This is a genomic window from Streptomyces diastatochromogenes (assembly GCF_002242805.1).
GTDB lineage: Bacteria > Actinomycetota > Actinomycetes > Streptomycetales > Streptomycetaceae > Streptomyces > Streptomyces diastatochromogenes.
Genome location: NZ_MCGQ01000017.1, coordinates 112,040 through 169,710 on the forward strand (window position 1 = coordinate 112,040; position 57,671 = coordinate 169,710).

Annotated in this window: 48 protein-coding genes and 1 tRNA gene (2 of these 49 running past the window's edge); 19 read left to right on the forward strand and 30 right to left on the reverse strand. The window is 71.7% G+C overall.

Annotation, left to right across the window (positions count from 1 at the left end):
• The 3 genes from BEK98_RS22130 to BEK98_RS22140 all read left to right on the forward strand — a co-directional run.
• A protein-coding gene (locus BEK98_RS22130) for a LacI family DNA-binding transcriptional regulator (protein WP_094218370.1) crosses the window boundary here: on the forward strand, positions 1-132 show its 3' end. Its footprint begins 930 nt before the window's first position; the window shows 132 of its 1,062 coding nt (coding positions 931-1,062); its start codon lies beyond the left edge, outside the window; its stop codon occupies positions 130-132.
• 91 nt (positions 133-223) lie between these two features.
• Complete coding sequence (locus BEK98_RS22135; protein WP_094218371.1) at positions 224-1,228, forward strand: ATP-binding cassette domain-containing protein; 1,005 nt, start codon at positions 224-226, stop codon at positions 1,226-1,228.
• A complete protein-coding gene (locus BEK98_RS22140; protein ID WP_094218372.1) occupies positions 1,225-2,019 on the forward strand; it encodes an ABC transporter permease in 795 nt (264 codons plus the stop codon). The genes BEK98_RS22135 and BEK98_RS22140 overlap by 4 nt, the downstream gene beginning before the upstream one ends.
• On the opposite strand, the gene BEK98_RS22145 is transcribed toward BEK98_RS22140, so the two are convergent.
• The 12 genes from BEK98_RS22145 to bldG all read right to left on the reverse strand — a co-directional run bounded on the left by BEK98_RS22145 (position 1,997) and on the right by bldG (position 21,642).
• Positions 1,997-5,155 (reverse strand): ATP-binding protein, encoded by a 3,159-nt coding sequence (locus BEK98_RS22145; RefSeq protein ID WP_094218373.1) that lies wholly within the window; start codon positions 5,153-5,155, stop codon positions 1,997-1,999. The two genes, BEK98_RS22140 and BEK98_RS22145, sit on opposite strands and share 23 nt — an antisense overlap.
• Positions 5,156-5,243: 88 nt before the next feature.
• Positions 5,244-5,317 (reverse strand) — tRNA-Thr (locus BEK98_RS22150).
• A gap of 109 nt (positions 5,318-5,426) precedes the next feature.
• The gene (locus tag BEK98_RS22155) at positions 5,427-7,061 is read right to left on the reverse strand and encodes an alpha/beta hydrolase (RefSeq protein WP_094218374.1); all 1,635 of its coding nucleotides are present in this window, start codon (positions 7,059-7,061) and stop codon (positions 5,427-5,429) included.
• Between the two features lie 96 nt (positions 7,062-7,157).
• Positions 7,158-8,363 carry a DNA polymerase III subunit delta' gene (locus BEK98_RS22160; RefSeq protein WP_094218375.1) on the reverse strand — a complete coding sequence of 402 codons (1,206 nt, stop codon included), beginning with the start codon at positions 8,361-8,363 and terminating at the stop codon, positions 7,158-7,160.
• Between the two features lie 132 nt (positions 8,364-8,495).
• The gene (gene tmk / locus BEK98_RS22165) at positions 8,496-11,867 is read right to left on the reverse strand and encodes a dTMP kinase (RefSeq protein ID WP_094218376.1); all 3,372 of its coding nucleotides are present in this window, start codon (positions 11,865-11,867) and stop codon (positions 8,496-8,498) included.
• Positions 11,868-11,997: 130 nt separating this feature from the next.
• The gene (gene topA, locus BEK98_RS22170; protein WP_094218377.1) at positions 11,998-14,829 is read right to left on the reverse strand and encodes a type I DNA topoisomerase; all 2,832 of its coding nucleotides are present in this window, start codon (positions 14,827-14,829) and stop codon (positions 11,998-12,000) included.
• 257 nt (positions 14,830-15,086) lie between these two features.
• Positions 15,087-15,284, reverse strand: coding sequence for a hypothetical protein (locus BEK98_RS22175; protein WP_094218378.1), 198 nt, complete (start codon positions 15,282-15,284; stop codon positions 15,087-15,089).
• Positions 15,285-15,583: 299 nt separating this feature from the next.
• Positions 15,584-17,125: a DUF7059 domain-containing protein gene (locus BEK98_RS22180; protein ID WP_425276619.1), complete on the reverse strand. Its 1,542-nt coding sequence runs from the start codon at positions 17,123-17,125 to the stop codon at positions 15,584-15,586.
• Between the two features lie 53 nt (positions 17,126-17,178).
• On the reverse strand, positions 17,179-17,796 hold the full coding sequence (locus BEK98_RS22185) for a small secreted protein (RefSeq protein ID WP_208643190.1): 618 nt from the start codon (positions 17,794-17,796) through the stop codon (positions 17,179-17,181).
• Between the two features lie 195 nt (positions 17,797-17,991).
• On the reverse strand, positions 17,992-20,397 hold the full coding sequence (locus BEK98_RS22190; RefSeq protein WP_094218380.1) for a sodium-translocating pyrophosphatase: 2,406 nt from the start codon (positions 20,395-20,397) through the stop codon (positions 17,992-17,994).
• A 308-nt stretch (positions 20,398-20,705) separates the two neighbouring features.
• Complete coding sequence (locus BEK98_RS22195) at positions 20,706-21,143, reverse strand: ATP-binding protein (protein WP_094218381.1); 438 nt, start codon at positions 21,141-21,143, stop codon at positions 20,706-20,708.
• A 157-nt stretch (positions 21,144-21,300) separates the two neighbouring features.
• On the reverse strand, positions 21,301-21,642 hold the full coding sequence (gene bldG / locus BEK98_RS22200; protein ID WP_010986038.1) for an anti-sigma factor antagonist BldG: 342 nt from the start codon (positions 21,640-21,642) through the stop codon (positions 21,301-21,303).
• 82 nt (positions 21,643-21,724) lie between these two features.
• Here bldG and BEK98_RS22205 point away from each other — a divergent pair, with 82 nt between their 5' ends.
• Positions 21,725-24,193: a DEAD/DEAH box helicase gene (locus BEK98_RS22205; RefSeq protein WP_167444228.1), complete on the forward strand. Its 2,469-nt coding sequence runs from the start codon at positions 21,725-21,727 to the stop codon at positions 24,191-24,193.
• Between the two features lie 49 nt (positions 24,194-24,242).
• On the opposite strand, the gene BEK98_RS22210 is transcribed toward BEK98_RS22205, so the two are convergent.
• From BEK98_RS22210 to ssd, 7 genes are all read right to left on the reverse strand, one after another.
• A complete protein-coding gene (locus tag BEK98_RS22210) occupies positions 24,243-24,692 on the reverse strand; it encodes an Rv3654c family TadE-like protein (RefSeq protein WP_094218383.1) in 450 nt (149 codons plus the stop codon).
• Between the two features lie 169 nt (positions 24,693-24,861).
• Complete coding sequence (locus BEK98_RS22215) at positions 24,862-25,284, reverse strand: TadE family type IV pilus minor pilin (protein WP_094218384.1); 423 nt, start codon at positions 25,282-25,284, stop codon at positions 24,862-24,864.
• A complete protein-coding gene (locus tag BEK98_RS22220; protein ID WP_094218443.1) occupies positions 25,271-25,471 on the reverse strand; it encodes a DUF4244 domain-containing protein in 201 nt (66 codons plus the stop codon). The genes BEK98_RS22215 and BEK98_RS22220 overlap by 14 nt, the downstream gene beginning before the upstream one ends.
• A gap of 81 nt (positions 25,472-25,552) precedes the next feature.
• The gene (locus BEK98_RS22225; protein WP_094218385.1) at positions 25,553-26,338 is read right to left on the reverse strand and encodes a type II secretion system F family protein; all 786 of its coding nucleotides are present in this window, start codon (positions 26,336-26,338) and stop codon (positions 25,553-25,555) included.
• Entirely contained in the window at positions 26,335-27,180 is an 846-nt protein-coding gene (locus BEK98_RS22230) for a type II secretion system F family protein (RefSeq protein WP_208643195.1), read from the reverse strand. The genes BEK98_RS22225 and BEK98_RS22230 overlap by 4 nt, the downstream gene beginning before the upstream one ends.
• A 7-nt stretch (positions 27,181-27,187) precedes the next feature.
• Complete coding sequence (locus BEK98_RS22235; RefSeq protein WP_094218387.1) at positions 27,188-28,393, reverse strand: TadA family conjugal transfer-associated ATPase; 1,206 nt, start codon at positions 28,391-28,393, stop codon at positions 27,188-27,190.
• Positions 28,390-29,496 (reverse strand): septum site-determining protein Ssd, encoded by a 1,107-nt coding sequence (ssd, locus tag BEK98_RS22240; RefSeq protein ID WP_094218388.1) that lies wholly within the window; start codon positions 29,494-29,496, stop codon positions 28,390-28,392. The genes BEK98_RS22235 and ssd overlap by 4 nt, the downstream gene beginning before the upstream one ends.
• 582 nt (positions 29,497-30,078) lie before the next feature.
• On the opposite strand from ssd, the gene BEK98_RS22245 reads away from it, so the two are divergent.
• On the forward strand, positions 30,079-30,912 hold the full coding sequence (locus BEK98_RS22245; RefSeq protein WP_094218389.1) for an HAD family hydrolase: 834 nt from the start codon (positions 30,079-30,081) through the stop codon (positions 30,910-30,912).
• 328 nt (positions 30,913-31,240) lie between these two features.
• Here the strand turns inward: BEK98_RS22245 and BEK98_RS22250 are convergent, their stop codons facing one another.
• Positions 31,241-32,065, reverse strand: coding sequence for a Fic family protein (locus BEK98_RS22250; RefSeq protein ID WP_094218390.1), 825 nt, complete (start codon positions 32,063-32,065; stop codon positions 31,241-31,243).
• Positions 32,066-32,165: 100 nt separating this feature from the next.
• Here BEK98_RS22250 and BEK98_RS22255 point away from each other — a divergent pair, with 100 nt between their 5' ends.
• Positions 32,166-33,146: an ATP-binding protein gene (locus tag BEK98_RS22255; protein ID WP_208643191.1), complete on the forward strand. Its 981-nt coding sequence runs from the start codon at positions 32,166-32,168 to the stop codon at positions 33,144-33,146.
• A 3-nt stretch (positions 33,147-33,149) separates the two neighbouring features.
• Here the strand turns inward: BEK98_RS22255 and BEK98_RS22260 are convergent, their stop codons facing one another.
• Positions 33,150-34,412, reverse strand: coding sequence for a polysaccharide deacetylase family protein (locus BEK98_RS22260; RefSeq protein WP_094218392.1), 1,263 nt, complete (start codon positions 34,410-34,412; stop codon positions 33,150-33,152).
• A gap of 333 nt (positions 34,413-34,745) precedes the next feature.
• On the opposite strand from BEK98_RS22260, the gene BEK98_RS22265 reads away from it, so the two are divergent.
• The 6 genes from BEK98_RS22265 (at position 34,746) to BEK98_RS50075 (ending at position 42,599) form a co-directional block, all read left to right on the forward strand.
• On the forward strand, positions 34,746-37,079 hold the full coding sequence (locus BEK98_RS22265; protein WP_094218393.1) for a bifunctional SulP family inorganic anion transporter/carbonic anhydrase: 2,334 nt from the start codon (positions 34,746-34,748) through the stop codon (positions 37,077-37,079).
• Between the two features lie 117 nt (positions 37,080-37,196).
• A complete protein-coding gene (acs, locus tag BEK98_RS22270; protein ID WP_094218394.1) occupies positions 37,197-39,152 on the forward strand; it encodes an acetate--CoA ligase in 1,956 nt (651 codons plus the stop codon).
• Between the two features lie 208 nt (positions 39,153-39,360).
• A complete protein-coding gene (nhaA, locus tag BEK98_RS22275) occupies positions 39,361-40,803 on the forward strand; it encodes a Na+/H+ antiporter NhaA (protein ID WP_208643192.1) in 1,443 nt (480 codons plus the stop codon).
• A gap of 67 nt (positions 40,804-40,870) precedes the next feature.
• Positions 40,871-41,359, forward strand: coding sequence for a phage holin family protein (locus BEK98_RS22280; RefSeq protein WP_094218396.1), 489 nt, complete (start codon positions 40,871-40,873; stop codon positions 41,357-41,359).
• Positions 41,356-42,291 carry an alpha/beta fold hydrolase gene (locus BEK98_RS22285; protein WP_094218397.1) on the forward strand — a complete coding sequence of 312 codons (936 nt, stop codon included), beginning with the start codon at positions 41,356-41,358 and terminating at the stop codon, positions 42,289-42,291. The genes BEK98_RS22280 and BEK98_RS22285 overlap by 4 nt, the downstream gene beginning before the upstream one ends.
• A gap of 128 nt (positions 42,292-42,419) precedes the next feature.
• The gene (locus tag BEK98_RS50075) at positions 42,420-42,599 is read left to right on the forward strand and encodes a hypothetical protein (protein ID WP_094218398.1); all 180 of its coding nucleotides are present in this window, start codon (positions 42,420-42,422) and stop codon (positions 42,597-42,599) included.
• Between the two features lie 27 nt (positions 42,600-42,626).
• Here the strand turns inward: BEK98_RS50075 and BEK98_RS22295 are convergent, their stop codons facing one another.
• The 3 genes from BEK98_RS22295 to nth are packed head-to-tail and all read right to left on the reverse strand — an operon-like array spanning position 42,627 to position 45,403.
• Positions 42,627-43,826 carry a MarP family serine protease gene (locus tag BEK98_RS22295; protein ID WP_094218444.1) on the reverse strand — a complete coding sequence of 400 codons (1,200 nt, stop codon included), beginning with the start codon at positions 43,824-43,826 and terminating at the stop codon, positions 42,627-42,629.
• Between the two features lie 13 nt (positions 43,827-43,839).
• Positions 43,840-44,535 carry an NUDIX hydrolase gene (locus tag BEK98_RS22300; RefSeq protein WP_094218399.1) on the reverse strand — a complete coding sequence of 232 codons (696 nt, stop codon included), beginning with the start codon at positions 44,533-44,535 and terminating at the stop codon, positions 43,840-43,842.
• A gap of 52 nt (positions 44,536-44,587) precedes the next feature.
• Positions 44,588-45,403: an endonuclease III gene (gene nth / locus BEK98_RS22305; protein WP_094218400.1), complete on the reverse strand. Its 816-nt coding sequence runs from the start codon at positions 45,401-45,403 to the stop codon at positions 44,588-44,590.
• Positions 45,404-45,715: 312 nt separating this feature from the next.
• Between nth and BEK98_RS22310 the strand changes: the two genes are divergently transcribed.
• On the forward strand, positions 45,716-46,390 hold the full coding sequence (locus tag BEK98_RS22310) for a Crp/Fnr family transcriptional regulator (RefSeq protein WP_094218401.1): 675 nt from the start codon (positions 45,716-45,718) through the stop codon (positions 46,388-46,390).
• A gap of 138 nt (positions 46,391-46,528) precedes the next feature.
• A complete protein-coding gene (locus BEK98_RS22315) occupies positions 46,529-47,350 on the forward strand; it encodes a nucleotidyltransferase (RefSeq protein WP_094218402.1) in 822 nt (273 codons plus the stop codon).
• 19 nt (positions 47,351-47,369) lie between these two features.
• Here BEK98_RS22315 and BEK98_RS22320 read toward each other — a convergent pair whose 3' ends face one another.
• The 4 genes from BEK98_RS22320 to sp36 form a co-directional block, all read right to left on the reverse strand.
• Positions 47,370-48,200: an MBL fold metallo-hydrolase gene (locus BEK98_RS22320; RefSeq protein WP_094218403.1), complete on the reverse strand. Its 831-nt coding sequence runs from the start codon at positions 48,198-48,200 to the stop codon at positions 47,370-47,372.
• On the reverse strand, positions 48,197-49,078 hold the full coding sequence (locus BEK98_RS22325) for an NUDIX hydrolase (protein WP_094218404.1): 882 nt from the start codon (positions 49,076-49,078) through the stop codon (positions 48,197-48,199). Before BEK98_RS22325 ends, BEK98_RS22320 begins: the two co-directional genes overlap by 4 nt.
• A gap of 67 nt (positions 49,079-49,145) precedes the next feature.
• Positions 49,146-49,610 (reverse strand): RidA family protein, encoded by a 465-nt coding sequence (locus tag BEK98_RS22330; protein ID WP_094218405.1) that lies wholly within the window; start codon positions 49,608-49,610, stop codon positions 49,146-49,148.
• A complete protein-coding gene (gene sp36 / locus BEK98_RS49090; protein WP_094218406.1) occupies positions 49,607-49,777 on the reverse strand; it encodes a Sp36 family protein in 171 nt (56 codons plus the stop codon). Before sp36 ends, BEK98_RS22330 begins: the two co-directional genes overlap by 4 nt.
• Positions 49,778-49,885: 108 nt before the next feature.
• Here sp36 and bagA point away from each other — a divergent pair, with 108 nt between their 5' ends.
• Positions 49,886-50,863, forward strand: a complete 978-nt coding sequence (gene bagA, locus BEK98_RS22340; protein ID WP_094218407.1) for an ATPase BagA — start codon at positions 49,886-49,888, stop codon at positions 50,861-50,863.
• The gene (gene bagB / locus BEK98_RS22345) at positions 50,860-52,245 is read left to right on the forward strand and encodes an ATPase BagB (RefSeq protein WP_094218408.1); all 1,386 of its coding nucleotides are present in this window, start codon (positions 50,860-50,862) and stop codon (positions 52,243-52,245) included. Before bagA ends, bagB begins: the two co-directional genes overlap by 4 nt.
• Positions 52,246-52,499: 254 nt before the next feature.
• On the opposite strand, the gene wblA is transcribed toward bagB, so the two are convergent.
• Positions 52,500-52,838 (reverse strand): transcriptional regulator WblA, encoded by a 339-nt coding sequence (wblA, locus tag BEK98_RS22350; protein ID WP_023547781.1) that lies wholly within the window; start codon positions 52,836-52,838, stop codon positions 52,500-52,502.
• Positions 52,839-53,294: 456 nt separating this feature from the next.
• Here wblA and BEK98_RS22360 point away from each other — a divergent pair, with 456 nt between their 5' ends.
• Positions 53,295-55,592, forward strand: coding sequence for a transglycosylase domain-containing protein (locus tag BEK98_RS22360; RefSeq protein ID WP_094218409.1), 2,298 nt, complete (start codon positions 53,295-53,297; stop codon positions 55,590-55,592).
• A gap of 132 nt (positions 55,593-55,724) precedes the next feature.
• Here the strand turns inward: BEK98_RS22360 and BEK98_RS22365 are convergent, their stop codons facing one another.
• A complete protein-coding gene (locus tag BEK98_RS22365) occupies positions 55,725-56,192 on the reverse strand; it encodes a GatB/YqeY domain-containing protein (RefSeq protein WP_094218410.1) in 468 nt (155 codons plus the stop codon).
• A 168-nt stretch (positions 56,193-56,360) separates the two neighbouring features.
• On the opposite strand from BEK98_RS22365, the gene BEK98_RS22370 reads away from it, so the two are divergent.
• Positions 56,361-57,287 (forward strand): metallophosphoesterase, encoded by a 927-nt coding sequence (locus BEK98_RS22370; protein WP_094218411.1) that lies wholly within the window; start codon positions 56,361-56,363, stop codon positions 57,285-57,287.
• Between the two features lie 114 nt (positions 57,288-57,401).
• Positions 57,402-57,671, forward strand: the 5' end (the start) of a protein-coding gene (locus BEK98_RS22375) for a Pr6Pr family membrane protein (RefSeq protein WP_094218412.1). It continues 489 nt past the right edge of the window; only the first 270 of its 759 coding nucleotides appear in the window; it begins with the start codon at positions 57,402-57,404; the stop codon falls past the right edge of the window.

The window sequence follows — 57,671 nt, forward strand, 5'->3', positions numbered from 1 at the left end:
TTCGCCGAGATCGGCCGACGCTCCCTCCGCCTCCTGGTGAACCGCATCGGCGGCACGGAGGACTCGCCGGTCGATCCCGTCGTCCCGGTGGAACTCATCGTCCGCCGCAGCACGGGCCCGGCCCCTCGGTAGGCCATGCGGAAGGCCAGGTCACGGGCTACGTGCCCGGGGCTGAAACCACGCTGAAACCGCACTGAACCGCCTCGGCCGCACGCTCTGCGGCATGAAGACGGACCACGAACTCGCGATCGCGGCCACCGGGCTGCGCAAGTCCTACGGGGACAAGACCGTCCTCGACGGCATCGACATCCAGGTGCCCGCCGGCACGATCTTCTCCCTCCTCGGGCCGAACGGCGCGGGCAAGACCACGGCGGTCAACATCCTGTCCACGCTGATCTCCGCCGACGGCGGACAGGCGCGGATCGCCGGGCACGACCTCACCGCCGAGGCCCAGGCGGTACGGGCCGCCATCGGGGTCACCGGCCAGTTCTCCGCCGTGGACGGCCTGATCACCGGCGAGGAGAACATGCTCCTGATGGCCGACCTGCACCACCTCTCCAAGCACGAGGGACGACAGGTCACCGCCGAGCTGCTGGAGCGCTTCGACCTGGTCGAGGCCGCGAAGAAGCCCGCCTCCACCTACTCCGGCGGCATGAAGCGCCGCCTCGACATCGCCATGACCCTGGTCGGCAGCCCGCGGATCATCTTCCTCGACGAGCCGACCACCGGCCTCGACCCGCGCTCCCGCCACACCATGTGGCAGATCATCCGCGAGCTGGTCTCCGGCGGCACCACCGTCTTCCTCACCACGCAGTACCTGGAGGAGGCCGACCAGCTCGCCGACCGCATCGCGGTGCTCAACGGCGGCAGGCTCGTCGCCGAGGGCAGCGCCGAGGAACTCAAGCGGCTCGTCCCCGGCGGCCATGTACGGCTGCGCTTCTCCGACCCGGTCGCCTACGAACAGGCGGCCACCGCACTGCGCGAGACCACCCGGGACGACGCGGCGCTCGCCCTGCAGATCCCCAGCGACGGAACCCAGCGCGAGCTGCGCGCCATCCTCGACTGGCTCGACTCCGCCGGCATCGAGGCCGACGAGCTGTCCGTGCACACCCCGGACCTGGACGACGTGTTCTTCGCGCTGACCGGAAGCCCGGTACCCGCCCAGTCCACCGGTTCCAGCGACTCCGCCGACTCCGCCGACTCCGCCGACAAGGAGACCGTCCGATGAGTACCGCCACCCACGCCTTCCGCGACAACCTCACCATGCTGCGGCGCAACCTCCTGCACGCCCGCCGCTACCCCTCCCTCACCCTCCAACTCCTGCTCACCCCGGTCATCCTGCTGCTGCTGTTCGTCTACGTCTTCGGCAACGTGATGAGCGCCGGCATCAACGGCGGCCACGCGGACCGCGCCGAGTACGTCGCCTACCTCGTCCCCGGCATCCTGTTCCTGACCATGAGCATGACCTCGCTCGGCACCGCGGTGTCCGTGGCCACCGACATGACCGAGGGCATCATGGCCCGGTTCCGCACCATGGCGATCTCCCGCGCCTCCGTGCTGATCGGCCACGTCATCGGCAGCGTGATCCAGACGCTGATGGCTCTGGTGCTGGTCCTGGGCATCGGACTGGCCATCGGCTTCCGGCCCGACGCGACGCCGGTGGAGTGGATCGCGGCGGCCGGGCTGCTGGCTCTGGCCAGCCTCGCGCTGACCTGGATCGCGGTCGGCATCGGCCTGGTGAGCCCCAACGCCGAGGGGGCCAGCAACCTCGGGACGCCGCTGACGATGCTGCCGTTCCTGTCCAGCGCGTTCGTTCCGGTGCACCTCATGCCGGGCTGGTTCCGCTGGTTCGCCGAGTACCAGCCGTTCTCACCCACCATCGAGACCCTGCGCGGGCTGCTGCTGGGCAGCGAGATCGGCACCAAGAACGCGGTGCTCGCCGTCGCCTGGTGCCTGGGTCTGACCGTGGTGGGCTACCTGTGGTCCAAGGCGAAGTTCAACCGTGAGCCCCGCCGGTGAGTTCGCGCAGCGCCGCGGCCCGCAACTCCTCCTGCCCCAGGGTGGCGTACCCCGATCTCGCATCGGCGTACGCCGCCCTGTCGGCGTTCTCGGCCGCCTGCCGGGCCCGCGCCGCGGACAGGGTGGGGAAATCCCGCGTCACCGGCATCCGCTCCGCCAGCGCCAGCAGCCGTACGGCCGCCGTGTCGCCCCCGGCCAGCCGGGCGAATCCGAGCGCCAGCAACACCGTGCCGTACACCGGCAGTTCCACCGGAGATCCGTCGGCCGAGGAGCCGGAGAACATCGCGAGCAGCCGTTCCCGCAGCTGTTCGGCCAGCCCGGCCACCGGCTCCAGCCGGCCGTGCTGCGCGTGCGCCGCCAGCGCGGTCGACTGAATCCGCAGCCACCACGGATCCACGAACGGATCACCGGCATACGGCACGCTGTCCTCCCGGATCCGCTCGACCGCCTGCCGCCACAGCCCGAGCCCGACCTCGGTCAGCCCCCGGGCCAGCGCGATCTCCGCGCGGGCCGACAGATCGGGAGAGTAGATCCGGGCGGACTCCGGCTGCTGCTCCAGGGCGGCGAGGCCCAGCCAGTACTCCGCCTCGTCGACCTCCCCGCGCTGCAGACAGGCGAGCACCAGCCCCCAGCGGACGCCCATCGAGTCCGACCAGCCGCCGACCTCACCGAGCGCGTCCGCGGCCCGCAGATGCTCGTACGCCTCGGCGCCGTGCCCGGACTGGAGGCACAACTCGCTGATCCGCCCATGGCTGAGCAGTGCCATGGACGGATTGCCGAGCGGCCCCAGCGCGGCGAGCATCCGGCGGGCGCACGCGAGCGCGCGCTCCGTCTCGTGCTCGGACTCCCACACGTAGCTGGCGACGCCCGCGGCGATGCCCGCCAGGATGGGCTCGTCGGCGTCGCAGAGTTCCTGAAGCCGCGTGTACTGCGGCGCGCGTATGTCCGGGACGGCACACAGCACGACGGCCAGTGCTCGCGGCACGGTGTCCGGCGGGGCGGGCGGCAGTCGGCGCAGGGTGGCGAGCTGGCGCACGGCGTGCGGGCCGTGGCCCATGAACAGAGCGGCCGTGCACACCACCGCCGCGCTCCGGGCCGCCTCGACGTCCTCCGGCCCCGGGCGGAAATGGGACAGCGGCCCACCGGTCTCGGCGGCGAGGGTGGCGAGCCGGGTATAGCTGGTGCCGACGGACCACAGGGAGGCCAGTGCGGCGGTGAGGGCGGCGATCGCCGACCCGTCGGCGCGGGCCAGGGCGTGCCGCAGCGCCAGGACGAGGTTGTCCTGCTCGGCACGGACGCGGTGGAACGAGGCCGACGAATCGCCGCTGAACAGCACGTCGTGGTGCGCCCGGCCGAAGTCCCGGGCCCAGGAGAGGAACCGGCCGGTCACCGCCTCCCCCTCGCCCGCCTCCACGCGCCGGGCGGCGCTGAACTCCCGCAGCGTCTCCAGCATGTGGAAGCGCACCCCGGAAGGGCTCCCGGAAGGACTCCCGGAAGGGCCCTCGCTCACCTTGATCAGGGACTGACCGGCCAGCTGCTCCAGCAGATCCAGCGCGCCCCCGGTCTCACCGAGCACGTACTCCGCCGCGTCCTCGGTGAAGCCCCCGGGAAACACCGACAACGCACGCAGCGCGGCCCGGCCGTCGGCCTCCAGCAGGTTCCAGCTCCACTCGACCACGGCCCGCAGCGTGCGATGCCGCTCGGGTGCGTCCCGGGCGCCGCCGCGCAGCAGCGCGAAACGGTCCCGCAGCCGGCGCGAGATGTCGGCCACGGAGAGCACCCGCACCCGGGCCGCGGCGAGTTCCACGGCCAGCGGCAGCCCGTCCAGGTGACGGCAGATCTCGGCCACGCGGTCGGCGGGCAGCTCCACGCCGGGCCGGGCCGCCCGCGCCCGCTGTTCGAAGAGTTCGAAGGACGTGGCCAGGGACAGTTCCGGCAGCGCGTACACGGACTCCGAGGTCAGCCCCAGGGGCGCCCGGCTGGTCGCCAGCACCCGCAGCTCCTTCGACCGCGACACCAGCGCCTGCACGAGAGCGGCCGCACCGGCGAGTACGTGCTCGCAGTTGTCCAGCACCAGCAGGGCGGGGCCGGGCCCCAGCGCGGCGACGACGCCGCTCACCTCGTCCCCGCCACCGGCGAACTGCCGGCCTTCCCCGGCACCGACCACCGAGGCCACCTCACCCACCACGTCCTCGTCGGCGGTGACACCCACCAGGGTGACGAAGTGCACCAAGGGCTGCTCGGCCGCCCGGCTCACCGCGTGGGAGAGCCGCGTCTTGCCCAGCCCACCAGGGCCTACGACCGTGACCACCCGCGCCTCGCGCAGCAGCCCGGCGACGGCGGCGACGTCGGCGTCCCGCCCCAGCAGGGGGTTCGGCTCATGCGGCACGCCGTGCCGGACGGGCGGTGTGTCCGCGCGCAGCAACTCCTGGTACAGGGCCCTGAGCCGGGGCCCCGGATCCATGCCCAGCTCATCGCGCAGCCCGCGCCGATAGCCGTCGTACCGGGTCAGCGCGGCGGCCCGACCCACCGTGGCCGCCTCGCAGCGCAGCAGCTCCGCCAGCACCTCCTCGTCACGCGGCAGTTCGCGGACCAGCTCGGCCAGCGGCGCCGCCGCCTCCTCCGTCCGCCCCAGCCGGGCCAGCGCGAGCGCCCGCGACCGGACCAGCGAACGGAACACCGGGACCCGGTCGGCACGCAGCGCGGTGACCGGATCGCGCAGCTCCTCACCCTCCCCGGCCCCCAGGCTGCCGTCCCACAGCGTCAGCCCCGCCTCGGCCCGCGCCAGGGCGCCCGCGTGGTCCCCCGCCCGCCCGCGCTCGGCGCTCGCGGCCTCGTACGACAGCAGCGCCGAGCTGTCGACCTGCGCCTCGTCCAGCGCGAGCCGGTACCCCGTCGGCGTACTCACGATCAGCCCGGCACCCACCAGTGCCCTGAGCCGCGACACCAGCACCTGCACGGCCTTGCCCGGCCGCTCCGGCAACTCGTCCGGCCACAGCCCCTCCACCAGCCGCCCCGTACTGCACCCGGCCCGCAGATCCGCAGCGAGCAGCGCCAGCAGTCCCCGCAGCCGAGGCGCCGTTATCTCCTGTCCACGACAGGCAACTCGGGGCAACAACGTCAACTCGGTGGTCACGCCTGAAGATTAGCCAGCAGAGCACCGAACACACTGCAATGAACGAGAAAACCCCAGGTCAGACAGTGTCCGACCTGGGGTCCAGAAGAGCCGCTTTCGGGATTCGAACCCGAGACCTACGCATTACGAGTGCGTTGCTCTGGCCATCTGAGCTAAAGCGGCGCGCCGTCCGCACTTATGGTGCGATCAGCAACGTCGGTAAGTCTACACAGTTTCCGGAGGTGCTTCGTACACGCCCCGGAGCGCGGGGGTCCGGGGCGGGCTGGAGGGGCTATGAGCAGCGCTTTCCGGTCGGCGGCGGGGTGCCGTGGAGGAGGTAGGTGTCGATCGCCGAGTCGATGCAGGCGCTGCCGCGGCCGTAGGCGGTGTGGCCGTCGCCGACATAGGTCAGCAGGTGGCCCGAGGAGAGCTGGCGGGCGAGGGACTGGGCCCAGGGGTAGGGGGTCGCCGGGTCGCGGGTGGTGCCGACCACGAGGATGGGGGCCGCGCCCTTCGCCTCGATGCGGTGCGGCCCGCCCGTGGCGTTGACCGGCCAGTACGCGCAGTTCAGCGAGGCCCAGGCCAGGCTCCTGCCGAAGACCGGGGACGCCTTCTCGAACTGCGGGAGGGCCTTCTCCACCTGCTCGGGGCTGGTGAAGGCGGGCGGGAGGTCGAGGCAGTTCACGGCGGAGTTGGCCATCATCAGGTTGCTGTAGCGGCCGTGTGCGTCGCGTTCGTAGTAGCTGTCGGAGAGGGCGAGCAGGCCCGCGCCGTCGTTCTTCTCCATCGCCGAGGTCAGCGCCTCGCGCAGCTGCTCCCAGGTCCCCTGGTCGTACATGGCCGCGATCACTCCGGTGGTGGCCAGCGCCTCGCCGAGCATGCGGTGGTCCGCCTCGCCCCCGGGGATGGGGTGGGCGTCCAGCCTGCGGAAGAAGGCCTCGAGGTGGTCGCCGACCTGGGCGGGTGTCGTGCCCCTGCCGCCGAGCGGGCAGTCGGGCTGGCGTACACAGTCCTTCGCGAACGCCTGGAACGCCGTCTCGAAGCCCGCCGTCTGGCCCAGGTTGAGCTTTCTGGCGTCCAGGGAGGGGTCCATCGCCCCGTCCAGCACGAGGCGGCCCACCCGCCCCGGGAACAGCCCGGCGTACGTCGCCCCGAGGAAGGTGCCGTACGACGCCCCCACGTAGTTCAGCCGGGGGTCGCCGAGCACCGCCCGCAGGATGTCCATGTCCCGCGCCGCCTCGACGGTGGACACGTGCCGCAGCAGCTTCGCCGAGTGCGCCCCGCAGCTGTCGGCGAACGTCTTGTACTCGCCGACCAGCGCATTCGTCTCCCGCTGGTCGTCGGGCGTGTTGTCCGTCTGCGTGAAGGTGTCCATCCGGGGTCCGTCGAGGCATTCGACGGGCTCGCTGCGGGCGACGCCCCGTGGGTCCATCGCGACCATGTCGTAGCGGGCGCGGATCTCGGCGGGATAGCCGATGCCCGCGTACTGCTGGAGGTAGTCGATCGCGGAGCCGCCCGGGCCGCCGGGGTTGACCAGCAGCGAGCCGAGCGGCTTCTCCTTGCCGGTGGCCTTCTTGCGGGCGACGGCGAGCCGGATGTCACCCGCGCCGGGCTTGGCGTAGTCCAGTGGCGCCTTCATCGTGGCGCACTGGAAGCCGGGGGCTCCGCAGCTGCGCCAGTGCAGGTGCTGGGTGTAGTACGACGACAGCGCCGGCGGTGTGGACCGCGGCAGCGCGGCCAGCGCAGCCTGAGCCGCGGTGCCGGACGACGTGGTCGAGCTACCGGAGGAACAGGCGGACACGAGCAGCGCGGCGGCCGCGAGCAGGCTGCCCGAGACGCGCGCGGTCGCCCGGGTCCGGTTTCGGGTCCCAGTTCCGATCCGGGTCCGGGTGCTGCGGTTCCGGCGGGGGGAAGGCCAGGTGTGCATCGGACGAGCGTAACGCTGAGCGACGGGATGGGTGCGGCGCGTTCGGACTGTCGCCTCGTACGAGGGACGCGGTCCGTCAACCACCGTACGCCCGGCTCACCCCGCCCGCAGTGCCATCGTCATCGCCTCCACCGCCAGCAGCGGAGCCACGTTGCGGTCCAGGGCCTCGCGGCAGGCGGCGATCGCCTCGATGCGGCGCAGCGTGGCCTCCCTGGAGCTGCCGCGGGCCAGCCGCTCCAGGGCGTCCTCGGTGTCGCCGTTGGCGATGGCGACCCGTGAGCCGAGCTGGAGGGCGAGGACGTCGCGGTAGAAGCCGGTGAGGTCGCCGAGGGCCACGTCCAGGCTGTCGCGCTGGGTGCGGGTTCTGCGGCGCTTCTGCATGTCCTCGAGGTCCTTCATCACGCCCGCCGTACCGCGCGGCAGCCGGCCGCCCTGGACCGCGCCGAGCGCCGCCTTCAGCTCCTCGGTCTCCTTGCCGTCCATCTCCTCGGCGAGTTGCTTGGCGTCCTCGGCGGCCGCGTCGACCAGCTCCTGGGCCGCCCTGAGGCAGGCGCCCACCTCGTCCAGGCGCAGCGGGAGCCTGAGCACGGCGGCGCGCCGCTCGCGGGCCGCCGGGTCGGTGGCCAGCCGGCGGGCCCGGTCGACATGGCCCTGGGTGGCGCGGGCGGCGGCCGCGGCGACCTCGGGTTCGATGCCGTCTCGGCGTACGAGCATGTCGGCGACCGCGTCGACCGAGGGCGTCCGCAGGGTCAGGTGGCGGCAGCGGGAGCGGATCGTGGGCAGGACGTCCTCGACCGAGGGGGCGCACAGCAGCCAGACCGTCCGCGGGGCGGGTTCCTCGACGGCCTTGAGGACGGCGTTGGCCGACTTCTCGTTCAGCCGCTCGGCGTCCTCGACCAGGATGATCTGCCAGCGGCCGTTCGCCGGGGAGGTGAACGACTTGCGGACGGTGTCCCGCATGTCCTTCACCAGGATCTCGGCGCCCACGGCGGCGACGGTGTTGACGTCCGCGTGGGTGCCGAGCAGCGCGGTGTGGCAGCCGTCGCAGAAGCCGCAGCCGGGGGATCCGCCGAGGGCGCGGTCGGGGCTCACGCACTGCAGGGCGGCGGCGAAGGCCCGCGCCGCCTGGTTCCGGCCCGCTCCGGGCGGGCCGGTGAACAGCCAGGCGTGGGTCATCTTCGACGCCTCAGGCAGCGGCTCGGCCGCCGAGGCGGCCGTGACCAGGGCGTCGGCGTCCCGCGCGGCGGCGTCGAGCACCGCGCTCACCTTCTCCTGCCCGACGAGGTCGTCCCACACGGTCATGGGTCACGCCGCCCTTCCGTCACACTCCGCGTTCCGGAATCCATTGTGCGGGTCCGCACTGACAACGAGGGCGGCGCCCGTCAGCGCACCGAAGTGCTCCGACGGGCGCCGCCCGGGATCCGCTGTTCCTGCTCAGCCGCGGCGACCCCGGCCACGCCGGCCCTGGTCCTCGCCGGGCTCCCCGTACTGCTGCTCGTCGTACGACCCGAGCAGCTCGTCCGCCAACGACGGCAGGTCGTCCAGCGGGGTCTCCTCGGCCCAGTCCGAGCGCGGGCGGCGGCGGGGTGCGCCGTCCGCGTCGACCTGGGGCATCTCGCGCGTACGGCCCTCGGAGCCGTCAGGGCCCGCGGCCGGCCGCTCGTCCCGGAAGAAGCCGGGCGGCACCCGGTCCGCCGGGGCGTCGCCCCGCACGGGCGGCAGTACGGCGGTCTCGTCGGCGGCGCCGGGGGTCACCGGCGGCAGTACGGCCGTCTCCTCGGCGGACACGGGCGGCAGCACCGCCGTCTCGTCCGCCGCGCCCGGGGTCACCGGCGGCAGCACCGTCGTCTCGTCCGCCGCACCCGGGGTCACCGGCCGCAGCACAGCCGTCTCGTCCGCGCCCGGAGACGCGACCGGCGGCTGCGGCAGCTCGGCCGTCACCTCGGCGTCGGGGCCGGCCTGGGCCTGGCGGGTGTCTTCGGCCCGCTCCTCGCGCACCGGCCGCAGCACCGTCGTCTCGTCCGCGCCGGGAGACACGGCCGGCGTCGGCACCGTCTCCTCCGCGCCCGGCGAGACCACCGGCGTCGGCACGGTCGTCGCCGCGTCCGGGGTCACGCCCCGCACCGGCGGCTGCGGGGTGCTGGGCTTGAGCGCCGCCGCGTCGGCCGCAGCCGCGGCCTCGGCCGCCTGGCGGCGGGCCTCCTCCGCGCGCAGCAGGGCCTCCTCGGCCTTGCGCTGCTTCTCCAGGCGGCGCGCTTCCTCCTCGGCACGCAGCCGGGCCTGCCGGGCCTCTTCCTCGGCGCGCAGCCGGGCCTCTTCCTCGGCCTGCCTGCGCCGCCGCTCCTCCTCGGCCCTGCGGCGGGCCTCCTCCTCGGCGCGGGCCTTCTCCTCGGCGAGCAGCCGCAGCCGCTCCTCCTCCGCCCGGCGCGCGGCTTCCTCGGCCCGCTGCCGGGCCTCCTCCGCCTGCCGTTCGGCCTCGCGGCGCTGCGCCTCCTCCAGCTCGCGGCGCTTGCGCTCCTCCTCCTCGGCGCGCAGCTTGGCGAGCTGCTCCTGGCGCTCACGCTCCAGGCGCTCCTCCTCGGCCTTGCGCGCGGTCTCTTCCTCGGCCTTGCGGCGGGCTTCCTCCTCGGCCTGCTTCCGCGCCTCCTCCTGGGCCTTGACCTCGGCCTCGGACAGCGGCAGCACGGTGTCGAGCCGGTGCCGGATCACGGTGGTGACGGCCTCGGGCTCCTGCCCGGCGTCCACGACCAGGTAGCGGCCGGGGTCGGAGGCGGCCAGCGTGAGGAAACCGGCCCGCACGCGCGCGTGGAACTCCGCCGGCTCCGACTCCAGCCGGTCCGGCGCCTCGGTGAACCGCTCGCGGGCGGCCTCCGGCGAGACGTCCAGCAGGACGGTGAGGTGTGGAACGAGTCCGTCGGTCGCCCAGCGGTTGATGCGGGCGATCTCGGTCGGGGACAGGTCGCGGCCCGCACCCTGGTAGGCCACGGACGAGTCGATGTACCGGTCCGAGATGACGACCGCGCCGCGCTCCAGAGCGGGTCGTACGACGGTGTCGACGTGCTCGGCCCGGTCGGCGGCGTACAGCAGCGCCTCCGCGCGGTGCGACAGGCCCGCCGAGGACACGTCCAGCAGGATCGAGCGCAGCCGCTTGCCCACAGGGGTGGCGCCCGGCTCGCGGGTGAGGACGACCTCATGGCCCTTGTCCCGGATCCACTCCGCGAGCGCCTCGGCCTGGGTGGACTTGCCGGCGCCGTCGCCGCCCTCCAGGGCGATGAAGAAGCCGTTCGTCGCCGGTGCCGTGACCGGGTCGTCGCCGCCGAGCAGCGCATCCTTGAGGTCCTGCCGCAGCGGGATGCCGGAGCGGTCGTCGACCTTGGCGAGGACGAGCGCGGCCACCGGCAGCAGCAGCGCGCCGACCAGCATCAGCGTGAACGAGGCGCCGCCGTGCGCGAAGACGAACCTGCCGTTCTCCAGCCGGTGCCGGCCGATGAGCCCCGCGACCACGGGCGCGATCAGGGCGCCGAGCGCTATGAAGACCCGCACGACCGCGTGCAGGTGCTCGGTGGTGCGGGCCCTGCGGTACTCCTCGGTCTCCTGGTCGAGCAGGGCGTGCCCGGTGTTGGCCGCCACGCCGGCGGTCACACCGGCCAGCGTGACGATCAGCAGCACCGTGGTGACGTCCGGGACCAGTCCGGCGGCCAGCAGGGCGATGCCGGTGAAGGCGATCGCGAGGGCCAGGAGCCGACGGCGCGAGAGCGAGGGCAGCACCGAGGACGCCGTACGGATGCCGACGGCGACGCCGCCGGTCAGGCCCAGCACGAGCAGGCCGTACAGGACCGGGCCGCCGCGCAGGTCCTTGGCGTGCAGCACGCACACCGAGACCGCGGCGGCGATGGCGCCGGCCACGGCGGCGCAGGCCGGGACGAGCAGCGGAATGGCGCCCGTACGGCCCTTGTCCACGCCCGTGCCGGTGCGCGGCCTGCGCAGGCCCTCCAGCGGGGAGCGCGGGCGCGGGGTACGCGTGTCGGGCAGCTCCAGGAAGGTGACCACGGACAGGGACGCGGCGAACAGTCCCGCCGCCACATACGAACCGAGAGCCGCCTGGTGCTGGTCGAACCAGACCACCACGGTCCCGAGCAGGTTGTTCAGCAGCGCGGCGACGACCAGGGCGGCGGCCGCCAGCGGGATCGCCAGGAAGCTGGTGCGCAGCGCGAGGCGGCGCAGGGCGTCCAGGTGGTCGGGGAGCGGCCGTACCGTCGCCCCCTCCGGGGGCGGGGCGGGCAGCAGGGCGGGGGCCGCGCTCTCCCGGCACACCGTCCACAGCCGCTCGGCGACGCCGGTGACGAAGACGGTGACCAGCAGAACCGCGAGCGCGTTGTCCGGGGTCCAGTCGATCCACAGGGGCGCGACGATCAGCAGCGCGACCCGCAGGCCGTCGGCGCCGACCATGGTCCAGCGGCGGTCGAGCGGGCCGTCCTGGGAGGTGAGCGTGGTCAGCGGGCCGAGGAGCACCGCGCCGAAGAGCAGGGCGGCGAGGATGCGCGCGGCGAAGACGGTCGCCACTGCGAACGCCACGCCGCGGTAGCCGCCGCCGAAGGAGCCCTCGGCGATGGCTGTCTGGAGGACCAGGAGGACCAGCACGAGCAGCGCGAGGGTGTCGCCGACACCGCTCACGAGCTGCGCGCTCCACAGGCGCCGCAGCTCCGGCCGGCGCAGCAGGGAGCGGACGGCGCGTTCGCGGGAGTCCGCGACCAGGGCGTCGTCCGGTTCGGTGGTGGGGGCCGTTGGCTGCTCGGCTCGCGTCATGCGTTCAGCCTATCGGCAGCCACCGACACCACACCCAGGCCGCCCGGGCATGCGCGCGCCCCGACACCAAAGTGATGCCGGGGCGTTCGTTTCGCGAAGCCTGAGAGCGGTCCCGCGACCCGGAGGAGCGTCAGTCCTCGGCGCCGGGAGCCGTCGCCTTCGAAGCCGTCGCCTTCTTGGCGGTCGTCTTCTTCGCCGTGGTCTTCTTCGCGGCCGCGGTCGTCTTCTTCGCCGCCGTCTTCTTGGCGGTGGCCGCGGTCTTCTTCGCCGGAGCCTTCTTGGCCGCGGCCTTCTTCGCCGTCTTCTTGGCGGGCGCCTTCGCCCGCTTCTCGGCGAGCAGTTCGAAGCCACGCTCCGGAGTGATCGTTTCCACACTGTCGCCGGAGCGCAGGGTCGCGTTGGTCTCGCCGTCGGTGACGTACGGACCGAAGCGGCCGTCCTTGACCACGACCGGCTTGGCGGAGACCGGGTCCTCGCCCAGCTCCTTCAGCGGCGGCTTGGCGGCGGCCCGGCCACGCTGCTTCGGCTGGGCGTAGATCGCCTGCGCCTCCTCCAGCGTGATCGTGAAGAGCTGGTCCTCGGTCTGCAGCGAGCGCGAGTCCGTGCCCTTCTTCAGGTACGGGCCGTAGCGGCCGTTCTGCGCGGTGATCTCCACGCCGTCGGCGTCGGTGCCGACGACCCGCGGCAGCGACATCAGCTGCAGGGCGTCCGCGAGGGTCACCGTGTCCAGCGACATGGACTTGAACAGGGAGGCCGTGCGCGGCTTGACCGCGTTCTTGCCGGTCTTCGGGGTGCCCTCGGGGAGCACCTCGGTGACGTAGGGGCCGTAGCGGCCGTCCTTGGCGATGATCTGGTGGCCGCTCTGCGGGTCGGTGCCCAGCTCGAAGTCGCCGCTCGGCTTGGCGAGCAGTTCCTCGGCGAGCTCGACCGACAGCTCGTCCGGCGCGAGGTCCTCGGGGATGTCCGCACGCTGGTGGCCCTCGGCGTCCTTCTCACCGCGCTCGATGTACGGGCCGTAGCGGCCCACGCGCAGCACGATGTCGTTGCCCACCGGGAACGAGGACACCTCGCGCGCGTCGATCGCGCCCAGGTCGGTCACCAGCTCCTTGAGGCCACCGAGGTGGTCCCCGTCGCCGTTGCCGGCCTCGGCCGCACCCGTGACCGTGCCCTCGCCGAAGTAGAAGCGCTTCAGCCACGGCACGGCCTGGGCCTCGCCGCGGGCGATGCGGTCGAGGTCGTCCTCCATCTTGGCGGTGAAGTCGTAGTCGACGAGCCGCCCGAAGTGCTTCTCCAGGAGGTTGACCACGGCGAAGGACAGGAAGGACGGCACCAGGGCCGTGCCCTTCTTGAACACATAGCCGCGGTCGAGGATCGTGCCGATGATCGACGCGTACGTCGACGGACGGCCGATCTCGCGCTCTTCCAGCTCCTTGACCAGGGAGGCCTCGGTGTACCTGGCCGGCGCCTTGGTGGCGTGGCCGTCGACCGTGATCTCCTCGGCGGACAGCCCGTCGCCCTCGGCGACCTGCGGCAGGCGGCGCTCGCGGTCGTCCAGCTCGGCGTTCGGGTCGTCGGCGCCCTCGACGTAGGCCTTCAGGAAGCCGTGGAAGGTGATCGTCTTGCCGGAGGCGGTGAACTCGACGTCCCGGCCGTCGGCGGCGGTGCCGGCGATCTTCACGGTCACGCTGTTCCCGGTCGCGTCCTTCATCTGGGAGGCGACGGTCCGCTTCCAGATCAGCTCGTAGAGCTTGAACTGGTCGCCGGTCAGGCCGGTCTCCGCCGGAGTGCGGAAACGATCACCCGAGGGGCGGATCGCCTCGTGCGCCTCCTGGGCGTTCTTGACCTTGGCGGCGTAGGTGCGCGGCTGCGGGGGCAGGTAGTCGGCGCCGTACAGCTGCGTGACCTGGGCGCGAGCGGCCGTGATCGCGGTGTCGCTCAGCGTCGTGGAGTCCGTACGCATGTACGTGATGTAGCCGTTCTCGTACAGCTTCTGCGCGACCTGCATCGTGGCCTTCGCGCCGAAGCCGAGCTTGCGGCTGGCTTCCTGCTGCAGCGTCGTCGTACGGAACGGGGCGTACGGCGAGCGGCGGTACGGCTTGGACTCGACCGAGCGCACCGAGAAGCGGGAGTTCTCCAGGGCAGCGGCGAGGGCGCGGGCGTTCGCCTCGTCGAGGTGGAGGGTGTTCTCGCTCTTGAGTTGTCCCAGGGAGTCGAAGTCGCGGCCCTGCGCGACCCGCCGGCCGTCGACGGTCTGCAGGCGGGCGACCAGCGACGACGGGTCCGACGAATCCCCCGCACGGCCGGTCGCGAAGGTGCCCGTCAGGTCCCAGTACTCGGCAGAACGAAACGCGATGCGCTCGCGTTCCCGCTCCACGACGAGTCGCGTGGCGACGGACTGGACCCGGCCCGCCGACAGGCGGGGCATGACCTTCTTCCACAGGACCGGCGAGACCTCGTAGCCGTAGAGGCGGTCGAGGATGCGGCGGGTCTCCTGGGCGTCGACCATGCGCTGGTTGAGGTCGCGCGGGTTGGCGACGGCCTCGCGGATCGCGTCCTTGGTGATCTCGTGGAACACCATGCGCTTGACCGGGACCTTGGGCTTCAGGACTTCCAGGAGGTGCCACGCGATGGCCTCGCCCTCGCGGTCCTCATCGGTGGCGAGGAAGAGTTCGTCGGAGTCCTTCAGCAGGTCCTTGAGCTTCTTGACCTGGGCCTTCTTGTCGGCGTTGACGACATAGATCGGCTCGAAGTCGTGCTCGACGTCCACACCGAGGCGGCGGACCTCGCCGGTGTACTTCTCCGGCACCTCCGCGGCGCCGTTGGGAAGGTCACGGATGTGCCCGACGCTCGCTTCGACTACGTAGCCGGGGCCCAGGTAGCCCTTGATCGTCTTCGCCTTGGCAGGCGACTCGACGATGACGAGTCGGCGGCCGCCCTGTGCGGTCTCGCTGGTCGGGGACAACTTCGCTCTTCTCTCCGGTCGACGCTGGGGCCTCCCCAGGCCTGTGTCCCGGGGTTCGCGGCGTGCTTCTGGCTCGTGTGACGCTGCGGAGTGTGACGGTACATCCCGCCCCCGTGTCAAACGGGAAAAGCCCACAACGGCCACTCGAACGGTAACCCGACTACCGGCATTCCTGCCGCCCGGAGTGTCCGGCGACCCCCGCCCCCTGTCCGGAGCGTGACGCTCCCCTTACTCGTACGGCAGTACGGCCGCCGACGTCAGAGGCGGGTGAGGCAGTACGCGCCGAGGCCCAGCGCGAGGACACCGGCAGCGCCGGCGAGGGTGGCCGATGCGACCTGACTCACACCCTGCGCGACTGGTTCGCCACGCCGCATCCGGGTGCCCGTCCACACCAGCAGAGCGCCCCCGAACAGGGCGAACACCACTCCCGCGAAGATCGCCGGCCCGCTCTCCATGGCCCGCCCGCCCCTTTCGTGCCGTCCGCCCCTACCCAGCGCGGGGAGGGTGGCACGCGCGGGAGACGGGTGGGCGACATCGGGGTGAACGGAAGGTCGACGTGACCTCGAACACATACTCGAACAAGATCGCCCCGGCCCGGCACCCGTAATTTTCCGGCCGTTTTACCGGCAGCGGCGCGTCCCGGCCCGTGCCACCGGCATACGACGCCGATCCGGACGCGGGTACGACGGCTCGGGTAGCCGGGCTACGGCACCCGGCCCGGCCGCCGTACCCCGCCGCACACCACCGGTCCGCCTCACACCACCGGTTCCAGGAAGCCCTGCTCCACCAGCAGCCGGATCTGCGCCGGCGTGCGGTCGCGCAGCAGCACCGGATCCTCGCCGACGAGCTGGGCGATGGCGTCCAGGATGCGGCCGGCGCTCAGCGTGCCGTCGCACACCCCCGCGAAGCCCGCGCCGACCGTGTCCACCTTCGTGGCGCGGCGCATCCCGCGGTGCTGACGCAGCACCACGTGCTCCGGGTCCTCGGCGCCGGGCAGCCCGACCTGCTCCTGGACCACCTCGGCGGCCAGCCTGAAGTGGCCTTCGAGCAGGGCCGCGTCGTCGTACTCGCGCAGGAAGTCGAGCCGGTCGAAGTGCGCCCGGATCGCCTCCCCGAGCGGCTGTTCGACCGGGTGCGGCCACTCCTCCACGGTGACCGAGGGCTCGGCGGCCCCGGTCCTGCGCAGGGTGATCCAGCCGAACCCGACGGCCTTGACCTTGCGCGCCTCGAACTCGTCGAGCCAGGCGTCGTACCGCGCCTGGTACTCCGCGGGGTCACCGCGGTGGTCGCCGGCGTCCCTGAGCCACAGCTCGGCGTACTGCGTGATGTCCTGCACCTCGCGCTGCACGATCCAGGCATCGCACCCGCGCGGCACCCATGACCTGAGTCTGTCCTGCCAGTCCTCCCCTGCGACGTGCTGCCAGTTGGCGAGGAACTGCGCGAACCCGCCCTCGTTCAGCCGTTCCCCCGCCTGTTGAACGAGCGAGCGGCACAGATCGTCCCCGCCCATGCCGCCGTCCCGGTACGTCAGCCGGGCACCCGGCGAGATCACGAACGGCGGGTTGGACACGATCAGATCGAACGTCTCGTCGTCCCGCACCGGCTCGAACAGCGAGCCCTCGCGCAGGTCGGCGGCCGGCGCGCCGGAGAGCGCGAGCGTGAGCGCGGTGATGTGCAGCGCGCGCGGGTTGAGATCGGTGGCCGTCACCCGCGTGGCGTGCTGGGAGGCGTGCAGCGCCTGGATGCCGGAGCCGGTGCCGAGGTCGAGCGCGGCGGCGACAGGCGTACGGACGGTGATGCCGGCCAGGGTCGTGGAGGCGCCGCCGACACCGAGGACGACCGCTGTGTCTGCCTGGCGGCCCTGCTGTCCGCTGCCGCCCGCGCCGCCGACCGCGCAGCCCAGGTCGGACACGATGAACCAGTCCTCGCCGCCGGGACCGCCGTAGGGCCGTACGTCCACGGTCGCGGCCACCTCGTCGCCGCCCACGCGCGTGAGCCACCCGCTCTCCAGGGCCTCCTCGACCGGCAGAACGGCCGCCACGCGCGCGCGGGGCGCCGGTTGCTGGAGCAGGAAGAGCCGTACGAGCGTCTCCAGCGGCGTGTCGCCGCGGGTGGCCCGCAGAGCGGGCACGGTTTCGCTGCGGGCCAGCGCCGCGTAGGCGGGGGCGCCGAGCAGATCGAGCAGCCCGTCGGCGGTGAAGGAGGCGGCGAGCAGGGCGTCGCGCAGGCGTGCGGCGACGTCGGGCCGGTCGGTGGCGGGCAGGGGGGCGAGGCCGGAGTCTGTCACGCCCCCCATTGTGGCCCGCGGGGACAGCCGGAGGCTGCCTCAGCGCGGGCCGTGCACCGATGTCAGCCGGTCGTGGCCGAGGCCGACGCCGTCGCGGCGACCTGGCAGCTGGGCTGCTTGGCCATGGCCGCCTTGACGTCGCCCTGCTCCAGCCGCTTCAGCGCCTCCGTGCCGCTGTTGCTCTGCTCGCCGATCTGCTTCGTCTGGTCGGCGACCCCGCGCAGCCCCTGGGCGAACTTGCCCTGGTCCTTGGTGTCGAGCTCGTCGACCTGCTTCTTCAGGCCGGCGTACGAGGAGGAGAGGCCGCTCAGGTTCTTGGCGGCGTCCTGCTGCCGCTTGGCGCCGTCGTCGACCCCGGGGGGCGCACCGGCGCCGTTGATGGCGGCGGCGAGCGCCTTGTAGCCGTCGGCCATGTCCTGGAAGGCCTGCGAGTACGTCGCCTTGGCCGTCTTGGGCGGCAGGTCGCTGTCCGTGGCGATCTTGGCGATCGACGCGTTGGCAGACCTGATCTTGGCGTCCTGCGCGGGCACCGCGTCGCACACCGTCTTGGCCCAGGCCACCAGCTTGGGATCGGGTGCGCTGTCCTTTTTGCTGCTGCATCCCGACAGCGCCACCACGAGTACCGCACCGCCGGACAGTGCGGCCGCGAGCTTCTTGTTCACCGGATTGGTCCCTTCCATGGCGATCGGCCCCCGGAATCTACACGCGGACCCGCACCCTCCACATGCCGAACGCCCTGTAAGTCAGCTTTTGTGACTCTTTACACCATGGGAGAGAAGGCTCACGGCGTGGGCGAGCCCACACAGCGAGACAGGCGGGCGGCGCGTCAGCACGCGCCGCCCGCCCGCCGGTTGACCAGGCCCGGTGGATGCGGCCTACGAAACCACTGCCGGATCAGCCGAGTTGGAGACCCGCTCGCTGCTCTCCTCGTCGCCGACCGCGATGCCGCGGCGCTTGGAGACGTACACCGAGACGACGATCACCACGAGCGCCAGGATCGCGATCGCGATGCGTACCCCGATGTTCTTGTCGCTGCCGTAGGAGAACTTGATCACCGCGGGTGCGATGAGCAGCGAGACCAGGTTCATGACCTTCAGCAGCGGGTTGATCGCCGGCCCCGCGGTGTCCTTGAAGGGGTCGCCGACCGTGTCACCGATCACCGTGGCCTCGTGGGCCTCGCTGCCCTTGCCGCCGTGATGACCGTCCTCCACCAGCTTCTTGGCGTTGTCCCAGGCACCACCGGAGTTGGCGAGGAACACCGCCATCAGCGTGCCCGCACCGATCGCGCCCGCGAGGTACGAGCCGAGCGCGCCGACGCCGAGGGTGAACCCGATGAAGATCGGCGCCATGACGGCGAGCAGACCCGGCGTGGCCAGCTCCCGCAGGGCGTCCCTGGTGCAGATGTCGACGACCTTGCCGTACTCGGGCTTCTCCGTGAAGTCCATGATCCCGGGCTTCTCGCGGAACTGCCGCCGCACCTCGAAGACCACCGAACCGGCCGAACGCGACACGGCGTTGATGGCGAGTCCGGAGAAGAGGAAGACGACCGCGGCGCCCGCGATGAGGCCGACGAGGTTGTTGGGCTGGGTGATGTCCAGCGACAGGCTCATCGGCGAGCCCGGCCCGGTGAGTTTCGCCCCGACCTCCTGCACGTTGGTGGTGATCGCGTCCCGGTACGACCCGAAGAGCGCCGAGGCCGCGAGGACGGCGGTGGCGATGGCGATGCCCTTGGTGATGGCCTTGGTGGTGTTGCCGACCGCGTCCAGGTTGGTGAGCACCTGGGCGCCCGCGCCCTCGACGTCGCCGGACATCTCGGCGATGCCCTGCGCGTTGTCGGAGACCGGCCCGAACGTGTCCATGGCGACGATCACGCCGACCGTGGTGAGCAGACCGGTGCCGGCCAGCGCGACCGCGAACAGCGCCAGCATGATCGACGTACCGCCGAGCAGGAACGCCCCGTACACGCTGAGGCCGATGAGCAGGGCGGTGTAGACGGCCGATTCCAGACCCAGCGAGATGCCGGAGAGGATGACGGTGGCCGGGCCCGTGAGGGAGGTCTTGCCGATGTCCCGGACCGGGCGGCGGTTGGTCTCGGTGAAGTAGCCGGTCAGCTGCTGGATCACGGCGGCGAGCAGGATGCCGATGGCGACCGCGACCAGCGCGAGGATCCGTGGGTCGCCGTCCTTGCCCCGGATCGCCGCGTCGGTGACGCCGGCGAGGTCCGAGTACTTCGCAGGCAGGTAGACGAAGACCGCGACCGCGACCAGCGCGAGGGAGATCACCGCGGAGATGAAGAAGCCGCGGTTGATCGCCGTCATGCCGCTGCGGTCGGATCGCCGCGGGGCTACCGCGAAGATGCCGATCATGGCGGTGACCACGCCGATGGCAGGCACGAGCAGCGGGAAGGCGAGCCCGGAGTCGCCGAAGGCGACCTTGCCGAGGATCAGTGCGGCCACCAGGGTGACGGCGTACGACTCGAACAGGTCGGCCGCCATGCCGGCGCAGTCGCCGACGTTGTCGCCCACGTTGTCGGCGATGGTCGCGGCATTACGCGGGTCGTCCTCCGGAATGCCCTGTTCGACCTTGCCGACCAGGTCGGCGCCGACGTCGGCGGCCTTGGTGAAGATGCCGCCGCCCACACGCATGAACATGGCGATCAGGGCGGCGCCGAGGCCGAAGCCCTCGAGCACCTTCGGCGCGTCGGCCGCGTACACCAGCACCACACAGGAGGCGCCCAGCAGGCCGAGCCCCACCGTGAACATGCCGACGACGCCGCCGGTGCGAAATGCGATCTTCATCGCGGTGTGCGAAACGGTGGTGAGATCCTTTTGCGGTTCACCCGGACCCGGGGTCGCTTCCCGGGCCGCCGCGGCGACCCGCACATTGCTGCGCACGGCCAGCCACATGCCGATATAGCCGGTGGCCGCCGAGAACACCGCGCCGATCAGGAAGAACACCGACCGTCCGGCACGCTGATTCCAGTCGTCCGCGGGCAGCAGCATGAGCAGGAAGAAGACGACGACGGCGAATACGCCGAGCGTGCGCAACTGCCGGGCGAGATACGCCTTGGCACCCTCCTGGACCGCCTCGGCGATCCGTTTCATGCTCTCGGTGCCCTCGCCCGCTGCCAGCACCTGGCGCACCAGGACGCCCGCGACCACGAGCGCGGCCAGGGCGACGGCCGCGATCACCGCCACGATGACCCGGTTGTCGTCGGTCAGGACCGCTGCTGCGAAGGTTGTGGGATGACCCAACTGATGAGGGGTAGAAAGCCCCGCCATTCGTCCTCCTTGACGCTTGGGCTGAGCTCAAGATGTGGACGGATTGTAGGTACCCGATCGTGATCTAAACAGGGCGCGGTAAACGGAATTGGCCTTCTTGTGCTCTTCAGCAAATGATCGAGGTCACGCCAGGGGACCCGAAAGTGGTAATGCCTCAAAGGCATTGACGACCACATTGATGCTTGATCGAATTATCGGGCTATCGATCGTGAATTGCTTCACGAAATCCAGGGTCGTCGGAAACGGTGCCGGAAGCAACACGAAGGGCCCTGCTCAGCAGGGCCCTTCGATGCGCTGTGCGCGGGGGTTCAGGCGAGTGCCGCGGCCGGCGGGGCGGTGGGCCAGCTCATCCGGATGAGCCCGCCGTTCTCGCCCGTGGTGACCTCCACGTCGTCCACGAGGCCGCTGATGACGGCGAGGCCCATCTCGTCCTCCTCCGCCTCCACATCCGCGTCCGCGGCGGCACCACCGGCCACCCGCTCGGCGGGGGCGGCATGCGGGGCCTCGTCGCCGACCTCGATGGAGAACTGTTTCTCGTCCTCGATCAGCGCGACCTTCACGGGTGCCGTGATGCCACTGCTCTGATGCAGCCCGACGGCACGGGAGCAGGCCTCGCCGACGGCGAGCCGGACCTCGTCGAGGACGGCCTCGTCCACTCCGGCCCTGCGCGCCACCGCGGCCGCCACCAGCCGGGCGGTCCGGACGTGCTCGGGCAGCGCGCTGAAGCGGAGTTCCACGGTGGCCATGCATCCCCCTCACGACTACGGGCGTGCGGTTCGGGGGCAGGGCCGCCGAAAGCCCACACCCCCTGATGAACTTCTGTGCCCCGGACACACCGGCCCGGGGCGGGACCGACCGGCGTCCGGACCGATGGGCGGCCCGGACCCGGCGATCGGCCCGGTGTCAGTCGGTGGCCGCCACCGCTTCCTCGACCGAGGTGTGGATCGGGAACACCTTGGTGAGGCCGGTGATACGGAAGATCTTCAGAATGCGCTCCTGGTTGCAGACCAGGCGCAGCGAGCCCTCATGGGCACGCACCCGCTTCAGGCCGCCGACCAGCACGCCGAGCCCGGTGGAGTCGAGGAAGTCCACGCCCTCCATGTCGACGACGAGGTGGAAATTCCCGTCGTTCACCAGCTCGACCAGCTGCTCGCGCAGCTTGGGCGCGGTGTATACATCGATTTCGCCACCGACCTCGACGACCGTACGATCGCCGACGGTACGGGTCGACAGGGACAGGTCCACGGATCCTCCAGCACCTTGCTATCGAGCGGTCGCCCCTCGGGACACCTCGGCTTGCGGCCCCCGGGACGCAACGCCAGCCGCGATGGCATTCAATCACTTACCGGCAGGCGTGCACGACGCCTTGGCTCCATTGTCCGCTACGTCAGTGACACACTCGGTGCCGATGGCCAAGAATCACCGATCCGATCGACCCCTGGCGGACCCGGCGTCCCGCCCGTCTCCGGGCACCGTTCTGGACCGGCTCGCCTCGGGGCCGAGCCGCTCCGCGCGCATCACTCATACGGAGCACTTGCCCCCGCGCGCGGGTCGGCATGCCGTCTGGCCTGATCGGATTCGCTCGGAAGTGATCGCGGCCGTGCAGGCGTGCGGCATCGAGCACCCCTGGGCCCACCAGGCACTGGCCGCCGAGCACGCCCTGGACGGCGACTCGGTGGTCGTCGCCACCGGCACCGCCTCCGGAAAGTCCCTCGCCTACCTCGTGCCCGTCCTGTCCGCCCTCCTGGACGGCTCCGAGGCCCCCAACGGCCGCGGCGCCACCGCCCTCTACCTCGCGCCCACCAAGGCGCTCGCGGCGGACCAGTGCCGGTCTGTGAAGGAACTTTCACAACCGCTGGGCACCTCGGTACGCCCGGCCGTGTACGACGGCGACACGCCGTTCGAGGAACGCGAGTGGATCCGCCAGTACGCGAACTACGTCCTCACCAACCCCGACATGCTGCACCGGGGCATATTGCCGTCCCACCCCCGCTGGTCCTCCTTCCTGAAGTCGCTCAAGTACGTCGTCATCGACGAGTGCCACACCTACCGGGGCGTCTTCGGCTCGCACGTCGCCCAGGTGCTGCGCCGGCTGCGCCGCCTGTGCGCCCGCTACGGCGCCTCGCCCGTCTTCCTGCTGGCCTCCGCGACCGCCGCCGAGCCCGCCGTCGCCGCCCGCCGGCTGACCGGCCTGCCGGTGGTCGAGGTCGCCGACGACGCCTCCCCGCGCGGGGAACTCGTCTTCGCCCTCTGGGAGCCCCCGCTCACCGAGCTGCACGGCGAGAAGGGCGCGCCCGTCCGGCGTACCGCCACCGCCGAGACCGCCGACCTGCTCACCGACCTCACCGTGCAGGGCGTGCGCTCGGTGGCCTTCGTGCGCTCCCGGCGTGGCGCCGAGCTGATCTCGGTGATCGCCCAGGAGCGGCTCGCCGAGGTCGACCGCTCCCTGGTCCGGCGTGTCGCGGCCTACCGCGGCGGCTACCTCCCCGAGGAGCGCCGCGCCCTGGAACGCGCCCTGCACTCCGGCGAACTCCTCGGCCTCGCCGCCACGACGGCCCTGGAGCTGGGCGTGGACGTCTCGGGGCTGGACGCGGTGGTGATCGCCGGGTACCCGGGCACGCGGGCGTCCCTGTGGCAGCAGGCGGGCCGCGCGGGCCGCTCCGGGCAGGGCGCCCTGGCGGTGCTGGTGGCCCGCGACGACCCGCTGGACACCTTCCTCGTCCACCATCCGGAGGCCCTGTTCGACCAACCGGTCGAATCCACGGTCCTCGACCCCGACAACCCCTACGTCCTCGCCCCGCACCTGTGCGCCGCCGCCGCGGAGATCCCGCTGACCGAGGAGGACCTGGACCTCTTCGGCCCCGCGTGCGAAGAGCTGCTGCCGCAGTTGGAGGCCGCGAAGCTGCTGCGCCGCCGGACGAAGGCCTGGCACTGGACGCGCCGGGAACGGGCCGCCGACCTGACCGACATCCGGGGCGCGGGCGGGCGGCCCGTGCAGGTCGTCGAGGAGGGCACGGGACGCCTGCTCGGCACGGTGGACGCGGCCGCCGCCCACTCCACAGTCCACGAGGGCGCCGTGCACCTGCACCAGGGCCGCACCTACCTCGTCCGCTCCCTCGACCTGGAGGACTCGGTCGCCCTGGTCGAGCAGGCCGACCCGCCGTACTCGACGGTCGCCCGCGACACCACGTCCATCTCCGTCCTGGAGACGGACATCGAGGTGCCCTGGGGCACCGGCCGCCTCTGCTACGGCTCCGTCGAAGTCACCAACCAGGTGGTCTCCTTCCTTCGCAGACGACTCATCACGGGCGAAGTGCTGGGCGAGACGAAACTCGACCTCCCTCCTCGTACGCTGCGCACGCGCGCGGTGTGGTGGACGGTCACCGAGGACCAGCTCGACGAGGCCCGGATCAACCCGGAGATCCTCGGCGGCTCCCTGCACGCCGCCGAGCACGCCTCGATCGGCATGCTGCCCCTCTTCGCGACCTGCGACCGCTGGGACATCGGCGGCGTGTCGGTGCCGCTCCACCCCGACACGCTCCTGCCCACGGTCTTCGTCTACGACGGCCACCCCGGCGGAGCGGGCTTCGCCGAGCGCGCCTTCCACACCGCCCGCGCCTGGCTCGCCGCCACCCGGGAGGCCATCGCCTCCTGCGAGTGCGAGTCCGGCTGCCCGTCCTGCATCCAGTCCCCCAAGTGCGGCAACGGCAACGATCCGCTGCACAAGCGGGGGGCCGTACGGCTCCTCGCGGTGCTGTTGCGAGGGGCGCCGGAGGAGAAGCCGGACGAGGGCTGAGGAGTGCGGCGTCCCGGGCAGGTGCCTGACCTGCGGCCGGGGCAGGTGCCTAATCCGCGTCGGGAGCAGGTACCTGACCCGCGTCCGGGGCAGTTGCCTGATCCGGCAGGGCGGACGGTGCCGGTCCCGGCGGCACCGGCACCGCGGGCCCCGCCGGCCCCGCTCTGGCCCTGACCTCCGCCGCGAACGGCCCCCGTCCCGACGCCGCAGTCACGTCCGAGGTCTCGCCCACGATCGTGCACCGCACCAACCGGGCCCCCTGGGCGGCCGCCACCCGCTCCGCTCGGGCACAGGCCTCCGCACCGCCCTCGGCCCAGTGGTCCGCCGCCGCGAGCGCCGCCAGATCCGCACCGCCCGCCGCCCGATGCCGCACGACCACGGCCTGCCCGAGGGCGAGCACGACACCGAAGACCACACAGAGCACGGCAATCGCCCCGAGGCTCCAGACGGTGGCGGACCCACGATCCGAGTACCGAAGCTCTCGCCGACGGCACTTCATGGCCCACCTCCCAGGCCCCCGTGGCTGGGGTGACGATCCATGACCCCGACTCCCAGGTCCCCGGGGTCAGGACGGCGATCCACGGCCCCACCTCCCAAGTCCCCGCAGCCAGGACCACGATCCACGGCCCCACCTCTCAGGTCCGCACAGCCATCGCGAGGCCGGCGCGTCATCGCCCCACCTCCCCCGTCCCCGCCGCCGCACCCGGGCCGGAGCCCTGGTCCTGGCCCTGGCCCGCCCCAACGGTCTCCTCCGCCACCGCCACGGCCTGCTCCCGCACCTCGAACGGCACCCCGGTCAGCAGCGGCGGCTTGGCCACCACCGTCACCCGGACCTGGTCGCTCTCCCGGCCGACCGTCACCCGCGCCCCACGCGGGGCCGCCTCCCGGGTCACCTCCAGCACGGCGTCGGGCGGGTCCTGCCGGGCGGCGGCCCGGGCGCCCGTGCGGGCGGCGTCCACGCACTGGATCTGCGCCGCCACCACGAGCAACGCCCAGACCAGCGCCATGGTGAACGCCACCAGCACGGACAGCACCATGGCCGACTCCGCGGTCACGAACCCCCGGTCCGCCCCTCGCTCACATCCGCGCACTGAGGGCTCGCTTCACGATGGCCTGCAGCTCCGCCTTGACCTGGCCGCTGGTGACGACCTCGTAGAGCAGCAAGGCGAACCCGACCGCCGCGATGATCCCCATCGCGTACTCGGAGGTCACCATTCCCGCGTCCCCACGGCACCGCTCCCGCAGGCGCACCCACAGCTTTCCGGCCCTGTCCCACACCTTGAGGTTCCGCACCTCAAACTCCTCTCGTTCCAGCTTTGTTGTCCGATGTCCGACTCGCCCGTGCTCTTCGCCGCCTCGTCAGCCCCCACCCCCTCCCACCACTCCGCCCGCCAGCCCGATCACCACGGGCAGCACGCCGATCGCGATGAACGCGGGCAGGAAGCACAGCCCCACCGGCGCGGAGATCATGACGGTCGCCCGGCGGGCCCGGGCCGTGGCATCGCGAGCCCACTCCCCGCGCGCGTCCGAGGCGAGGCGGGCGACGGGCGCCGCCGCGGGCAGCCCCGACTCGTCGGCCCTCTCCAGCAGCCGGGCCAGGGCCCCGGCGCCGGGCAGCGCGGCCAACCGCCGCCAGGCGTCGCCCGGTTCGCCACCGAGCCGCACCTCCGCCGCACCCCGCGCCAGGGCGTCCCCGACGGAGCCACCGAGGGCCTCTCCGACCGCCTGCGCGGCGATCACCGGACCGGCGCCGGCCGCGATGCAGGCCGCCAGCAGGTCGGCGGCGAGCGGGAGTTGGCGGGCGGCCAGGCCCGTGTCGATCTCCTCCGCCGGGCCCGCCTGCGCCTGCCGACGCCGCCATCGCCACAGTCCCGCGGCGACACCGAGCCCCACGACCGCACCGGCGACCCCACCGACCAGCACCCACGCACCGCACACCGCTCCGGCCATCGGCAGCCACCGCCGTACCGCCGCGCCGGCCTCGAAGGACGCCCCTGGCTCGGCCGTCTCCAGGGCCAGCAGTTCGGCCACCCGACGTCGCGCCCGGCGGCGGCGCCGGGCCATGTCCAGCCGCAGGGCCGCCCAGCCGAGGGCCAGCACGACGGCCGTGGCCGTCCCCAGCCTGTGGACGACTTCTCCGCTCATCCCGCCTCAGCTCCCCGTACGATCCGCGCCGCCCACCACATCCCGGCGCCCTCGAACACCGCCCCGGCCACCAGGCAGCCCAGCCCGGCCCCGCTGTGCAGCAGCACCCGCAGCGGATCGGCACCCATGGCCGAGCCGAGCAGCAGCCCGAGGACGGGCAGCGCGGCGAGCATCAGTGCCGTCGCCCGGGCGCCCGCCAACTGGGCGCGCAGGTCGGCACGCTGGTCCCGTTCGGCACGCAGGGCCGTGTCGAGCCGGTCGAGGCCGGCGGCGAGTCCGGCGCCCTGGTCCACGGCCACCCGCCAGCAGGCGGCGAGCCCCAGCAGTCCCTCGGCACCCGGCTGGCGAGCCGCGACGGCCAGCGCGCCCGGCACGTCCCCGCCGAACCGCGCCGCCGCGACCACGGCCGCCTGCGCGTCCCCGAGCCCGCCGGAGTCCCGCGCGGCCCACAGCAGTGCCTCTGCGGGCTGCCGCCCCGCACGCACCTCCCCGGCGAGCGCCCCGCACAGGCCGATCACCGCATCCGCGCGACCTTCCCGGGCCCGCCCGGCCTGCCGGGCCAGCCGCATCCGGCGCAGCACCGGCACCCCGGCCGCCCCCGCGACGGCCGGAATCACCGAGGCACCCAGCAGCGCGAGCAGCAGCCCGGCCGCGAGTGACCACCACTCGGCGCCCACCCTCCCGCGCAGCCGCCGCAGTTCGGCCACGGCCTGCTCCCAGGAGGGCGGACCGGCCTCCACCACTCCGCCGCCGGCAAGCAGCAGCCGCGCCCGCCGCATCCCGTAGTGCCGTCCGCCCAGCAGCCAGACCGCCGCCCCGACGCAGGCCGCCGCCGCGCCCATGGACATCTCAGTGCTCACTTCCGTCGCTCCTCTCGCTCCCGAACTCACCGCGCAGCAGCTCCCGCAGCCGCTGCCAGCCGCGTTCCCGGGCGAAGGCCCGCGCGCCCCACCGCAGTGCCGGTACGGTCCGCACCAGCCCCGAGGCATCCCGTTCCAGCACGTGCACCTCGGCGATCCGGCGCCGCCCGGACCTGTCCCGCACGAGGTGGAGCACCACCGACAGCGCGGCCGCCAACTGACTGTGCAGCGCTGCCCGGTCGAGCCCGGCCGCCGTCCCGAGCGCCTCCAGGCGGGCCGGTACGTCGGTGGCCGTGTTGGCGTGCACGGTGCCGCAGCCGCCCTCGTGGCCGGTGTTGAGCGCGGCCAGCAGATGGACCACCTCGGGGCCACGCACCTCACCCACGACCAGCCGGTCGGGCCGCATCCGCAGCGCCTGCCGGACGAGGTCCTCCAGGGTGACCAGGCCGGCGCCCTCCTGGTTCGCCGGCCGGGTCTCCAGCCGTACGACGTGCGGGTGTTCCGGTCGCAGCTCGGCCGAGTCCTCGGCGAGCACGATCCGCTCACCGGGCCCGACGAGGCCGAGCAGGGCGCTCAGCAGGGTCGTCTTGCCACTGCCGGTGCCGCCGCTGACCAGGAAGGACAGCCGGGCCGCCAGCAGTGCCCGCAGGATCCGGTCCCCGCCGGGCGGCACGGTGCCCGCCTCGACCAGTTCCTCGAGGGTGAACGCCCGGGGCCGCACCACCCGCAGGGACAGACAGGTGCAGCCGACGGCCACCGGAGGCAGCACCGCGTGGAGCCGGGTCCCGTCGGGCAGCCGGGCGTCCGCCCAGGGCTTCGCGTCGTCCAGCCGGCGTCCGGCCACGGCGGCCAGCCGCTGCGCGAGGCGTCGTACGGCGGCCGCGTCGGGGAAGGTCACCGGGGCCCGCTCCAGGCCGCCGCCGCGGTCCACCCACACCCGGTCCGGGGCGGACACCAGGACGTCGGTGACTCTCGGGTCGGCGAGCAGCGGCTCCAGGGGGCCGGTGCCGACGAGCTCGGACCGCAACTGCTCGGCCGCGCCGAGCACTTCGGCGTCGCCCAGTACCCGGCCCTGTTCGCGCAGTGCCTGGGCCACGCGCGCGGGGGTGGGTTCGGCGCCGCTCTCGGCCAGCCGGCGGCGGACTCCGTCGAGCAGGGCCGCGCCGTCGGCCCGGTCCAGCCCGGGGAGCGTCATCGCGGGCCTCCCGCCTCGACCAGCGCCTGTTCCCAGAAGGTGGTGCAGAAGCGGGCCATGGGGCCGCGTCCGGTCGCGCCGGGCGGTTTCGCGGTTCCCCGGGGGCGCAGCAGCGCCGGTTCGACGGGCACCTCGCCGGCCAGGGGCAGGCCGAGCAGCCGGGACACCTCGCGGTCGTCCAGGCCGGGTGCGTACGGCCCACGGACCGCCACGCGCAGGTCCCGTACGACCATGCCGACCGCCGAGGCCACCCGGCCCGCGGCCGCGACCGCGCGCAGTTCGGCCGGGACAACCAGGAGTGCCAGGTCGAGTTGGGCGAGGGCTTCGGCGACCCCGTCGTCCAGGCGGCGCGGGAGGTCGACCACGACCGTGCCGCCGCGCCGCCGGGCGGCTGCGAGCACCGCGCGCACGGCCTGGGGCGGGATCGCGACGCAGTCGCCGCGGTCCCAGCTGAGCACGCGCAGGGAGTGCAGCTGGGGCAGCGACTCCTCCAGGGCGCCGCCGCCGACCCGGCCGCGCGAGGCGGCGAAGGCGGGCCAGCGCAGCCCCTCGGCGCTCTCGCCGCCGAGGAGTACATCGAGTCCGCCACCCAGGGGATCGGCGTCCACCAGGAGGGTGCGCAGTCCCTCGCGCGCGGAGGTGACGGCGAGCGCGCACGCCAACGTGGACGCGCCGGCCCCGCCCCGGCCGCCGATGACCCCGACGGTGAGGGCCGGGCGGCCGACGCCCTCGGCGACGTCGGCGATCCGGTCGACCAGCCACTGCTCGCCGTCGGGCAGCATCAGGACGTGGTCGGCGCCGATCTGGACGGCCCTTTTCCACACCCCGGAGTCGTCCTGGTCGCGGCCGACCAGCACCACACCGCGCCGGCGCGCGGCACCGCGCACCCGGCGGGCGGCGTCGTCGCCGACCAGGACGAGCGGGGCCGCTTCCCAGCCACCGCCGTGGTCCGGTACGCCGGGGTGGACCTCCGGTGTGGCGCCCGCGGCCGCGCACAGGCGCAGCAGATCGTCGAGCAGTTCGGCGTCCTCGGTGACGATGAGCGGCCGTCCCGGCCGGCCTCCGGTCGCGGGCGGCGGGTCATGGGTGACGGTTCCGGACACGTGTGCTCCCCCTTCGCTGTGTCTTCCGCGCAGCCTCTGCGGCCCCGCGATTCCCAAAGATGTGAAGAACCGGCAACCGGCCTCCATATGAACGGCCGATAGGAACCGGCCATACGCGCCCCGGCAATCAGAACCGGCCATGAACTCGCCGCGGTCGGAGCGCGCAGGAATCACGGTGCAGCGAACCGGGAAATCGTGTGGATCTTGGTCGAAAACCGTGGACAACTCAGCGGTTGTGAATATCGCCGTCACCCATACCGGTGACCCCTGTACTGGCCCCTGTGCGACTTCCACAGAGCAGCGCTGCGATTACCGTGAGTAACGAAACGCGGGCATGACCAAGGGGCGGCCCATGCCGCCCGCTACCGGTCCCGCGACCGTTGAAGAAAGAAGAAAACCCGCCCGGACATGCGACGACCCCCACCGGGGGGGAGAGTGGGGGTCGTCTCCACGGCCGACTCGGGGGGGGAGGAGCCGGACCGGGTTAGCACGGTCGCGAACGATCCGTGACTTCCATGGTGTACCCGAGAGCCCTCTCAGGCAAACCCACGCGTCCCACCTTACGCCGAATGGTGGGCGCCTATGCTCAGGGGCGTGGAAAACCACTCCTTGCCCCGCGCAGCAGCCTTCTTTGACCTGGACAAGACGGTCATTGCGAAGTCGAGCGCGCTCACCTTCAGCAAGTCGTTCTACCAGGGCGGTCTGATCAACCGCAGGGCCGCACTGCGTACCGCATACGCCCAGTTCGTCTTCCTGGTCGGCGGCCTCGACCACGACCAGATGGAGCGCATGCGCGAGTACCTGTCCGCACTGTGCCGCGGCTGGAACGTCCAGCAGGTGAAGGAGATCGTCGCCGAGACGCTGCACGACCTGATCGACCCGATCATCTACGACGAGGCCGCCTCCCTCATCGAGGAGCACCACACGGCCGGCCGCGACGTCGTGATCGTGTCCACCTCGGGCGCCGAGGTGGTCGAGCCGATCGGCGAGCTGCTCGGCGCCGACCGGGTGGTGGCCACGCGCATGGTGGTCGGGGAGGACGGCTGCTTCACCGGGGAGGTGGAGTACTACGCCTACGGCCCGACCAAGGCCGAGGCGATCAGGGAGCTGGCCGCGTCCGAGGGCTACGACCTCGACCGCTGCTACGCCTACAGCGACTCCGTGACCGATCTGCCGATGCTCCGGGCGGTCGGGCACGCGCACGCCGTGAACCCGGACCGCGCACTGCGCCGCGAGGCCCTCGCGCGCGGATGGCCGGTCCTGGAGTTCCGCCGGCCGGTCCGGCTCAAGCAGCGGCTCCCCACACTCTCCGTACCGCCGCGTCCGGCCCTGGTCGCGGCGGCGGCCATAGGAGCGGCGGCCGCGACCGCCGGCCTCGTCTGGTACGCCAGCCGACGCCGTGGCATCGCCTCGTAACCCATTTGCCCTGTTTGATACTGAAAGTAAAGAAGTGCAAGCGAGGGTTCCGCTCACTCCCGGCTTGCAGTAGAAAGGATTCAGGCCCGCGAGACCAAAGGCCATCCGAGAGGATGCCCTGACGCTACGCACATGGCCCCACGGACCCCTGCATGAACACTGGGCACCCACGCGACGTCGACCCGTCGATTACGGGCCAGCCGCACCAGGTGACGGGCAAAGTTCCCGACCTGATGGGCAACATATCGAGGACGCCTGGTAACCGGGTGAACATGCCAGCGGCGGTACGAGTTCTCGTACCGCCGCAACCCGTGTCCGGGGAGTTCTCTCAGGCCGCCCCGCGCTGCAGCGCCTCACACACCGCGGTGGACTCGCGTACGCCCAGTTCGACCGCCCGGCCGCAGTGGGCGATCCAGGCCGCCAGGCCCTCGGGGGTGCCGGAGACGTACCCGTCCAGCGCGGCGAGGTAGGCGGCGCGGCCCAGTTCGGCGTGGCCCACCTCGGCCGGGCAGATCGCCTTCGGGTCGAGACCGCTGCCGATCAGGACGATCCGCTCGGCCGCGCGCGCGACCAGGCCGTTGTGCGAGGTGAAGGGCCGCAGCGCGAGCAGTTCGCCGTGCACCACGGCAGCCGTCACCAGCGCGGGAGCGGAGGTCCCCGCGACGATCAGGTCCGCCAGGCCCTCCAGCCGGCCGGACACCTCGTGGGCGTCCGGCAGCGGCAGCTCGATCAGCGGCTCGTCGACCGGCTCGCCCGCCTGGCGCGGCCGGCCGACCTCGTCACCCTTGTCCGCGGCGGCCACCAGATGCAGCCGGGCCAGCACCCTGAGGGGTGTCTGCCGCCAGATGGACAGCAGCTGCCCCGCCTCGGCCGTCAGCCGCAGCGCCGCGCCCATGACGTGCGCCTCGGCGTCGACGCTGAAGTCGGTGCGCCGCCGCACCTCCTCAAGGGCCCAGTCGGCGCCGGACAGCGCCGCCGAACCGCGGGCGCCGCGCAGCGCGGCCTCGGAGGTGATCTCGTTGCTGCGGCGCCGCATGACCCGGTGCCCGTAGACCCGGTCCACGGCCTTGCGCACGGATTCCACGGACTCGGCCACACCGGGCAGCGAGCCCAGGGCCACGAGCGGATCGGCGGTCGCGCCTGTCGTACTCATGAGTACGACATTACGCACACCTCTCCCTCACCCCACGAAGGAGTGGTCTTCTTCACTCCGACTGACACATACAGCTATCAGCTGACTACCCTTGGTGAACATGAAAATTGCTTTCGTCGGGAAGGGCGGCAGCGGCAAGACCACGCTCTCCTCCCTCTTCATCCGCCATCTGGTGGCCTCCGGCGCCCCGGTGGTCGCCATCGACGCGGACATCAACCAGCACCTCGGCCCCGCGCTCGGCCTGGAGGAGGCGGAGGCGGCCGCCCTGCCCGCCATGGGCGAACGACTGTCCCTGATCAAGGACCACCTGCGCGGCTCCAACCCGCGCATCTCCTCCGCCGCGACCATGATCAAGACGACCCCGCCCGGCGAGGGCTCGCGGCTCGTCCGGGTGCGGGAGCCCAACCCGGTGTACGACGCCTGCGCGCGCCCGGTGGAACTCGACGGCGGCGCCGCCCGTTTGATGGTCACGGGCCCCTTCACGGACGCCGACCTGGGGGTCGCCTGCTACCACTCCAAGACGGGAGCGGTGGAGCTGTTCCTGAACCACCTCGTCGACGGCCCCGACGAGTACGTCGTGGTCGACATGACGGCGGGTTCGGACTCCTTCGCCTCCGGCATGTTCACCCGCTTCGACATGACGTTCCTCGTCGCCGAGCCGACCCGGAAGGGGGTCTCCGTCTACCGCCAGTACAAGGAGTACGCCCGCGACTTCGGCGTCGCCCTGAAGGTCGTGGGCAACAAGATCCAGGCACCGGACGACATCGACTTCCTGCGCGCGGAGGTCGGGGACGACCTGCTCGTGACGGTCGGGCACTCCGACTGGGTGCGCGCCATGGAGAAGGGCCGTCCGCCCCGGTTCGACCTCCTGGAGGAGGGCAACTCCCGTGCCCTGCACACCCTCCGGGCCGCCGCCGACGCCACGCACGAGCTGCGCGACTGGGAGCGCTACACACGCCAGATGGTGCACTTCCACCTGAAGAACGCCGAGGCGTGGGGCAACGAGCGCACCGGGGTCGACCTGGCGGCGCAGGTCGACCCCGGGTTCATGCTCGGCGAGAGTGTGGCAACTCCCGCCTGACGTCTACTGCTTGACCGCCGGCGCCCCGGGGACTCCCTTCGGCGCCGGAGCCGGGTGGCTGGAGAGGAAGGACGCCCAGCCCTGCCGTGGCGCCTCGCCCACCTCCAGGGTGCGCAGCTTCGCCAGCGTCTGCGGATCCTGGGCGTCCAGCCAGTCGACGAGCTGGTGGAAGGAGACACAGCGCACCTCGGACTTGTTGCACACCTCCTTCACCACCTCGTCGACGGCCCGCATGTAGGTGCCGCCGTTCCAGGACTCGAAGTGGTTGCCGATGATCAGGGGTGCGCGGTTGCCGTCGTAGGCCCGGTAGAAGCCCTTGAGCAGGCCGTCGCGCATCTGGTCGCCCCAGTAGTCGTACTTGTCGGGGTCGCCCTGGGTCTGTGTGCCGGACTGGTTGACCATGAAGTTGTAGTCCATGGTCAGCTGTTCATAGGTGTGCCCGGGGAAGGGGACCAGCTGCATGGACACGTCCCACAGGCCCTCCCTCTTCTTGGGCCAGACCTGGTCGTTGACTCCGCTGGAGTCGTAGCGGAAGCCCAGTTGGCGGGCCGCCTTCATGAAGTTCTTCTGCCCTTCCAGGCAGGGGGTGCGGGCGCCGATCAGCTCCTTGTCGTAGTCGAAGGGCAGGGGGGCCGCGTTCTTCATGGCGGTGTTGGTCTTCCAGGTCTTCACGAACTCCTTGGCCTGGGCGATCTCGCTCTTCCACTCCTTCACCGACCACTCGCCGACCCCACCGTCGGGGCCGCAGAAGTGGCCGTTGAAGTGGGTGCCGATCTCATTGCCCTCCAGCCAGGCCAGCCGCACCTGCTTGAGGGTGTCGGCGATGCCCTGTTCGTCGTTGAAGCCGATCTCAGAGCTGCCAGGCGAGTGCTGCGGGGGGCGGTAGAGGTCGCGCTTCTCCTCCGGCAGCATGTACACGCCGCTGAGGAAGTACGTCATCGTCGCGTGGTTCTCCTTGGCGACCTTGCGGAAGTGCGAGAACAGCTTCTGGCTGTCCTCACCCGCGCCGTCCCAGGAGAACACCACGAACTGCGGGGGCTTTTCACCGGGCTTCAGCCGCTCGGGGCTGGGCAGGCGCGGTTGCACACCGGTGAACGCGGTGGACCCGTCACCGATCAGACGGAGCACGCTGTTGGGCGCCGGCGCTCCCTTTTTCGGGCCGGACGCCCCTTCCTTCGTGCCGCTGGAACTCGCGCAACCGGCGAGCGACGCGGCACAGGCCGCGGCGGCCACGGCGCCGGCGGCGATCCTTTGGGTGGCGGCCATATTCCGCCCACCTTCTTCCTTCTCTCAGCCCCACGCTGACGAGGGCGTTTTGTGGTGATCTGCCGAGTTGCACCGGCAGCGCCGCCAAGGTCGCACGGGGCCGAGAAGGAATTAGTACGACAAGCCGATGAAATGATCGCTTCACCCATCGGAGTGACCTGATGCGCCATTTGCCCCGAAAAGCTATGTATGACCTTTACGTTGCATTACGGTTCATTTACTAAGCGTTGATTTCATCCCGCCGCTGCACGCCGTGACCCCACGGCCGCGATCGAGCCCCAACCCGTGGGGAACCCCCAGTCCGCGACCGCGCCGCCCGGAGGAGACGGGACCATGTCAGCCTGCGCACCCCCTCGCACCCAGCACCCCCACCCGCCCCACAGCCCCCCACAAGCCCCGCGCCGCCGCTTCCTCGTAGCGGGCGCCGATCTGTCCGCATCCGTCGCGGTCTTCCTGATCGCTCTGCCCCTGTCCCTCGGCATCGCCCTCGCCACCGGCGCCCCGCTCCAGGCCGGCCTGGTCGCCGCCGCCGTCGGCGGACTCGTCGCCGGCCGGCTCGGCGGCAGCCCGCTGCAGGTCAGCGGCCCCGCCGCCGGCCTCACGGTGGTCACCGCCGACCTGATCCACCGCTACGGATGGCAGGCGACCTGCGGCATCACCGTCCTCGCCGGACTCGCCCAACTGGGCCTCGGCTGCCTGCGTGTGGCCCGCGGTGCGCTCGCCGTCAGCCCCGCCGTGGTGCACGGCATGCTCGCCGGCATCGGCGTCACCATCGCCGTGGCCCAGCTGCACATCGTCCTCGGCGGCAGTCCCGACAGTTCCGTCCTCGCCAACCTGCTTGCCCTGCCAGCCCAGTTGGCCGACCTGCACCCGGCCGCGGTGACGATGAGCGCGCTGACCCTGACCCTGCTGCTGGCCTGGCCGCGCACCCCCGGCCGCCTCGGCCGCCTGCTGCGCAGGGTCCCGGCCGCCCTGGTCGCCGTCGCCGGGGCCACTGCCACCGCCGCGCTGACCGGGCTGGCCCTGCCCCGGGTCGACCTGCCGTCCTGGAGCAGCCACGCCTTGGCCGGGCTGCCCGAGGGCCCGGTGCTCGGCATCGCCGCCGCCGTGCTCACCACCACCCTGGTGTGCAGCGTGCAATCGCTGCTCGGCGCGGTCGCCGTGGACAAGCTGGTCGCCGCCCGGACCGGGCCCCAGGCCCATGTCGGGCGCTCGGACCTCGACCGTGAGCTGCTCGGCCAGGGCGCCGCCAACATCGTCTCCGGGGCGCTCGGCGGACTGCCGGTCGCGGGGGTGGCCGTGCGGAGTTCGGCGAATGTGAATTCAGGTGCCGTGAGCCGGAACTCCACGATGCTGCACGGCGTTTTCGTAGTAGTCGCCGCGCTGCTGATGGTCCCGCTCCTGGAGCAGATCCCGCTCGCCTCGCTCGCCGCCCTGGTGATGGCCGTCGGCATCCGGATGGTGTCCCTGCACCACATCCGCACGGTGACCCGCCACCGCGAAGTGCTGGTGTACGCCGCCACCACACTCGGCGTGGTGTTCCTCGGTGTCCTGGAGGGCGTGGCCCTCGGGGTCGCCGTGGCGGTCGCCCTCGCCCTGCACCGCCTCGCCCGCACCCGTATCACGCATGAGGAGAAGGAAGGAGTCCATCACGTACAAGTACGAGGCCAGCTGACGTTCCTCGCGGTGCCCCGGCTCAGCAGAGCCCTGCATCTCGTACCCCAAGGCGCCCACGCCGTCGTGGAGTTGGACGGGTCGTTCATGGACCACGCGGCGTACGAGTCACTGCAGGACTGGCAGAGCGCCCACACCGCGCGGGGCGGTTCCGCCGAGCTGGCCGGCCGGCGCAGCGGAGTCCGGACCGCCGACCCGGCCCCGCCCGCGGTGTGCCAGTGCCGGCCCTGGACGCCCTGGCGCAACCACCAGGCCTGCTTCGCCGGGACCCCGTCGGCCCCCGCCGCCCCGGCATCCCATGAACTGGCCCGTGGCATCAGCTCGTTCCAGCGCAACACCGCCCCGCTGGTACGGGCGGAGCTGGCACGGCTGGCACGGGAGGGGCAGCGGCCCGCGCAGCTCTTCCTCACCTGTGCCGACTCCCGGCTCGTCACGTCGATGATCACCTCCAGTGGTCCCGGTGACCTGTTCGTCGTCCGCAACGTCGGAAACCTGGTGCCGCCGCCGGGCGAGGAGCACGGGGACGACTCGGTGGCAGCCGCGATCGAGTACGCGGTGGAGGTGCTCGGGGTCCGGTCCATCACGGTGTGCGGGCACTCCGGGTGCGGGGCGATGCAGGCGCTGCTGACCGCCGAGCCCGGGGAGCCGGAGACCCCGCTGAAGCGGTGGCTGAGCCACGGGCTGCCGAGCCTGGCCCGGATGGCCGGCGACCGCCGCGCCCGGCCCCGGCTGGCCCGGCGGGCGCCCGCCGACGCGGTGGAGCAGCTGTGCCTGACCAACGTGGTCCAGCAGCTGGAGCACCTGCGGGCACACGACTCGGTCGCGCGGGCCCTGGCGGCCGGGGCGCTGGAGCTGCACGGGATGTACTTCCACGTGGGCGAGGCGCAGGCGTATCTGCTCGGCGGGACCGGGGACGGCCAGGTGTTCCAGGACGTGAGGGAGGACGGGAGAGGGGACGGACGAGCAGTGGAGGAGGTGCGCAGTCCGGTGTGAGCGGCCACTCATCAGACAGGTCTAAACCAATTTTGCCGTCGACCCTTGTCATCGGCCCCCCGTGTCTGATGAGCTGTGGCCTGGGACACAACGGACACCCTGGGAAAGGGAGATGTCGTGAGCAACGAAAGCCTGGCCAACCTCTTGAAGGAGGAGCGACGCTTCGCGCCGCCGGCTGACCTGGCCGCGCACGCCAACGTCACGGCAGAGGCGTACGAACAGGCCAAGGCTGACAGGCTCGGCTTCTGGGCCGAGCAGGCCCGCAGGCTGACCTGGGCCAAGGAACCGACTCAGACGCTGGACTGGTCGAACCCGCCGTTCGCGAAGTGGTTCGAGGACGGCGAGCTGAACGTCGCGTACAACTGCGTGGACCGGCATGTCGAGGCCGGGCACGGGGACCGGGTCGCCATCCACTTCGAGGGCGAGCCCGGCGACAGCCGCGCGATCACCTACGCGGAGCTGAAGGACGAGGTCTCCAAGGCCGCCAACGCGCTGCTGGAGCTGGGCGTCCAGAAGAGCGACCGGGTCGCGATCTATATGCCCATGATCCCCGAGACCGCGATCGCGATGCTGGCCTGCGCCCGTATCGGCGCCGCGCACTCGGTCGTCTTCGGCGGCTTCTCGGCCGACGCGCTCGCCACCCGGATCCAGGACGCGGACGCCAAGGTCGTCATCACCGCCGACGGCGGCTACCGGCGCGGCAAGCCCTCCGCGCTCAAGCCGGCCGTCGACGACGCGATCGACCGGGTGGACAACGTGGAGCACGTGCTCGTCGTCCGCCGCACCGGCCAGGAGGTCGCCTGGAACGGCGAGCGGGACGTCTGGTGGCACGAGCTGGTGGAGCGGCAGTCCGCCGAGCACACCCCGGAGGCGTTCGAGGCGGAGCACCCGCTGTTCATCCTGTACACCTCCGGTACGACGGGGAAGCCGAAGGGCATCCTGCACACCTCCGGCGGCTATCTGACGCAGGCGGCGTACACGCACCACGCGGTGTTCGACCTCAAGCCGGAGACGGACGTCTTCTGGTGCACGGCGGACGTCGGCTGGGTCACCGGGCACTCGTACATCGTGTACGGGCCGCTGGCCAACGGCGCGACGCAGGTCATGTACGAGGGCACCCCGGACACCCCGCACCAGGGCCGGTTCTGGGAGATCGTGGAGAAGTACCGGGTCACGATCCTCTACACCGCGCCGACCGCGATCCGTACGTTCATGAAGTGGGGCGACGACATCCCCGCGCAGTTCGACCTGTCGTCCCTGCGGATCCTCGGCTCGGTGGGTGAGCCGATCAACCCCGAGGCGTGGGTCTGGTACCGCAAGCACATCGGCGCCGACAGGACGCCGGTCGTGGACACCTGGTGGCAGACGGAGACGGGCGCGATGATGATCTCGCCGCTGCCCGGCGTGACCGAGACCAAGCCCGGTTCGGCGCAGCGCGCGCTGCCCGGCATCGCCGCGACCGTCGTCGACGACGAGGCGAACGAGGTGCCCGACGGCGGCGGTGGCTACCTGGTCCTCACCGAGCCGTGGCCGTCGATGCTGCGCACCATCTGGGGCGACGACCAGCGGTTCATCGACACCTACTGGTCTCGCTTCGAGGGCAAGTACTTCGCCGGTGACGGCGCGAAGAAGGACGACGACGGGGACATCTGGCTGCTGGGCCGGGTGGACGACGTCATGCTGGTGTCCGGGCACAACATCTCCACCACCGAGGTGGAGTCGGCGCTCGTCTCGCACCCGTCGGTCGCCGAGGCGGCCGTCGTCGGTGCCGCCGACGAGACCACCGGCCAGGCCATCGTCGCCTTCGTCATCCTGCGCGGTACGGCGTCCGAGGACGACAAGCTGATCGGCGAGCTGCGTGACCACGTCGGTGCCACGCTCGGCCCGATCGCCAAGCCGAAGCGGATCCTGCCGGTGGCCGAGCTGCCGAAGACCCGCTCCGGCAAGATCATGCGCCGGCTGCTGCGGGACGTCGCCGAGAACCGCCAGCTCGGTGACGTCACCACGCTGACCGACTCCACGGTCATGGACTTCATCCAGGCGAAGCTCCCGGCGGCGCCGAGCGAGGACTAGGGCCTACGGCAGAAGGGGCGCCCGGCGGAGCACACACGCCGGGCGCCCCTTTTACGCGTAACGCGCATATCGTGCGGGTCACCGGATGCATCCCGCGTCAACCTTAGGTAAACTAAACAAAGCCCACAACGCGAAACGATCCTCAAGGTGTGCCGGGAAGTCTGGTCGGCATGTGCTCCCGCCTGCCTACCCACCGGAGGTCCCCGCCGTGGCCGCGCCCCGCACCCAGAACACCGCCCGCAAGGTCCTCGGACGCCTGTCCCTGCCCGAGCGGACCTTCGTCGCGGACGCGCTGCGCACCGAGACCGTCGGCGGTGTCCTGCTGCTCGTCGCCGCGGTGGCGGCGCTGGTGTGGGCGAACATCCCCGGCCTGCACCACAGCTACGAGGCGGTCAGCCACTTCCACTTCGGCCCGGCCGCCCTCGGCCTGAACCTGTCCGTGGCCCACTGGGCCGCCGACGGCCTGCTCGCCGTCTTCTTCTTCGTCGCCGGCATCGAGCTCAAGCGCGAGCTGGTCGCCGGGGACCTGCGCGACCCCAGGGCGGCGGCGCTGCCCGTGGCGGCCGCGCTGTGCGGGATGGCCGTACCAGCGCTCGTCTACACCCTCACCAACCTCACCGGGCACGGCTCCACCCAGGGCTGGGCGGTGCCCACCGCCACCGACATCGCCTTCGCGCTCGCCGTCCTCGCGGTCATCGGCACCTCGCTGCCCAGTGCCCTGCGCGCCTTCCTGCTCACCCTCGCGGTGGTCGACGACCTGTTCGCGATCCTGATCATCGCGATCTTCTTCACCGACCGGATCAACTTCGCGGCGCTCGGCGGTGCGGTCGCCGGACTGGTCGTCTTCTGGCTGCTGCTGCGCAAGGGCGTACGCGGCTGGTACGTGTACGTGCCGCTGGCCGTCGTCGTCTGGGCGCTGATGTACAACAGCGGCGTGCACGCCACCATCGCCGGCGTGGCGATGGGCCTGATGCTGCGCTGCACCACCCGTGAGGGTGAGGAGCACTCGCCGGGCGAGCACATCGAGCACCTGGTGCGGCCGCTGTCGGCCGGTCTCGCCGTACCGCTGTTCGCGCTGTTCAGCGCCGGGGTGTCGGTCTCCGGCGGGGCGCTCGGGGATGTGGTCACCAAGCCGGAGACGCTCGGGGTGGTGCTCGGGCTGGTCGTCGGCAAGACGCTCGGCATCTTCGGCGGCACCTGGCTGACCGCGCGCTTCACCCGGGCCTCGCTCAGCGAGGACCTGGCCTGGGCCGACGTCTTCGCGGTGGCCGCCCTCGCCGGGATCGGCTTCACCGTCTCGCTGCTCATCGGCGAGCTGGCCTTCGCGGGCGACGCGGTGCTGACCGACGAGGTGAAGGCGGCCGTCCTCACCGGATCGCTGATCGCGGCCGTGTGTGCCACGGTGCTGCTGAAGATACGCAACGCCCGCTACCGCAGGCTGTGCGAGGACGAGGAGCGCGACGACGACCGGGACGGCATCCCGGACGTCTACGAGCAGGACGACCCGGCCTACCACCTGCGGATGGCGGACATCTTCGAACGCAAGGCCGCCGAGCACCGCCGTATCGCCGCCGAGAAGGCCGCCGCGGCGCGCCACGGGCTTCAGGAAGTGCCGGGCGGGGCAGGCGAGGAGGACGGTCGTCCGGCATGATCTGACGAGACGGTACAAATCAAGACGGCCGTCAAGACGGCAGACAAGACTTCAGAGGGAGAACGCGATGAGCGCACCCGACGGCAGCCCGGTCGGCGCCGAACGCAGCATCGGCCAGCTGTTCGCCTCGGCGACGACCGAAATGTCGGCGCTGGTGCACGACGAGATCGCGCTGGCCAAGGCCCAGCTCAGGCAGGACGTCAAGCGCGGCGCGACGAGCGGCGGCGCGTTCGGGGCGGCCGGCATGGTGCTGCTGTTCTCCCTGCCGATGCTCAACTTCGCTCTGGCATACGGCATTCGGACCTGGAGCGGCTGGAACCTCGCCGTCTGCTTCCTGCTGTCCTTCGCGGCGAACGTACTGGTCGCCGGCCTGCTCACGCTCATCGGCATGATGTTCGCGAAGAAGCTCAAGAAGAGCCAGAGCCCGCAGATGGTCGCCGCGTCGATGAAGGAGACGGCGGGCGTCCTGCAGAACGCCAAGCCGCACCCGCGCCCGGAGCTGCCGCAGGACCGGGCGCCCGAGGCCATCGAGGCTGTGGCACGCTCGTCGTCATGACGGAGCCCGCCGCGGCATCGGCCGTAAGGATCGACCTCCCCCATGGGGAGAAGGTCACGCACCGGGACGTCGCCGCCAACGGCGCGCGTTTCCACATCGCCGAACTCGGCGACGGCCCCCTGGTGCTGCTGCTGCACGGCTTCCCGCAGTTCTGGTGGACGTGGCGGCACCAGCTGGTCGCGCTCGCCGACGCGGGGTACCGGGCGGTGGCCATGGACCTGCGCGGCGTCGGCGGCAGCGACCGCACCCCGCGCGGGTACGACCCGGCCAACCTCGCCCTGGACGTCACGGGCGTGATCCGCTCGCTCGGCGAGCCGGACGCCGCGCTGGTCGGCCACGACCTGGGCGGCTATCTGGCGTGGACGGCGGCGGCGATGCGGCCCAAGCTCGTACGACGGCTCGCGGTCGTCTCGATGCCGCACCCCCGGCGCTGGCGCTCCGCGATGCTCCGGGACGCCCGGCAGACGGCCGCCGGCTCCTACATCTGGGGCTTCCAGCGGCCGTGGATCCCGGAGCGTCAGCTGACCGCCGACGACGGCGCGCTGGTGGGCCGTCTGATCCGCGAGTGGTCCGGCCCACGGCTGCCGGAGGACGCGGACGTGGAGACGTACCAGCGGGCCATGTGCATCCCGTCCACCGCGCACTGCGCGATCGAGCCGTACCGCTGGCTGGTGCGCTCGCTGGCCCGCCCGGACGGCATCCAGTTCAACCGCAGGATGAAGCGCCCGGTCCGGGTGCCGACACTCCATCTGCACGGCTCACTGGATCCGGTGACCCGGACGCGCAGCGCCGCCGGCTCGGGCGAGTACGTCGAAGCCCCGTACCGCTGGCGCCTGTTCGACGGCCTCGGGCACTTCCCTCACGAGGAGGACCCGGCGGCCTTCTCCGCCGAACTCATCAACTGGCTCAAGGATCCCGAGCCCGATCGGTGACCGGTCCGGTGCGTGGAGTATCCGGTTCCTGAACAGTTGTCCCTCGAACGGCCACATGCCTGCCGCATAGGCCAATTGGGGGGCGCGGAGGCGGTTATCGACCTTGGGGCAGGGGCACACGTCGGGGTATGGGCTGGACGCACGACTACAGTGACGCACCCCGCAACCGCCGCTCGGCCGCAGGGCCTGGCTCCTCACAGCGCGGTACTCCGCAGCTCGCGGAGGCGGACCTCAGGGTGGGAATTCCGCGCATCCTGCGCCGCCGGGCCCGCTGGGTCTCCGTGCGCCTGCGTCACCCGCGCGGCTGAACCTCGCGGGACGCTTCCCCAACCCCCTTACAGGGCACAGCTGTCGGTGCCCACCTGCTCGTTCGCCGTACGCCCCTGGGCGATGTCCTGCCGGATCTCGTCGGCCGTGAGCGCGTAGCCGGTGTCGGCGTCGTCGAGGGACTTGGCGAACACCACGCCGTACACCTTGCCGTCGGGCGTGAGCAGCGGGCCGCCGGAGTTGCCCTGGCGGACGGTGGCGTACAGGGAGTAGACGTCGCGGCTGACCGTGCCGCGGTGGTAGATGTCCGGGCCATTGGCCGTGATGCGCCCGCGCACGCGCGCGGCACGGACGTCGTACGAGCCGTTCTCCGGGAAGCCCGCGACGATCGCGCCGTCGCCGCCGGCCGCGTCCTGGTTGGTGAACCGGAGGGCGGTCGCCTTCAGGTCCGGTACGTCGAGGACGGCGATGTCGCGCTTCCAGTCGTACAGGACGACCTTCGCGTTGTACTTGCGGCCCTCGCCGCCGATCTGCACGGAGGGTGCGTCGACGCCGCCGACCACGTGCGCGTTGGTCATGACGCGGCGGTCGGCGAAGACGAAGCCGGTGCCCTCCAGGACCTTGCCGCAGCTCTGGGCGGTGCCGGTGACCTTGACGATGGACCGCTGGGCCCGGGTGGTGACCGGGCTGTTCGCCAGGGCCGGGTCGGGCGGCTCCACGTCCTTGATCGGCTCGTTGGAGAAGGGGCTGAAGACCTGCGGGAAGCCGTTCTGCGCGAGGACCGAGGTGAAGTCCTTGAACCAGGTGTCGGCCTCGGCGGGCAGCGCCTCCGACACGCCCAGGAGCACCTTGGAGTTGCGGACCTCCTTGCCCAGGGTCGGCAGCGTGGTCTGGGCGAGGGCGGAGCCGATCAGCCAGGCGACGAGCAGCATCGCCACGACGTTGACCAGGGCGCCGCCGGTGGCGTCCAGGGCGCGGGCCGGGGACCAGGTGATGTAGCGGCGCAGCTTGTTGCCGAGGTGGGTGGTCAGGGCCTGGCCGATGGAGGCGCAGACGATGACGACGACCACGGCGACGACGGCGGCGGTGGTGCCGACCTCCGCGTTGTCGGTCACGGCGTCCCAGATGACGGGCAGCGTGTACACGGCGACGAGACCACCGCCGAGGAACCCGATCACCGACAGGATGCCGACGACGAAGCCCTGGCGATAGCCCACGACCGCGAACCACACGGCGGCGACCAGCAACAAGATGTCCAGCACGTTCACGGACGACACCCTGTCATGACCGCCAGTCGAGCGGGACCTCGTTCTCCCTGTTCCAGGGGCGCTCCCAGCCCGCGAAGTGCAGCAGGCGGTCGATCACTCCGGCCGTGAATCCCCAGACCAGAGCCGATTCGACCAGGAATGCCGGGCCCCGGTGACCGCTGGGGTGGACGGTGGTGGCGCGGTTGCCGGGGTCCGTGAGATCCGCCACGGGGACGGTGAAGACACGGGCGGTCTCGTTCGGGTCTACGACGCCGACCGGGCTGGGCTCGCGCCACCAGCCGAGCACGGGCGTGACGACGAAGCCGCTGACCGGGATGTAGAGCGCGGGCAGGACGCCGAAGAGCTGCACGCCGGCGGGGTCGAGGCCGGTCTCCTCCTCGGCCTCGCGCAGCGCGGCCCGCAGCGGCCCCTCGCCGTGCGCGTCGCCGTCCTCCGGGTCGAGGGCGCCGCCGGGGAAGGAGGGCTGGCCGGCGTGGGAGCGCAGGGAGCCGGCCCGCTCCATGAGCAGCAGCTCGGGGCCGTGCTCGCCGTCACCGAACAGGATCAGCACGGCCGACTGCCGGCCCGAGCCGTTCTCCGGCGGCAGGAAGCGGCTGAGCTGGAGCGGCTCGATCGTCTCCGCCGCCCGCACCACCGGGTCCAGCCAGCCCGGCAGGCCCTTCTTGCTCAGCGTGACCGGACCCTTGTGCGTGTCGTGCGTGTACGTCATCGCCACCCCCGTCCTGCCGTGTCCAACGCCCGAGGGCCCCGAGATCGTTCCGTCATCCGGCCCCCAGCGGCGGCGCCGGCTTGCCCCCCGCGTCCAGATAGGCCTGCGGAGGGTTCAGACGCTGACCCGGATAGCCGCCCTTCTCGTACTTCAGGAGCTTCTTCGCCTTCTCCGGGTCCGTCTCGCCCTCGCCGTAGGCCGGGCAGAGCGGGGCGATGGGGCAGGCGCCGCAGGCGGGCTTGCGGGCGTGGCAGATGCGGCGGCCGTGCCAGATCACGTGGTGGGACAGGTCGGTCCAGTCGCTCTTGGGGAACAGCGCGCCGACGGCCGCCTCGATCTTGTCGGGGTCGGTCTCGTCGGTCCACTGCCAGCGCCGCACCAGCCGCTGGAAGTGGGTGTCCACGGTGATGCCCGGCCGCCCGAAGGCGTTGCCCAGGACCACGAAGGCGGTCTTGCGGCCGACGCCGGGCAGCTTGACCAGGTCCTCCAGCCTTCCGGGCACCTCGCCGCCGAAGTCCTCGGCGAGGGCCTTGGAGAGGCCTATCACCGACCGGGTCTTGGCCCGGAAGAAGCCACAGGGGCGCAGGATCTCCTCGACCTCCTCCGGGTTGGCGACGGCCAGATCCTCGGGGGTGGGGTACTTGGCGAAGAGCGCCGGGGTGGTCTGGTTGACGCGCAGGTCGGTGGTCTGGGCGGACAGCACCGTGGCGACCAGCAGCTGGAAGGGGTTCTCGAAGTCCAGCTCGGGATGGGCGTACGGGTAGACCTCGGCCAGCTCGCGGTTGATCCGGCGGGCCCGGCGGACCAGGGCGGTGCGGGACTCATTGGCAGCCGGTTTTTTGCGAGGTACCTTTTGTCCTGATTTCACGCTTTTATTACTTCCGCCAGAGGCTTGTTCGCCCACAGCGGAATCCCGACGTACAACCACCCGCCCAGCCCCCTTGGCCTGTGCTCTCACCGGCGTTTTGGACACCCGGCCAGCCTAAAGCCACGCACTGACATCCGCCCCGGACCCGGAAGATCAGCCCCCGATTGGACCCCTGCCGCTTACCTTGGGACACCTGTGCGGCATCCTTGTGACAGATCACACTGTTTGGACCGTCCGGCAAAATGGGGAGCACGGTCCCCTGGTACCAAGGGGGAGCAAGATCCCCTGAGCAGGTCGACAAGGAGAGAACTCGTGGACGACGTTCTGCGGCGCAACCCGCTCTTCGCGGCTCTCGACGACGAGCAGGCCGCGGAGCTTCGCGCCTCCATGAGTGAGGTGACCCTCGCACGCGGCGACTCGCTGTTCCACGAGGGAGACCCCGGCGACCGGCTGTACGTCGTCACCGAGGGCAAGGTCAAGCTCCACCGCACCTCCCCCGACGGCCGCGAGAACATGCTCGCCGTCGTCGGCCCGAGCGAGCTGATCGGCGAGCTGTCGCTGTTCGACCCGGGCCCGCGTACGGCGACCGCGACCGCGCTGACCGAGGTCAAGCTGCTCGGTCTCGGCCACGGCGACCTCCAGCCCTGGCTGAACGTGCGCCCCGAGGTGGCCGGCGCCCTGCTGCGCGCCGTCGCCCGCCGCCTGCGCAAGACCAACGACGCCATGTCCGACCTGGTCTTCTCCGACGTGCCCGGCCGTGTGGCGCGGGCCCTGCTGGACCTCTCCCGCCGCTTCGGCGTGCAGTCCGAGGAGGGCATCCACGTCGTCCACGACCTCACGCAGGAGGAGCTGGCCCAGCTGGTGGGCGCCTCGCGCGAGACCGTGAACAAGGCGCTGGCGGACTTCGCCCAGCGCGGGTGGCTCCGCCTGGAGGCGCGGGCGGTCATCCTGCTGGACGTCGAACGGCTCGCCAAGCGTTCCCGCTGATGTGCCTGGGGGCTGCCGCCCCCAGGCCCCCGCTGTCAGCCTGAGCGGCCTCGTCCTCGACCGCCGGACGGGCTGATGGTGCTGACCGGCGCCGAAAAACAAGCGGCTCGACCGCTCCCCGCAGGGCACAGTGAGCCCATGCCCGAACCCCCCGTCCCGCACGGCCTCGACGCCCGGGGCTTCATCGAGCGCGAGGGCTCCCTCGCGCGCGTGCCGCACGCGTTCCGTCCGGTCGTGGCCGCCGCGCGCGACCGGCTGCTGGACGCCTTCGGGACGCGGCTGCACAGCGCCTACCTCTACGGGTCGATTCCGCGCGGCACCGCGCGCGTGGGGCGCAGCGACCTGGACCTGCTGGTCGCCCTGCTCGACGAGCCCGCCGACGACGACCGGGAGGCCGTCCGTGCCCTGGGTGAGGCGCTCGACAAGGAGTTCCCGCAGATCGACGGCGTGGGCACGCTGCTGTACAGCCGGGCGCGGCTGCTGAGCGACCCGGAGACGTACGACCTGGGCTGGTTCGTGGCCTGTCTGTGCACCCCGCTGCTCGGGGACGACCTCGCCGAGTACCTGCCCCGCTACCGCCCCGACTCCCTGCTCGCCCGGGAGACCAACGGCGACCTCGCGCTGCTCCTCCCCCGCTGGCGGGAGCGGATCGCCTCCACCGGGGACTCGGAGAAGGCCAGGCGGCCCCTGGTGCGCTTCATGTCCCGGCACCTGGTCCGCACCGGCTTCACGCTCGTCATGCCCCGCTGGAACGGCTGGACCAGCGATCTGCGCGAGATGGCCGAGGTGTTCGGCGCCTACTACCCCGAGCGGGCCGCCGAGCTGCGCAGGGCGGCGGAGTACGGCTACGAGCCCGTCGGCGCCCCGGACGTCCTGCGGTCGTACGTGGACGACCTCGGCCCCTGGCTCGCCGCGGAGTACGCGCGCGTGCACGGCGTCAAAGCCCCACGGCCGGACTAGAGGAAGGCCCGCTGCCGGACTAGATCAGCCCGTGCTCCCTGAGATAGTCCATCTGGGCCCACACCGACAGCTCGGCCGCCGGCCACAGGGAGCGGTCCACGTCGGCGTACACGTGGGCGACGACCTCGGCCGCGGTGCGATAGCCGTCCTCGACGGCCGTCTCGACCTGGGCGAGGCGATGGGCGCGGTGGGCGAGGTAGAACTCGACCGCGCCCTGGGCGTCCTCCAGGACCGGTCCGTGGCCCGGCAGGACCGTGTGCACGCCGTCGTCCACGGTCAGGGACCGCAGCCGGCGCAGGGAGTCCAGATAGTCCCCCAGGCGGCCGTCGGGATGCGCCACGACGGTCGTACCGCGCCCGAGGATGGTGTCGCCGGTCAGCACGGCCCGGTCGGCCGGGAGATGGAAGCACAGCGAGTCCGCGGTGTGCCCGGGGGTCGGTACGACCCGCAGCTCCAGGCCGCCGACGCCGATCACGTCCCCGGCGGCCAGGCCCTCGTCACCGAGCCGCAGCGCCGGGTCGAGGGCACGCACGCGCGTGCCCGTCAGATCGGCGAAGCGGGCGGCGCCCTCGGCGTGGTCGGGGTGGCCGTGGGTGAGGAGGGTGAGGGCGATCCGCTTGCCGGCCTTCTCGGCCGTGTCGAGGACGTTGCGCAGATGGGCGTCGTCCAGCGGGCCCGGATCGATCACCACGGCCGACTCGGAGTCGGGCTCGGCGACGATCCAGGTGTTGGTGCCGTCCAGGGTCATCGCGGAGGCGTTGGGCGCCAGCACGTTGACGGCCCGTGCGGTCGCGGGGCCCGAGAGCACACCGCCCCGGGGCTGGCCGGGCAGGGCTGCTGCGTCGGTCATGCGGGGCCTCCACCGGTGCTCGGAGCAGTCGGGATGTGCTTGGTGAACTCGTCGTGCCCCGGCCAGGACAGCACGATCTCGCCCTCCTCCAGACGAGCGCGCGCCAGGACCGGGGTCATGTCGCGCGCGGGCGCGGCGGCGAGCGCCTCGGCGGCGGTGGGGTGCGGGAGCAGCTGGCGCAGGGTGGCGATGGTGGGCGGCATCATCAGCAGCTCACCCTTGTCGTACCCGGCCGCGGCCTCCTCGGGGCGGATCCACACCGTGCGGTCGGCCTCCGTGGAGGCGTTGCGGGTGCGCTGCCCCTCGGGGAGGGCGGCCACGAAGAACCAGGTGTCGTAGCGGCGGGCCTCGAACTCCGGGGTGATCCAGCGGGTCCAGGCACCGAGGAGGTCGGAGCGCAGCACCAGGCCGCGGCGGTCGAGGAACTCCGCGAAGGAGAGGTCGCGGGCGACGAGGGCGGCGCGGTCGGTCTCCCAGTCGTCCCCGGTGGTGTCGCCGACGACGGAGTCCGGGTCGAGGCCGGCGAGCAGGACGCCCGCCTCCTCGTACGTCTCCCGGACGGCCGCGCAGACGATCGCCTGGGCGCCGGCCTCGTCGACGCCGAGCCGGTCCGCCCACCACGCGCGCGTGGGGCCCGCCCAGCGGACCTGACGGTCGTCGTCACGCGGGTCGACACCGCCGCCGGGGTACGCGTACGCGCCTCCGGCGAAGGCCATGGAGGCACGTCTGCGCAGCATGTGGACGACCGGGCCGGCCGCCGTGTCCTTCAGGAGCAGCACCGTGGCCGCGCGCCTGGGGGACACCGGGGTGAGGGTTCCGTCCGCGAGCGCGCGGATGCGGTCCGGCCACTCCTGGGGGTACCACTGCCCATTCGCCATGGCCGGAGGCTATCCCGTGTAGGGCGAATGTTCGAGAGGCACCCGAGGTCAGCGGGGCTGCGGGAACTCAGGGAACCAGCTCGACCTGGATCTCGACCTCCACCGGCGCGTCCAGCGGCAGCACCGCGACACCGACCGCGCTGCGGGCGTGCACACCCTTGTCGCCGAGAACTTCGCCGAGCAGCTCGCTGGCGCCGTTGACGACACCGGGCTGCCCGGTGAAGTCGGCGGCCGAGGCGACGAAGCCGACGACCTTCACCACGCGCGCGATGCGGTCCAGGTCGCCGGTCACGGACTTCACGGCGGCCAGCGCGTTCAGCGCGCAGGTGCGGGCCAGCTGCTTGGCCTCCTCCGGCGTGACCTCGGCGCCCACCTTGCCGGTGACCGGCAGCTTGCCCTCCACCATCGGCAGCTGGCCGGCGGTGTAGACGTACACGCCGGACCGCACGGCCGGCTGGTACGCGGCCAGCGGCGGTACGACCTCCGGCAGGGTCAGGCCCAGTTCGGCCAGCTTGGCCTCGACCGCGCTCACGCGTGCTTCTCCTGCTTCTCCCGCTTCAGGTAAGCCACGAGCGACTCCGGGTTGGGGCCGGGCACGACCTGGACGAGCTCGTAGCCGTCCTCGCCCCAGGTGTCCAGGATCTGCTTCGTGGCATGGATGAGCAGCGGCACGGTCTGGTATTCCCACTTCTTGGTCATGGTGGCGACTGTATCCGCTGTCACCCACGGGACCGGCGGACGGCCGTGAGCGCCGTTTATCCACAGCCTCTCGCGTGGCCGTCGGCCGGACTCGTTAGTCTCGAAGGCGTGAGCAGGCTCCAGGTCGTCAGCGGCAAGGGCGGGACCGGAAAGACGACGGTCGCCGCCGCACTCGCGCTGGCCCTCGCGACCGAGGGGAAGCGGACGCTTCTCGTGGAGGTCGAGGGCCGGCAGGGCATCGCACAGCTCTTCGAGACTGAGGCGTTGCCCTACGAGGAGCGGAAGATCGCGGTCGCTCCGGGCGGCGGGGAGGTGTACGCCCTCGCCATCGACCCCGAACTGGCCCTTCTGGACTACCTCCAGATGTTCTACAAGCTCGGCGGCGCGGGCCGGGCCCTGAAGAAGCTCGGCGCGGTCGACTTCGCCACCACCGTCGCGCCGGGCCTGCGGGACGTCCTGCTCACCGGCAAGGCGTGCGAGGCGGTGCGCCGCAAGGACAAGTCCGGGCGGTTCGCGTACGACTACGTCGTCATGGACGCCCCGCCCACCGGGCGCATCACCCGCTTCCTCAACGTCAACGACGAGGTCGCCGGGCTCGCGAGGATCGGCCCGATACACAATCAGGCGCAGGCGGTGATGCGGGTGCTGAAGTCGCCGGAGACGGCGGTGCACCTGGTGACGCTGCTGGAGGAGATGCCCGTCCAGGAGACCGCCGACGGCATCGCCGAACTCCACGCGGCCCGGCTGCCGGTGGGCAGGGTCATCGTGAACATGGTCCGGCCCCGGATGCTGGACGCGACCGACCTGGAACTCGTACGGACCGTGCCGCGTTCTTCGCTTGCGCAGGCTCTGTCGGCCGCGGGGCTCGGCGGGGCGCGGCGGGGCGGGAACGCCGAGCGGCTGGTGGACCCGCTGCTGAGGCAGGCCGCGGAGTACGCCGAGCGGCACGCGCTGGAGCAGGAGCAGCGCGCGGTCCTCGGCGAGCTGGACCTGCCGCTGCACGAACTGCCGCTGCTCGCCGAGGGCATGGACCTCGCGGGCCTGTACGAACTCGCCACCGAGCTGCGGAAGCAGGGGTTGTCATGAGTCCGGACCCGGCAAAGGCGCAGGACGCCGCCCGCCCGCACCTCTCCGCCGCGCGCGTGCTCGACATCGACCCGCTGCTGGATGACCCGAAGACCCGGATCGTGGTGTGCTGCGGCTCGGGCGGGGTCGGCAAGACGACGACCGCGGCGGCGCTGGGCCTCAGGGCGGCCGAGCGGGGCCGCAAGGTGGTCGTCCTCACCATCGACCCGGCCCGGCGGCTCGCCCAGTCGATGGGCATCGACTCCCTCGACAACGTGCCCCGGCGGGTGAAGGGGACCGAGGGCGGCGGCGAGCTGCACGCCATGATGCTCGACATGAAGCGCACCTTCGACGAGGTCGTCGAGGCGCACGCGGACCCGGAGCGGGCGGCCGCGATCCTGGCCAACCCCTTCTACCAGTCGCTCTCGGCGGGCTTCGCGGGCACGCAGGAGTACATGGCGATGGAGAAGCTGGGGCAGCTGCGGGCCAGGGACGAGTGGGACCTGATCGTGGTCGACACCCCGCCGTCCCGCTCGGCGCTGGACTTCCTGGACGCGCCCAAGCGGCTCGGCTCCTTCCTGGACGGCCGCCTGATCCGCCTGCTGACCGCTCCGGCGAAGCTCGGCGGCCGCGCGGGGATGGCCTTCCTGAACGTCGGCATGTCGATGATGACCGGCACGCTGGGCAAGCTGCTGGGCGGCCAGCTGCTGAAGGACGTCCAGACCTTCGTGGCCGCGATGGACACCACCTTCGGCGGTTTCCGTACGCGCGCGGACGCCACGTACAAGCTGCTCCAGGCGCCCGGTACGGCGTTCCTGGTGGTGGCGGCCCCGGAGCGGGACGCACTGCGCGAGGCCGCGTACTTCGTGGAGCGGCTGGCCGCGGAGGACATGCCGCTGGTGGGACTGGTGCTCAACCGGGTCCATGGCAGCGGCGCCGGCCGGCTGTCGGCCGAGCGGGCGCTCGCCGCCGCGGAAAATCTTGAGGAGCCCCGCATTGTGGATCAGGGGGGCGGGAAAGCTGGACTTCGTAACTCTCCCGACACGTACGGCAGTTCAGAATCTCCCGCTTCCGCCACACCGGCTCCGGACGACGGCTCCCCCGCCTCGAACGACGACTCACCGGCTGTGGAGAGCGACTCACCGGACGACAGCTCCCCAGACGCGGACACGAACGCGGACACGGAGCGTTCCGTCGACCAGCTGACCGCAGGCCTGCTGAGGCTGCACGCGGAGCGCATGCAGCTACTCTCGCGCGAGCAGCGCACGCGTGACCGCTTCACCGCCCGCCACCCCGAGGTGGCGGTCGTCGAGGTACCCGCACTGCCGGGCGATGTGCACGACCTCACGGGCCTGCGCGACATCGGGGACCGGCTGGCGGCGGAGCGAACGGAGCTGTCGTAGGACTCACCCCGGACGTCTCGGCCGTCATGGCCCCGGTCGTATACGGGCGCACGGCTGACTGAGCTGTGCGCCGACGGGTCGCCGCGCGTACCCGCCTGCCCGGCGGGCACCTGCCCGGCGGGCGCCGCCTCAAGGGCGCGCCCCGGCACGGCAGGTGTTCAGCGGGTGTTCCCCCAAGACACACGCCCGACCGTTGCTTCCCATGCCTCATGGCCGGTCGGAGTGGCCCCGGGTCTATGCCAAGGGCGATGCCCTCAGCTCACCGCCGCGTAGTGCTCGTACACCTCGTCGCTGTCGAGGGGCACGATGCCGACGCCTCGCTCGTACTCCAAGCGGGCGGTTTCCAACAGCCTGCGCCAGGAGGTCACGGTGGGCCGCCGGCGCAGCAGTGCGCGACGCTCCCGCTCCGTCATGCCTCCCCACACGCCGAACTCCACGCGATTGTCCAGCGCATCGGCCAGGCATTCGGTGCGTACCGGGCATCCGGTGCACACCGCCTTGGCCCTGTTCTGCGCTGCTCCTTGAACGAACAGTTCATCCGGATCGGTAGTGCGGCAGGCAGCCTGCGCACTCCAGTCGGTTACCCAGCCCATACCGGCGCCGTCCTCTCCCGAATCGAGGCTCCCCCACGGCGGCAGCGGCATATTCACCGCCGCCAGTTGAGGACGTTACGGAAGGTGGGGACAGCGCAACACCCCCTTCGGGCCCAATCTTGAATGGCCCGAACGGACTATGGGTAAGCGGCAGATCACCCGCGGGAGTGAGCTGGCGACATGCGTGATCATCCCGGCAAACCGGGACAGCCGTGATGCGCCACACCGGGCGCCAGGTGACACACGAGGCGGATTCGGACACGCCCCCACCAGAAAGTCGGGGTACTTCCGGAACGATTCGGGGTCGCCGGACGTATTGATACGTGGCCGCACTGCTGTGACAGTTGAGAGCAGCTTAGGCCAAGGCCTGCGCGCGTGTCCGGCGAATGAGAAGGTACGCGACCCGCTTTGCCGTGCCGTGATGGACCGCTCATCACAACGGTTTAGGCTGCCCCCATGCCAAAGAAGCGCTCGGGCGGTGGCCTGTCGGCAACGCAGCAGGCCGCCAAGTTCCTCGGTGTCAGTGTGCTCGCGGGAGCCGTGATGGCGGGCATCGCGCTGCCCGCCGCCGGCGCGCTCGGACTCGCGGCCAAGGGGTCGGTCAAGGGCTTCGACGAGATCCCGGCCAACCTCAAGAGCCCTCAGCTCAGCCAGCGCACGACCATACTGGACAGCCGGGGCAACCAGCTCGCGACCGTCTACTCCCGCGACCGTACGGTGGTGGAGCTCAAGGACATCTCGCCGTACATGCAGAAGGCGATCGTCGCGATCGAGGACTCCCGCTTCTACAAGCACGGCGCGATCGACCTCAAGGGCGTGCTGCGCGCCCTGAACAAGAACGCGCAGAGCGGCGGGGTCTCCCAGGGCGCCTCCACGCTCACCCAGCAGCTGGTGAAGAACTACTTCATCGAGGAGGCCGGCGACGACCCCACGAAGGTCGCCGAGGCCACCCAGCAGACCCTCGGCCGCAAGGTCCGCGAGCTGAAGTACGCGATCCAGATCGAGGAGAAGCTGGGCAAGAAGAAGATCCTCGAGAACTACCTGAACATCACCTTCTTCGGCGAGCAGGCCTACGGCGTCGAGGCCGCCTCCCAGCGCTACTTCTCCCAGCACGCCAAGGACCTGAACCTGCAGCAGTCGGCGCTGCTCGCCGGCATCGTCCAGTCCCCGAGCCGCTACGACCCGGTGAACGACGAGGCCGAGGCCACCAAGCGCCGCAACACCGTCCTGCAGCGCATGGCCGAGGTCGGCGACATCTCCCAGGCGGAGGCCGACCGGGCCAAGGAGAAGCCGCTCGGGCTGCATGTCAGCCAGCCGAAGAACGGCTGCATCACGGCCACCAAGGGCGCCGCTTTCTTCTGCAAGTACGTCGAGAACGTCTTCCTGACCGACCCGACCTTCGGCAAGACCCGCGAGGCGCGCGCCCAGCTCTGGAACCGCGGCGGCCTCACCATCCGTACGACGATGGACCCGCAGGCGCAGGAGTCCGTGCAGGCCTCCCTGAAGGAGCACGTCTACAAGTCCGACAGCGTCGCCGCGGCGGCCACCCTGGTCGAGCCCGGCACCGGCAAGGTCCTGGCGATGGGCCAGTCGAAGCCCTTCGGCTACGGCAACAACGAGACCGAGTACAACTTCTCGGTCAACCGGGACATGGGCGGCTCCAACTACGGCTTCCCGACCGGTTCGACGTTCAAGCCGTTCGTGGCCGCGGCCGCGATCGAGGGCGGCAAGCCGGCGACGCAGGCGTACTCGGCGCCGTACAAGATGAACTACCCGAGCCCGGTCCAGCGGTGCAGCAGCAACCCCTACGTCAACACCAAGGGCGAGACGGTAGAGAACGAGAACGAGTCCGAGAAGGGCCCGTACCGCATGAAGGAGGCGATGGCGAAGTCCATCAACACCTACTTCGTGCAGCTCATCTCCGACATCGGTCTGTGCCCGGTGGTGAAGATGACCGACGCGCTGCATGTGGTGCAGGGCGACGGCTCGAAGCTCCCGGAGACCCCTTCCATCGCCCTCGGTTCGATCGGCCTCTCCCCGCTGACCATGGCGAACGCGTACGCCACCTTCGCCGCGCGGGGCATGTACTGCACGCCGGTCGCCATCGAGTCGATCACCCAGAAGATCGGCAACGAGCAGAAGTCGCTCGAGGTCCCCAAGTCGACCTGCTCGCGCGCGATGAGCGAGAAGACCGCCGACACCGTCAACACGCTGCTGCGCGGCGTGGTCGACTCCGGTACCGGCCAGCAGGCGGGCCTGAGCGACCGGGAGAGCGCGGGCAAGACGGGTACGACGGACGAGCGGAAGAACGCCTGGTTCGTCGGCTACACGCCCAACCTGGCCGGTGCGGTCTGGGTCGGCAGCGCCAAGCAGAACGTGAAGATGACCCAGATCAGCATCGGCGGGGTCTACCACGACCTCGTCTTCGGTGGTCAGGTCCCCGGACCGATCTGGAAGGACGCCATGACCGGCGCCCTGGCGGGCAAGGCGGCCCCGGACTTCAACCTGATCGACATCCCCGACGACGACAAAAACGGGAAAGGCCGGGGAAAAGGACGGGGGAACGGCGGCGGGAAGAATGGGGACAGCACGGGCGGGCTGATCGGCGGCGTCACTGACGGGGGAACGACCGGCGGCACCACGGGTGACACCACCGGCGGCACCATCCCCACGCCGACGTTCTCCCTCCCCGGCGGCTTCATCGAGGGGCAGAGCAACGGCGGGAAGAACGGGAACGGGGGCACGCGGGGCTAGCCCGGACCTTCCTGGCATGACGGCGGGGCCGCACCTCATCACCGAGGTGCGGCCCCGCCGTAGTAGTACCCGTAAGTGGGAGTACTCCTGAGCAGTAGTACTCCCACTCAGTAGTACTCGTACCGAACGGGCTCAGCCCTGGAGGAGCTTCTTCACCACGGCGGCGACGCGGCCGCCCTCGGCCAGGCCGGCCACCTTCGGGTTCACGATCTTCATCACGGCACCCATGGCCCGCGGCCCCTCGGCACCGGCCGCCTTCGCCTCCTCGACGGCCTGGGCGACGATCGCGTTCAGCTCGTCGTCGGACAGCTGCTTGGGCAGGTACGCGGCGAGGATCTCGCCCTCCGCCTTCTCCCGCTCGGCCTGCTCGGGACGACCGCCCTGCGCGAAGGCGTCGGCCGCCTCACGGCGCTTCTTCGCCTCGCGGGTGATCACCTTCTGCACCTCGTCGTCGGAGAGCTCGCGCTTCTCCTTGCCCGCGACCTCCTCCTTGGTGATCGCGGTCAGCGTCAGCCGGAGCGTCGAGGAGCGGAGCTCGTCGCGCTCCCTGATCGCGGCGTTGAGGTCGTCGTGCAGCTTCGCCTTGAGCGTGGTGGTCATGGGGTCGATTGTCGCAGGTACGACACCCGGGGCGCCCGCGCATTTACAGGGCGGTCGGCTTCGGGAGCCCTGGGGGTCACCCGGCGGCCGGTCTCGGGGTTGTCCGGAGGTGGTGCGGAGGTGGTGCGGCCGGTCTTTGGGGACACCACGGTCTGACACGATGGTCATATGCGCGCGCGATACGGAGTACCCCTGGGAATCATGGCGGCAGGCGCCGCCGGACTGGCGTACGCGGCGGGCTTCGAGGCCCGCTCCTTCCGCCTCCGACGAGTGACGGTCCCGGTCCTCCCGCCGGGCATGCGCCCGCTGCGCCTGCTCCAGGTGTCCGACATCCACATGGTCGGCGGCCAGCGCAAGAAGCAGCGGTGGCTGCAGTCGCTGGCGGGCCTGCGCCCCGACTTCGTGATCAACACGGGCGACAACCTCTCGGACCCCGAGGGCGTCCCCGAGGTCCTCGACGCTCTCGGCCCGCTGATGGAGTTCCCGGGCGCGTACGTCTTCGGCTCCAACGACTACTACGGCCCCCGACTCCGCAACCCCGCCCGCTACCTGCTGGAGAAGACCAGCGGCCGCCACGGCCTGAACGGCAACCCGCCGGCGGTGGGCGTGATCCACAACCCCTGGGAGGACCTCAGGGACGGCTTCGACGCGGCGGGCTGGCTGAACCTGACGAACACGCGGGGTGTGCTGAAGGTCGAGGGCGTGTCGATCGAGCTGACCGGCCTGGACGACCCCCACATCAAGCGCGACCGCTACACCCGGGTGGCGGGCGGCCCCTCCGGCACGTACGACTTCTCGATGGGCGTCGTCCACGCCCCCTACCTGCGCGTCCTCGACTCCTTCACGGCGGACGACTACCCCCTGATCCTGGCCGGCCACACCCATGGCGGCCAGCTGTGCATCCCCTTCTACGGCGCCCTGGTCACCAACTGCGACCTGGACACGGACCGCGTGAAGGGCCTGTCCACGCACACGGCGGAGGGTCGTACGTCCTACCTCCACGTGTCGGCGGGCTGCGGAACGAACCGCTACACCCCTGTCCGCTTCGCGTGCCCGCCGGAGGCGACGTTGCTGACGTTGGTGGGGCGGGAGTAAGGGGACTGGGGGCTGGGCTGTTCTTCCGGGGCACCCGGCGACTTGCGACTTCGACGTAACCCACCCGGACTGCCCCGGATGGCCCCTTTCCTCCCTCTTGCTTAGCGTGAGGGCATGACCGCCCCCATACCCAGGGAGATCCCGGACCTGCCCGCGGTCCCGGGCCCGCCCCTCCTGCTGCCCGCCCCGGTCCCGGCCACGGCGGTGGTGCCCCCGGTCCGCCGCCCCCTGGTAGCGATATTCCGCCTCCTGACCGCCCTGGCCGCGGCGGCCGGCGTCGCCCTGGAACTCCTCCTGGGCACCCCCGCCCGGACCCTGAGCTACTTCAGCGTCCAGACCACCATCCTGCTGGCAGTGGTCATGCTCCTGTCGGCATCCAGGGCC

Excerpts from the sequence above, each read along its gene's own strand:
- BEK98_RS22135 (WP_094218371.1), top strand. The coding sequence starts at position 224 with ATGAAGACGGACCACGAACTCGCGATCGCGGCCACCGGGCTGCGCAAG.
- BEK98_RS22140 (WP_094218372.1), top strand. The coding sequence starts at position 1,225 with ATGAGTACCGCCACCCACGCCTTCCGCGACAACCTCACCATGCTGCGG.
- BEK98_RS22155 (WP_094218374.1), bottom strand. The coding sequence starts at position 7,061 with ATGCACACCTGGCCTTCCCCCCGCCGGAACCGCAGCACCCGGACCCGG.
- BEK98_RS22160 (WP_094218375.1), bottom strand. The coding sequence starts at position 8,363 with ATGACCGTGTGGGACGACCTCGTCGGGCAGGAGAAGGTGAGCGCGGTG.
- tmk (WP_094218376.1), bottom strand. The coding sequence starts at position 11,867 with ATGACGCGAGCCGAGCAGCCAACGGCCCCCACCACCGAACCGGACGAC.
- BEK98_RS22175 (WP_094218378.1), bottom strand. The coding sequence starts at position 15,284 with ATGGAGAGCGGGCCGGCGATCTTCGCGGGAGTGGTGTTCGCCCTGTTC.
- BEK98_RS22180 (WP_425276619.1), bottom strand. The coding sequence starts at position 17,125 with ATGGGGGGCGTGACAGACTCCGGCCTCGCCCCCCTGCCCGCCACCGAC.
- BEK98_RS22185 (WP_208643190.1), bottom strand. The coding sequence starts at position 17,796 with ATGGAAGGGACCAATCCGGTGAACAAGAAGCTCGCGGCCGCACTGTCC.
- BEK98_RS22190 (WP_094218380.1), bottom strand. The coding sequence starts at position 20,397 with ATGGCGGGGCTTTCTACCCCTCATCAGTTGGGTCATCCCACAACCTTC.
- BEK98_RS22195 (WP_094218381.1), bottom strand. The coding sequence starts at position 21,143 with ATGGCCACCGTGGAACTCCGCTTCAGCGCGCTGCCCGAGCACGTCCGG.
- BEK98_RS22205 (WP_167444228.1), top strand. The coding sequence starts at position 21,725 with ATGGCATTCAATCACTTACCGGCAGGCGTGCACGACGCCTTGGCTCCA.
- BEK98_RS22210 (WP_094218383.1), bottom strand. The coding sequence starts at position 24,692 with ATGAAGTGCCGTCGGCGAGAGCTTCGGTACTCGGATCGTGGGTCCGCC.
- BEK98_RS22225 (WP_094218385.1), bottom strand. The coding sequence starts at position 26,338 with ATGAGCGGAGAAGTCGTCCACAGGCTGGGGACGGCCACGGCCGTCGTG.
- BEK98_RS22230 (WP_208643195.1), bottom strand. The coding sequence starts at position 27,180 with ATGGGCGCGGCGGCGGCCTGCGTCGGGGCGGCGGTCTGGCTGCTGGGC.
- BEK98_RS22235 (WP_094218387.1), bottom strand. The coding sequence starts at position 28,393 with ATGACGCTCCCCGGGCTGGACCGGGCCGACGGCGCGGCCCTGCTCGAC.
- BEK98_RS22245 (WP_094218389.1), top strand. The coding sequence starts at position 30,079 with ATGCTCAGGGGCGTGGAAAACCACTCCTTGCCCCGCGCAGCAGCCTTC.
- BEK98_RS22250 (WP_094218390.1), bottom strand. The coding sequence starts at position 32,065 with ATGAGTACGACAGGCGCGACCGCCGATCCGCTCGTGGCCCTGGGCTCG.
- BEK98_RS22255 (WP_208643191.1), top strand. The coding sequence starts at position 32,166 with ATGAAAATTGCTTTCGTCGGGAAGGGCGGCAGCGGCAAGACCACGCTC.
- BEK98_RS22260 (WP_094218392.1), bottom strand. The coding sequence starts at position 34,412 with ATGGCCGCCACCCAAAGGATCGCCGCCGGCGCCGTGGCCGCCGCGGCC.
- BEK98_RS22265 (WP_094218393.1), top strand. The coding sequence starts at position 34,746 with ATGTCAGCCTGCGCACCCCCTCGCACCCAGCACCCCCACCCGCCCCAC.
- BEK98_RS22280 (WP_094218396.1), top strand. The coding sequence starts at position 40,871 with ATGAGCGCACCCGACGGCAGCCCGGTCGGCGCCGAACGCAGCATCGGC.
- BEK98_RS22285 (WP_094218397.1), top strand. The coding sequence starts at position 41,356 with ATGACGGAGCCCGCCGCGGCATCGGCCGTAAGGATCGACCTCCCCCAT.
- BEK98_RS50075 (WP_094218398.1), top strand. The coding sequence starts at position 42,420 with ATGGGCTGGACGCACGACTACAGTGACGCACCCCGCAACCGCCGCTCG.
- BEK98_RS22300 (WP_094218399.1), bottom strand. The coding sequence starts at position 44,535 with ATGACGTACACGCACGACACGCACAAGGGTCCGGTCACGCTGAGCAAG.
- BEK98_RS22315 (WP_094218402.1), top strand. The coding sequence starts at position 46,529 with ATGCCCGAACCCCCCGTCCCGCACGGCCTCGACGCCCGGGGCTTCATC.
- BEK98_RS22320 (WP_094218403.1), bottom strand. The coding sequence starts at position 48,200 with ATGACCGACGCAGCAGCCCTGCCCGGCCAGCCCCGGGGCGGTGTGCTC.
- BEK98_RS22325 (WP_094218404.1), bottom strand. The coding sequence starts at position 49,078 with ATGGCGAATGGGCAGTGGTACCCCCAGGAGTGGCCGGACCGCATCCGC.
- sp36 (WP_094218406.1), bottom strand. The coding sequence starts at position 49,777 with ATGACCAAGAAGTGGGAATACCAGACCGTGCCGCTGCTCATCCATGCC.
- bagB (WP_094218408.1), top strand. The coding sequence starts at position 50,860 with ATGAGTCCGGACCCGGCAAAGGCGCAGGACGCCGCCCGCCCGCACCTC.
- wblA (WP_023547781.1), bottom strand. The coding sequence starts at position 52,838 with ATGGGCTGGGTAACCGACTGGAGTGCGCAGGCTGCCTGCCGCACTACC.
- BEK98_RS22360 (WP_094218409.1), top strand. The coding sequence starts at position 53,295 with ATGCCAAAGAAGCGCTCGGGCGGTGGCCTGTCGGCAACGCAGCAGGCC.
- BEK98_RS22365 (WP_094218410.1), bottom strand. The coding sequence starts at position 56,192 with ATGACCACCACGCTCAAGGCGAAGCTGCACGACGACCTCAACGCCGCG.
- BEK98_RS22370 (WP_094218411.1), top strand. The coding sequence starts at position 56,361 with ATGCGCGCGCGATACGGAGTACCCCTGGGAATCATGGCGGCAGGCGCC.